The 57,671-nt window shown below is 49.6% G+C and carries 48 protein-coding genes and 1 riboswitch (2 of these 49 cut by a window edge); of the genes, 13 read left to right on the top strand and 35 right to left on the bottom strand.

What is annotated here, in order from left to right; all coding sequences use genetic code 11:
• The 7 genes from JFN88_RS14210 to JFN88_RS14240 form a co-directional block, all read right to left on the bottom strand.
• A protein-coding gene (locus tag JFN88_RS14210) for an Ig-like domain-containing protein (protein ID WP_199019962.1) crosses the window boundary here: on the bottom strand, positions 1-5,654 show its 5' portion. It extends 1,357 nt beyond the left edge of the window; 5,654 of the gene's 7,011 nt are visible here — the first part of the coding sequence; it begins with the start codon at positions 5,652-5,654; its stop codon lies off the left edge, out of view.
• A gap of 317 nt (positions 5,655-5,971) precedes the next feature.
• Complete coding sequence (mglC, locus tag JFN88_RS14215; protein WP_199019963.1) at positions 5,972-6,994, bottom strand: galactose/methyl galactoside ABC transporter permease MglC; 1,023 nt, start codon at positions 6,992-6,994, stop codon at positions 5,972-5,974.
• Entirely contained in the window at positions 6,991-8,520 is a 1,530-nt protein-coding gene (locus JFN88_RS14220) for a sugar ABC transporter ATP-binding protein (RefSeq protein ID WP_199019964.1), read from the bottom strand. The genes mglC and JFN88_RS14220 overlap by 4 nt, the downstream gene beginning before the upstream one ends.
• 67 nt (positions 8,521-8,587) lie before the next feature.
• On the bottom strand, positions 8,588-9,631 hold the full coding sequence (locus JFN88_RS14225) for a galactose ABC transporter substrate-binding protein (RefSeq protein ID WP_199019965.1): 1,044 nt from the start codon (positions 9,629-9,631) through the stop codon (positions 8,588-8,590).
• Positions 9,632-9,776: 145 nt separating this feature from the next.
• Positions 9,777-10,781 carry a substrate-binding domain-containing protein gene (locus tag JFN88_RS14230; RefSeq protein WP_199019966.1) on the bottom strand — a complete coding sequence of 335 codons (1,005 nt, stop codon included), beginning with the start codon at positions 10,779-10,781 and terminating at the stop codon, positions 9,777-9,779.
• Complete coding sequence (locus tag JFN88_RS14235; RefSeq protein WP_233167862.1) at positions 10,774-12,570, bottom strand: sensor histidine kinase; 1,797 nt, start codon at positions 12,568-12,570, stop codon at positions 10,774-10,776. Before JFN88_RS14235 ends, JFN88_RS14230 begins: the two co-directional genes overlap by 8 nt.
• Before the next feature lie 17 nt (positions 12,571-12,587).
• Complete coding sequence (locus JFN88_RS14240) at positions 12,588-14,234, bottom strand: response regulator (RefSeq protein ID WP_199019968.1); 1,647 nt, start codon at positions 14,232-14,234, stop codon at positions 12,588-12,590.
• 336 nt (positions 14,235-14,570) lie between these two features.
• On the opposite strand from JFN88_RS14240, the gene JFN88_RS24565 reads away from it, so the two are divergent.
• From JFN88_RS24565 to JFN88_RS14255, 4 genes are all read left to right on the top strand, one after another.
• Complete coding sequence (locus tag JFN88_RS24565) at positions 14,571-14,786, top strand: hypothetical protein (protein ID WP_233167853.1); 216 nt, start codon at positions 14,571-14,573, stop codon at positions 14,784-14,786.
• Between the two features lie 163 nt (positions 14,787-14,949).
• Positions 14,950-15,213, top strand: coding sequence for a hypothetical protein (locus JFN88_RS25460; protein WP_369123010.1), 264 nt, complete (start codon positions 14,950-14,952; stop codon positions 15,211-15,213).
• A gap of 264 nt (positions 15,214-15,477) precedes the next feature.
• Positions 15,478-15,570: riboswitch (cyclic di-GMP riboswitch) on the top strand.
• Positions 15,533-16,084, top strand: coding sequence for a PilZ domain-containing protein (locus tag JFN88_RS14250; RefSeq protein ID WP_199019970.1), 552 nt, complete (start codon positions 15,533-15,535; stop codon positions 16,082-16,084). It overlaps the preceding riboswitch by 38 nt.
• A gap of 66 nt (positions 16,085-16,150) precedes the next feature.
• Entirely contained in the window at positions 16,151-17,035 is an 885-nt protein-coding gene (locus tag JFN88_RS14255; RefSeq protein WP_199019971.1) for a hypothetical protein, read from the top strand.
• Positions 17,036-17,122: 87 nt separating this feature from the next.
• Here the strand turns inward: JFN88_RS14255 and JFN88_RS14260 are convergent, their stop codons facing one another.
• The 9 genes from JFN88_RS14260 to JFN88_RS14300 form a co-directional block, all read right to left on the bottom strand.
• Positions 17,123-18,280, bottom strand: coding sequence for an acyltransferase (locus JFN88_RS14260; protein ID WP_233167856.1), 1,158 nt, complete (start codon positions 18,278-18,280; stop codon positions 17,123-17,125).
• 250 nt (positions 18,281-18,530) lie between these two features.
• Complete coding sequence (gntK, locus tag JFN88_RS14265; RefSeq protein ID WP_199020011.1) at positions 18,531-20,066, bottom strand: gluconokinase; 1,536 nt, start codon at positions 20,064-20,066, stop codon at positions 18,531-18,533.
• Positions 20,067-20,197: 131 nt separating this feature from the next.
• On the bottom strand, positions 20,198-20,875 hold the full coding sequence (locus tag JFN88_RS14270) for a GntR family transcriptional regulator (RefSeq protein WP_199019972.1): 678 nt from the start codon (positions 20,873-20,875) through the stop codon (positions 20,198-20,200).
• Positions 20,876-20,937: 62 nt separating this feature from the next.
• Positions 20,938-21,687 (bottom strand): amino acid ABC transporter ATP-binding protein, encoded by a 750-nt coding sequence (locus JFN88_RS14275; RefSeq protein ID WP_233167858.1) that lies wholly within the window; start codon positions 21,685-21,687, stop codon positions 20,938-20,940.
• A gap of 15 nt (positions 21,688-21,702) precedes the next feature.
• The gene (locus JFN88_RS14280; protein ID WP_199019973.1) at positions 21,703-22,362 is read right to left on the bottom strand and encodes an amino acid ABC transporter permease; all 660 of its coding nucleotides are present in this window, start codon (positions 22,360-22,362) and stop codon (positions 21,703-21,705) included.
• A 10-nt stretch (positions 22,363-22,372) separates the two neighbouring features.
• A complete protein-coding gene (locus tag JFN88_RS14285; RefSeq protein WP_199019974.1) occupies positions 22,373-23,173 on the bottom strand; it encodes an amino acid ABC transporter substrate-binding protein in 801 nt (266 codons plus the stop codon).
• Positions 23,174-23,321: 148 nt separating this feature from the next.
• On the bottom strand, positions 23,322-24,497 hold the full coding sequence (locus tag JFN88_RS14290; protein ID WP_199019975.1) for a Rho termination factor N-terminal domain-containing protein: 1,176 nt from the start codon (positions 24,495-24,497) through the stop codon (positions 23,322-23,324).
• A gap of 433 nt (positions 24,498-24,930) precedes the next feature.
• Positions 24,931-26,166: an aminopeptidase gene (locus JFN88_RS14295; protein ID WP_199019976.1), complete on the bottom strand. Its 1,236-nt coding sequence runs from the start codon at positions 26,164-26,166 to the stop codon at positions 24,931-24,933.
• 42 nt (positions 26,167-26,208) lie between these two features.
• On the bottom strand, positions 26,209-26,460 hold the full coding sequence (locus JFN88_RS14300; protein ID WP_199019977.1) for a hypothetical protein: 252 nt from the start codon (positions 26,458-26,460) through the stop codon (positions 26,209-26,211).
• A 573-nt stretch (positions 26,461-27,033) separates the two neighbouring features.
• Between JFN88_RS14300 and JFN88_RS14305 the strand changes: the two genes are divergently transcribed.
• The 8 genes from JFN88_RS14305 (at position 27,034) to JFN88_RS14340 (ending at position 35,214) form a co-directional block, all read left to right on the top strand.
• Positions 27,034-27,801 (top strand): methionine ABC transporter ATP-binding protein, encoded by a 768-nt coding sequence (locus tag JFN88_RS14305; protein ID WP_199019978.1) that lies wholly within the window; start codon positions 27,034-27,036, stop codon positions 27,799-27,801.
• Positions 27,794-28,459 (top strand): methionine ABC transporter permease, encoded by a 666-nt coding sequence (locus JFN88_RS14310; protein WP_199019979.1) that lies wholly within the window; start codon positions 27,794-27,796, stop codon positions 28,457-28,459. The genes JFN88_RS14305 and JFN88_RS14310 overlap by 8 nt, the downstream gene beginning before the upstream one ends.
• A 16-nt stretch (positions 28,460-28,475) precedes the next feature.
• The gene (locus JFN88_RS14315) at positions 28,476-29,666 is read left to right on the top strand and encodes an acyl-CoA dehydrogenase family protein (RefSeq protein ID WP_199019980.1); all 1,191 of its coding nucleotides are present in this window, start codon (positions 28,476-28,478) and stop codon (positions 29,664-29,666) included.
• Between the two features lie 50 nt (positions 29,667-29,716).
• Positions 29,717-30,559: a MetQ/NlpA family ABC transporter substrate-binding protein gene (locus JFN88_RS14320; protein WP_199019981.1), complete on the top strand. Its 843-nt coding sequence runs from the start codon at positions 29,717-29,719 to the stop codon at positions 30,557-30,559.
• A gap of 26 nt (positions 30,560-30,585) precedes the next feature.
• Complete coding sequence (locus JFN88_RS14325) at positions 30,586-31,980, top strand: LLM class flavin-dependent oxidoreductase (RefSeq protein WP_199019982.1); 1,395 nt, start codon at positions 30,586-30,588, stop codon at positions 31,978-31,980.
• The gene (locus JFN88_RS14330) at positions 31,961-33,205 is read left to right on the top strand and encodes an SfnB family sulfur acquisition oxidoreductase (protein WP_199019983.1); all 1,245 of its coding nucleotides are present in this window, start codon (positions 31,961-31,963) and stop codon (positions 33,203-33,205) included. The genes JFN88_RS14325 and JFN88_RS14330 overlap by 20 nt, the downstream gene beginning before the upstream one ends.
• A gap of 20 nt (positions 33,206-33,225) precedes the next feature.
• A complete protein-coding gene (locus JFN88_RS14335; protein ID WP_199019984.1) occupies positions 33,226-34,596 on the top strand; it encodes an LLM class flavin-dependent oxidoreductase in 1,371 nt (456 codons plus the stop codon).
• Positions 34,597-34,761: 165 nt separating this feature from the next.
• On the top strand, positions 34,762-35,214 hold the full coding sequence (locus JFN88_RS14340; protein ID WP_199019985.1) for a tautomerase family protein: 453 nt from the start codon (positions 34,762-34,764) through the stop codon (positions 35,212-35,214).
• 22 nt (positions 35,215-35,236) lie between these two features.
• Here the strand turns inward: JFN88_RS14340 and JFN88_RS14345 are convergent, their stop codons facing one another.
• The 3 genes from JFN88_RS14345 to JFN88_RS14355 all read right to left on the bottom strand — a co-directional run bounded on the left by JFN88_RS14345 (position 35,237) and on the right by JFN88_RS14355 (position 38,453).
• Positions 35,237-35,803: a TetR/AcrR family transcriptional regulator gene (locus JFN88_RS14345; RefSeq protein WP_199019986.1), complete on the bottom strand. Its 567-nt coding sequence runs from the start codon at positions 35,801-35,803 to the stop codon at positions 35,237-35,239.
• Between the two features lie 55 nt (positions 35,804-35,858).
• Positions 35,859-37,742 (bottom strand): cyclic nucleotide-binding domain-containing protein, encoded by a 1,884-nt coding sequence (locus JFN88_RS14350; RefSeq protein ID WP_199019987.1) that lies wholly within the window; start codon positions 37,740-37,742, stop codon positions 35,859-35,861.
• A gap of 99 nt (positions 37,743-37,841) precedes the next feature.
• The gene (locus JFN88_RS14355; RefSeq protein ID WP_199019988.1) at positions 37,842-38,453 is read right to left on the bottom strand and encodes a hypothetical protein; all 612 of its coding nucleotides are present in this window, start codon (positions 38,451-38,453) and stop codon (positions 37,842-37,844) included.
• Positions 38,454-38,798: 345 nt separating this feature from the next.
• Between JFN88_RS14355 and JFN88_RS14360 the strand changes: the two genes are divergently transcribed.
• Entirely contained in the window at positions 38,799-39,032 is a 234-nt protein-coding gene (locus JFN88_RS14360) for a hypothetical protein (RefSeq protein ID WP_199019989.1), read from the top strand.
• 175 nt (positions 39,033-39,207) lie between these two features.
• Here the strand turns inward: JFN88_RS14360 and JFN88_RS14365 are convergent, their stop codons facing one another.
• From JFN88_RS14365 to JFN88_RS14440, 16 genes are all read right to left on the bottom strand, one after another.
• Positions 39,208-39,966, bottom strand: a complete 759-nt coding sequence (locus JFN88_RS14365; protein ID WP_199019990.1) for a MerR family transcriptional regulator — start codon at positions 39,964-39,966, stop codon at positions 39,208-39,210.
• A gap of 328 nt (positions 39,967-40,294) precedes the next feature.
• Positions 40,295-41,308 carry an inositol 2-dehydrogenase gene (gene iolG, locus JFN88_RS14370; protein WP_199019991.1) on the bottom strand — a complete coding sequence of 338 codons (1,014 nt, stop codon included), beginning with the start codon at positions 41,306-41,308 and terminating at the stop codon, positions 40,295-40,297.
• 29 nt (positions 41,309-41,337) lie between these two features.
• Positions 41,338-42,792 (bottom strand): CoA-acylating methylmalonate-semialdehyde dehydrogenase, encoded by a 1,455-nt coding sequence (locus tag JFN88_RS14375; RefSeq protein ID WP_233167860.1) that lies wholly within the window; start codon positions 42,790-42,792, stop codon positions 41,338-41,340.
• 160 nt (positions 42,793-42,952) lie between these two features.
• Positions 42,953-43,957, bottom strand: coding sequence for a 5-dehydro-2-deoxygluconokinase (iolC, locus tag JFN88_RS14380; protein ID WP_199019992.1), 1,005 nt, complete (start codon positions 43,955-43,957; stop codon positions 42,953-42,955).
• A gap of 2 nt (positions 43,958-43,959) precedes the next feature.
• Entirely contained in the window at positions 43,960-44,790 is an 831-nt protein-coding gene (gene iolB / locus JFN88_RS14385; RefSeq protein WP_199019993.1) for a 5-deoxy-glucuronate isomerase, read from the bottom strand.
• Between the two features lie 127 nt (positions 44,791-44,917).
• The gene (iolE, locus tag JFN88_RS14390; RefSeq protein ID WP_199019994.1) at positions 44,918-45,832 is read right to left on the bottom strand and encodes a myo-inosose-2 dehydratase; all 915 of its coding nucleotides are present in this window, start codon (positions 45,830-45,832) and stop codon (positions 44,918-44,920) included.
• A gap of 21 nt (positions 45,833-45,853) precedes the next feature.
• A complete protein-coding gene (iolD, locus tag JFN88_RS14395) occupies positions 45,854-47,719 on the bottom strand; it encodes a 3D-(3,5/4)-trihydroxycyclohexane-1,2-dione acylhydrolase (decyclizing) (protein WP_199019995.1) in 1,866 nt (621 codons plus the stop codon).
• Between the two features lie 363 nt (positions 47,720-48,082).
• The gene (locus JFN88_RS14400) at positions 48,083-48,454 is read right to left on the bottom strand and encodes a LytTR family DNA-binding domain-containing protein (protein WP_199019996.1); all 372 of its coding nucleotides are present in this window, start codon (positions 48,452-48,454) and stop codon (positions 48,083-48,085) included.
• 19 nt (positions 48,455-48,473) lie between these two features.
• Positions 48,474-48,593, bottom strand: a complete 120-nt coding sequence (locus tag JFN88_RS14405; protein WP_199019997.1) for a cyclic lactone autoinducer peptide — start codon at positions 48,591-48,593, stop codon at positions 48,474-48,476.
• A gap of 5 nt (positions 48,594-48,598) precedes the next feature.
• A complete protein-coding gene (locus JFN88_RS14410; RefSeq protein ID WP_199019998.1) occupies positions 48,599-49,117 on the bottom strand; it encodes an accessory gene regulator ArgB-like protein in 519 nt (172 codons plus the stop codon).
• Positions 49,111-49,749, bottom strand: coding sequence for a hypothetical protein (locus tag JFN88_RS14415; protein ID WP_199019999.1), 639 nt, complete (start codon positions 49,747-49,749; stop codon positions 49,111-49,113). Before JFN88_RS14415 ends, JFN88_RS14410 begins: the two co-directional genes overlap by 7 nt.
• 520 nt (positions 49,750-50,269) lie before the next feature.
• A complete protein-coding gene (locus tag JFN88_RS14420) occupies positions 50,270-53,317 on the bottom strand; it encodes an alpha-mannosidase (protein ID WP_199020000.1) in 3,048 nt (1,015 codons plus the stop codon).
• 91 nt (positions 53,318-53,408) lie between these two features.
• Positions 53,409-54,866, bottom strand: a complete 1,458-nt coding sequence (locus JFN88_RS14425) for an extracellular solute-binding protein (protein WP_199020001.1) — start codon at positions 54,864-54,866, stop codon at positions 53,409-53,411.
• A gap of 95 nt (positions 54,867-54,961) precedes the next feature.
• Positions 54,962-55,879, bottom strand: a complete 918-nt coding sequence (locus JFN88_RS14430) for a carbohydrate ABC transporter permease (protein ID WP_199020002.1) — start codon at positions 55,877-55,879, stop codon at positions 54,962-54,964.
• Positions 55,880-55,882: 3 nt separating this feature from the next.
• On the bottom strand, positions 55,883-56,866 hold the full coding sequence (locus tag JFN88_RS14435) for a carbohydrate ABC transporter permease (protein WP_199020003.1): 984 nt from the start codon (positions 56,864-56,866) through the stop codon (positions 55,883-55,885).
• A gap of 663 nt (positions 56,867-57,529) precedes the next feature.
• Positions 57,530-57,671 carry the final stretch of a GntR family transcriptional regulator gene (locus JFN88_RS14440; protein ID WP_199020004.1) on the bottom strand. 1,061 nt of this gene lie beyond the right edge of the window, so only the last 142 of its 1,203 coding nucleotides appear in the window; the start codon falls outside the window, past its right edge; its stop codon occupies positions 57,530-57,532.

Raw genomic sequence — 57,671 nt, forward strand, 5'->3', positions numbered from 1 at the left:
GGATTGATGACTTTCTCAAGCTCGCCCAGATCGCCTTGCAGCGTGTAGCTTCCCGCTTCATTGGCCTTGTAGCCTTCCTCACTCCATGTTACAGGCGCCTGTACCGTCCTGCCGTCGGACAAGGTGACCGCTACTTGCGAAGGCAGCGCCAGCTCGGCAAAGCTTGTGCCTTGCACAACGCTCTGGGCGCTAAGCGTTTCAACGCTTCTGATTTCTGCCAGCACTTCCGGCAATACCGTCACTGCGATGGCAGGCTGCAGCGCTTGCGGATTGAGCACGCGATCTTGCAACGTTAGCGTTCCTTGAATCGTGTACGTCCCGGCTTGATCAGCCACATACCCCGCACTGCTCCAGGCAACCGCCAGAGCGACCGTTTCCCCGTTGTTTAACGTTGCCGTAACGGTAGAAGGCAATTGCAACGTTCCAAATACGGTGCCGTATTCCACCGATACTGGATCGAACGACTCCAGCGCCGTGATGTTGTGCTTGACTTCAACCCAGTACGCATAGAACGTCTGATTGCTGCCAATGACGGTTTCTGCGTTAATCGCTTCGCCACTGCCTTCACGATTGGCAAACCATCCGCCGAAGGTGTAGCCTTGGCGAACAGGCTGTTCCAGTCGATTTCCAATCGCCGTATCCTTCACATGCTCGATAACGTTCGGAGCAGGCGATCCCGCATAATTCAGATCGAATGTGACATCCACATAGTCAGGCAATGTCCGGTCATAGATCAAGTCAATATATTGCAAATTGGCGTTGGTGTTATTAAAGCGCAAGTAAACGTTTTTGGTCCCTTTAGCCAGCTTGCTATTGATAAAGTTCATCTCATTGCCTGAATAGCTTTGAATAAAGTTCGGAGTATACAAAATTTGCTTCGTGCTGGCATACCCGTACTGGGTCCACGTAGCTCCCGTCCGCTGCACAACGTTGATGCTCGCCAGTTCCTCGCCATATATGAAGGAACCACCGCTGTACGCGTTCTGATATTTTTTGCCGCCTTGTGTCGTGGCACGTTTTACCGGACTGCCTGTATTGTCAGCCTCCGTATAGAACGTGAAGTACGGTTGCGCTGCCGCTTGTCTTGAGTAGGACACCTTAATTTCGACAAGCTTGTTCAAGTCGATTTGGCCGAGATAAACCAGGTCATTGTTCGTGACATAGCTCATGGCATCCGTTCCCGATTCGAACCTGAAGTCGTTGCTCGCCGCAAAGATCCACGGCGCATCAAATGTCTGGATACGAATGCCGTTGCCGTTCTCGATAGGCGTCGATGTAGCCGGCACATTTATCGGCAGATTGAAGCGATTAAGATCCTCTTTCGCTGCCTGCAACTCGGCAATCGCTTCGGCGATGACCTCCGTGTTGAGCGGCTCGTTCTCAACGAGCTTGATGTTGGCCAACACGCTGCGGAAACGCTCCTTCTTATAGGCGCTATATTGGTTCAGATTAATCTGCTCCGCTTCCCTGATCGCCGCCTTAAGGGCACTTGTATCGACATTTTGCTCATGCAACTGGAATTTCAGCCAGTTCAAGTCGATGCCTGAGCTTTCAAATACGATGCGCAATTGCTGGGGCCCTGTCGCAAGCTGAACATTATCGAGCGCGAATGTGGTCCACTGTCCTTTTGTCGTCGTGATGTCGAACGTACCGACATGCTTGTCGCCAGCGTAAACGCCGAAGGACATTTGCGCGACTTCACTTTGGCTGGAACGCAGACGAGCCGAGAGTTTGTAAAGGCCGGCATGCGCGACATCGATATTGTAAGCGACTGCCTCTCCCTTGTTGTTGTTTGTGTAGCAGAGGCCGCCTCCCGTATCATTGCAAGTTGCCGGTGTGATCGCTTTTGTAATAAAAGTAGTTTCAGTTTCCGCCGCCTTAAGCGTTGTGTTCTTGCCAATTGCCTTAACAGCGGATTTCACATCGGTATTGAAACGGACGTAGTCAAAGTCAGCATAGAACATAGTCGCATTGGCGATACTGCCGTTCGAGGCCAGCAAGCCGAATTTGGGTTTGCTATAATCGGCTGTTGTACTGCCTACGGAAATAAAGTTTTGGCCATCTGCGCTGACGTAGCCGGTATAAATACTGCCTACCTTCTTCAGGCGCAAGTAGATTTCCGTTTTTTCGCCGAATATTGATTGCCGTTGGTCGGCCGTCAATTGCCCGATCACGACCGGTTCGGCGCTTCCGGTTTCCTTCACCATGCCGATAATCCGGTTCGTACTGAATTCATACTTGACCCAAACGTAATTGTCATTGTCCTGCGAAGCGGTAATGCCGATACCGTTATAGTTCTGATTCGGCGCCTTGTTCATATTGACTCTTACTGTAGCTTCCCAGTTGCCGAACGCTTCCTGCTGGAAGTAGTTTTTCAGATCGGCGTGATCTCTCCAGAAGTCGCCTCGCTCGGCAGTAATCCGCAGCGAGCCGCGAGCCGGATCAAGCGACCAGTTGGCTTTGTTCTCGCCATTGGTTGCCGTGTCCGTATTGATTGTCCAGAAACTGCTGAGGGTCGCGCTGTCAAACTCATCGGATTGCGGCAATTTACCGAATTGGACGACGTAAGTATTCGCTTGATCCTGGCTAACCGCTCTGATCGTTACTTTGCGATTGGCCTGGTCAACTACAGTCGACGCCGTGACTCCCTCGTTCGTTGTGAACGTCACGTTCGGCAAAGTGCTGAGATCGGTGAGGGCCACCTCATAGTTGAATTTTGTTTCCCAGAATCCTTCGATCGGGCTGCCGTTAATGTAAATGTTTTTCAGCAACGCATAGGTCGGATTGTCAAAGATCGGCTCCAGCCCCTCCTCGGAACTGAAGATAACTTTATAGATCCGCTTCTCGCCGCCGGCTGTAACGGTAATAACGGCTGCCGGACGTTCTGCTGTTGCCTGGACCACCTGTACTTGCTCGTTTGTCCCAGCAATTCCTTGAACCGTCGGATAAGCGCCGCCCTGTTCCACTGTGCCAAACGCTTTGTAATCCAGCTTCAGCGCGTTGAACGTTTTGATCCGCTTGCCGCCGACAGTAATGCCGCTAAGCTTGGGATCGCCAAGCTTGACAGTTTCTACTCTGAACCATGCTTTTCCAGGCTCATAATTAACCTTGTACTCAATGTTGGCCGTTCTGGCGAAAGCAGGGGACAAGATGAGAAATTTCGCGATATTTTTGGCGGAGCGCTGCAATTCGCCCAATGTCAATTGGCCGCTGTCCAGCGCGCTGATCGTATTAAAGACCGCATTTCCCCTGTTTTTGTGCGTCGCCGCATTGTTGTGCGGAATGACCATATACAAATCATTCTGCGCGCGAACCATCGCCTTGCCGTTCGTTTCATTGTACTTGCTTCCTGCAGCGTTGTAGAAGCCCTGGTCTTCACTCAGCTTCGCCCACCAGTCGGTCATGACGATGCCGTCAAAGCCCCACTCGCCACGTAAAATTGTCGTATTCAGATCATAGTTGGTGGCTGCCCATGTGCCGTTAACCGGACCATAGGAAGTCATAATGGCGCGCGCCTTGCCCGTTTTGATCGCCATTTCATAGCCTTTTAAGTAAATTTCGCGCAGCGCTCTCTCCGATACGAGCGCATTGACTTCATGCCGCGCCCCCTCCTGATTGTTCGCCGTGAAATGTTTGATCGTGGGAGCGGTTCCATTCTTCTGCAGGCCGATTGTCTGCGCCGTTGCCATCGCTCCCGTGAGCAGCGGATCTTCGGAGAAATATTCGAAATTACGACCGTTCAGCGGATTGCGATGAATGTTCACGCCTGGTCCGAGCAACGTGTCGATCTGGTTCAAAAGCATCTCCTTGCCCAGCAAGTCGAACAAACGTTCATTCAGTTCAAGATTCCACGTAGACGCCAGCATCGTGCCGTTCGGAATGCTTGTTGCCCGCTCTGCATTTGTTTCCATCCGAATGCCGGACGGACCGTCTGCAGCGCTGTCAATCGGCAAGCCGAACGCGAGCAGAGGATTCGTCACGCCGCCGAATGCTGCCGCCGTACCGGCCGTAACTTTCGGACTCGACATCCCTTCGCCTAGAATGATGGCGCCAAGATCATTGTTAGTAAACTGGGCGATGAACGCATCCATCGTCACTCTGCCGTTGTAGACATCAATCAATTTGTAGCCTTTGTTTTCCGTGCGCTCGATCGGCGCCGGCAGGTTCTGCTGAATGCGGCTGTTCAGATCAATTTGGCGCAAAGGTACGCTCTCATTCGTCTGAACGTATGTGCCGTCCTGATTGCGGTCGCCAGGCTTTATACGCTGGAATGCCTTGGTCGGCGCAAGCGCTTCTTGCAGCTGTTTGACTACTTTCAGTTCGCTTACTGTGTAAGTACCTTTTTTTGCTGCGCTTCTAACATTGTTGCCCACGTAAATCTGGTAATCGCCTGCTTCCAATACATAGGCAGATCGATTGCCGGTCACGCCGCTGTCATCATAAGAAGCCATGTCTGCAATGTCAAAAGTTAATGTAATCGCTTGCGATTGGTTGGGCTGCAAAATCCCAGTTTTAGCAAAAGCGGCCAGTTCTTTCACAGGCTTGCCCAGTCTTCCTTGCGGGGCGCCGTAGTAGATTTGGACAACCTCTTTGCCTTCCACTCTTCCGGTATTTTTCACAGTGACGTTAACTTTGATTTCCTTTTGTCCGATTTCCACTCCGTTCGTAGTGATCTCGAAGTCGGTATAAGACAGTCCGAATCCGAACGGATAAAGCACCTTCTGCGGCGCAAACGTTTCGAAATAGCGATAGCCTACATAGATATCCTCGGCATAGGCGTTCTCCGTCTTGCTGCCAAAATTAGCTGTGGAGGGGTAATCAGCCAACGTTTGAGCAATCGTATCGCTCAACTTGCCGCTTGGCGTGACGTCGCCCGTAAGCACATCCGCTACCGCGCTGCCGCCTTCCATCCCGCCTTGCCAAGCATACACGATCGCCGCTTTCGGGTAGTTTTTCGCCCATGACATGTCGATGACGTTAGCCACATTAAGCACGATTGCGACGCGTTCGAAGCCGGCATAGACCCGGTTAAGCATATCCACTTCAATATCTGTCAGTTGATATGCTCCCTTGGTGTCCGTATTGTCCCGGTCCTCGCCGGCTGTTCGGCCGATAATGACGATGGCGGTATCCGACTTCTGCTTCGCCTGATTAATGATCACATCGGTTAATGGCATCTCTGCCTGCGACCATGGTTCAGCTGCCCAACCGCCTCCGCCGTTGTTGAACGGATTCAACTTGATCCAGTCGGCATACACTTTGGCCAGATCTTCGTTGACGTTGATGCTCGGGTTGTTGCGGATACCCTCAAGTATGCCGTTAACGTATTCCACACGCACGGCTCCGCCTGAGCCGGTACCCGATTTGTAATAATGGGCTTGAATGCGCCCGAATACTGCAACATTCTCGCTTTTGTTGATCGGCAACACTTTGCCGATCGTATTCACCTCTGCTCCGCCCTTCGTATAGCCAGGGTTTTGCAGCAATACGATTCCTTCTGAAGCCGCCTGGCGCGCAACATCGGAAAGACCCGGGTATACTTGCGCCGAAGCTTTCTCAATCCCCCCTATGGGAGCGAAAATCGACCCTGCAAGAGCAACGGTCAGCATCAATTGCAGCAGACGTTTAGCCGCTTTCTTCCTCGTACTTTTCATTGACTACCACCTTCCTTAACGAGATACTTCCTGCATCGATTACGATGCAACAAGTCGTGCAGGAGTGAACCGCAATGCTGCATCCAAGGTGCAAGCAGTCCGCTCGTGTCAAGCACGAGCAGTCTCCCCCTATCCGCATAGCGATTGAGTTCCCCCTAATACTATTACTTGACAGAAAGCGCTAGAATAGAGAATCCTCGTATATTCCTTGAATATACTCATCTATCAGCGCATCCCGATAGTAAACTTCAAGAAAGGCTGCAGCCGCCTTTGTGAGGCTTATGCTGCAGCTTCTCGCTTCAACTGTTTTAGCAATACTACTTTTTGGCTACATACTTGCGAATATCAAAAGCGACAGCAGCCACGATGATCAACCCTTTAATAATAAGTTGCCAATAGGGACTCACACCGATGAACGTCAAACCGTAGTTGATGACGCCGAAGATCAGAACGCCGGCCATAACGCCGGGCACCGTCCCGATGCCGCCAGCCGTGGACACTCCCCCGACGACGCAAGCAGCGATCGCATCCAGCTCATACATATTGCCGTAGTTGTTCGTGGCCCCTCCCGTGCGCGCTGATTCCAGCACGCCGGCGATTCCATACAACGCGCCGGAGATCGCATAGATAGCGATCAGGTTGCGCGCCACTTTAATGCCGGATACATGCGCTGCCTGCACATTGCCTCCGATGGCATACATGTTTTTCCCAAGCCGCGTTTTATTGAAGATCACCCAACATATAAAGGCAACGGCGATTGCGATCAGTACAATGTACGGGATCGTATACCCCTTCCCCAAGTCAAAATAGCCTGACCCCCACATGGTAAAGTCATCCCGCAGCCCGGCAATCGGCTGCGACTGATTCGGCTCTGTATTGAAGTAGATGGAGTTAACGCCGTAAATGCCTACCATTGTCCCCAGGGTGGCAATAAATGGAGGAACATGGAGCTTGGCAACGATGACGCCGTTAATCAGGCCGACAAGCAGTCCCGCCAAAATGCCGATAATAATCGGAATGCCGACCCAAAGTTGCGGCAGGTCAGGAAAGAAGCGGCTGGCATATTGCTCCGTTTGCAGCATGGACGCTGACACGACCGCAGTCAAGCCAACTACCCGGCCGGCGGACAAATCGACGCCGCCGGAAATAAGAATAAATGCAGCGCCGAGCGCAATGATCAGCCGGGTAGAAGACTGTTGTAAAATATCCCGCAGCGTGGAGAACGCCAGAAACCCTGGATCTGCAACTGCAATACCGATTATGAGTACAATCAGGACGACGAATATCGCACGCTGGGTTAAATAATTTTTCACTTTGACGGTTGTCGTCAGCGGATTCATTCCGTCGCCTCCCTTGTCGCCGCTGCCGGCTGATTGGCCGCCAGCCGCATAATTTCTTGTTCTGTTGCAGCTTTGCCCTCGATGACGCCGGTCAGTTTCCCTTCGCTCATTACCATAATCCGGTCTGACATGCCGAGTAATTCCGGCATTTCGGAGGAAATCATCAAAATGCTTTTCCCTGCCTTGGCCAAGTTCGTAATCAACGTATAAATTTCGAATTTGGCCCCTACATCAATACCGCGCGTCGGCTCGTCAAGCAACAGAATATCCGGCTCTGTCAACAGCCACCGCGCCAGCAACACCTTCTGCTGATTGCCTCCGGACAAGTTGCGGATCATCGTGTGCACCGTAGGCGTCTTCGTGCGCAACTGCTGCACGCGCTGCTCGGCCTCCAGGCGGCCCTTCCGCTCGTTCAGCAAGCCTATGCGGTTTTGAAACTTGCCGAGATTGGCAATTACCGTATTTTCATAAACGGATAATACAGGGAAAATACCGGTCACTCGCCGTTCTTCCGTCAACAGCGCCAAATTATGACGCTTGGCGTCCGAGGGCGACTTGATCGTTGCTTTGCGACCAAGGATCGTAATTGTGCCCTCGGCTGTTTTGCGAAGCCCGAACAGCGCCTCGACCAATTCGGTGCGCTGCGAGCCAACCAGTCCGCCCAGCCCTAATATTTCCCCTTTGCGCAATTCGAACGATACATTGCGGAACGACTGCGGGTTGATTGAAGTAAGCCCCTCCACCTTCATCGCCACTTCACCGGGCGTATGGGCTCGTTCAGGAAATCTTTCTTTCAGTTCCCGTCCGACCATCTTCGTAATAATTAGATCGGTCGTCAATTCCGAAGACGGCCAGGTGCCGATATAGCAGCCGTCACGCATAATGGTTACATCGTCGGATATCCGCAAGATTTCTTCCATTTTGTGTGAGATATAAATAATCGAAACTCCCCGGTCGCGCAGCCGGTTAATAATGGTAAACAACTGTTCTGCTTCGTTGGCAGTCAAGGAGGATGTCGGTTCATCCATTACAATCACTTTGGCGTCATAGGAGACCGCTTTGGAAATTTCCAAAAGTTGAATTTGCGAAACCGATAGCGTGCCTATTCTGACCTTGGGGTCAACATCGATTCCCAGTTCCTCGAACAGGCTGACCGTGTCCCGCAACATTTTCGTATGATTGACGAACAATTTCGCCCTTAGCGGAAACCTCCCCAGCCACAAGTTCTCCATGACACTGCGATGCTGAACCGGGTGCAATTCCTGATGAATCATGGAAATGCCGTGTTGAATCGCATCGCCGGAGTTGTTAATGTTCGCCTTGACGCCTTGAATATGGATTTCCCCCTCATCCGGCTTATAGATGCCGAAGAGGCATTTCATCAAGGTTGACTTCCCTGCCCCGTTCTCGCCCATGAGCGCATGGACTGTACCGCGCCGGACAGTGAGCGAAACATCGCTCAGCGCCTGCACGCCGGGGAAAGCCTTCGATATCCCGCGCATTTCGAGCGCCACTGTCATAGCCATCTCTCCTTCAGCTTGCAGCAAGGGGGCAATGCTGGCATGCCGTCGCGTCGCCCCCTTCGTCCATGCGTTATTGCGCTTCAGCTATGTTATCCTTGGTGATTTTTTTGTAGGAAATCCAGACATATTTGCCGTCGCTAATGTCGAAGCCAGTATTATTCTTCGTCGGCGTCTCCCCTTTGGCGAGCGCTGCGGCAATCGCTACCGCTGCTGCGCCCTGGTTCTTCGCGTCATTGAGCACAGTGCCGAGCAGCGTGTTGTCTTGCAGCGCCTGGATAGCCGGAGCGGTCGCATCTACACCGATAACCGGAATATATTTACCGCCAGTGAAGTAGCCGGCAGCTTTCAAAGCCTCGATGGCTCCCAGCGCCATATCATCATTGTTGGCCAGTACTGCCTCGATTTTATCGCCAAATTGCGCCAGGAATGCTTGCATTTTCTCCTGTCCTTTAACCCGGTCCCACATAGCTGTGTCAACAGCCAGCGCTTCTACTTCAATACCGGCGTCCTGAATGGCTTGCACTGAAAATTTCGTTCTCAGTTCCGCATCCTGATGCCCAGGCTCCCCTTGCAGCATGACGTACTGCACCTTGCCGTCGCCATTTTTGTCAGCGCTCGGATTCGCCTTCCAGTAGTCCACAAGCAATTGGCCCGAAATCGTTCCGGACTCTTCCGCCTTGGCGCCTACATAATAGACCTTATCCCACTTATTCATATCTTCCGCCAGCGGTTCCCGGTTAAGAAACACGACAGGAGAATTGGCTTTCTTCGCTTTGTCAATAATGACGCCTGCGGCTGTCCGGTCAACCGGGTTAATGATCATCGCCTTGTACTTCTTCGAAATAAACAAGTCCACTTTTTCATTTTGCGTTGTTTGCGCGTTTTGGCTATCTACGATATCCAAATTAATTTTGTCTTCTGCCGCCGAAGTCATCGCGTTGCGGACTCCTGTCATAAAGGTATCATCGAACTTGTAAATGGCTACACCGACCTTCGATTCGCCTCCGCCCGATTTGCCGCCGCCATTGCCGCCGCCATTGCCGCCGCCATTGCTGCAAGCAGCAACGGTTAGCATCGCACACGCCAGAAGGGCTAACTTCCATCTTTTCTTCATTCACAGACACCCCTTGTCATATAATTTGCGAATGCGGCTTTGAAACCGATATCGCTTATATGGCTATTATGAATTTTTCCGCGCTTTTTTCGAATACAAGATTCTCCTGTCTTCTAGCAAAATTCTCATCAGTTTCATGCCCATCCTAATGAACGAAGGGAAAAAGCAGCTTCTGGTTGTTCATCCAGAACATATTGTCGGCGTCGACGACTCGCGTCTCGAGCAGCGTCGGCTTGCCGATCACCCCTCCGGCCAGGAGTGAAACGGCTTGCTCCACGCCGATATAGCCAGTGCTGAAATCGCTCTGCACAACCAATTGATGAATGACGCCTTCCTGCAGCAGCTCCAGTTGTTCCCGTTCACTGCCAAAGGCGACCAGCTTGAACTGCTCTGCCTCGCTGCGGCGTCGGACTTCGTCCGCCAACCCTAGCGAGGCAACGCTCTGCAGGGCGATGGCGCCGTCAAGACGCTCATTGTCCAGCATACTCTTGGCAGCTACCCAGCACGCATCCCGCAAATTGCCGCATACCGATCCTTCCTTCACTTGAATGGAAGGGTATTTTGATAACGCTTCCAAAATACCCTGTTCTCGCAGTACCAAGCCGGGATCATTGCGATCTGGCTTCAGCAACGCGACGTTGCCTTTGCCGTCCAGCAGTTCCGCCAGCGCCTTGCCTGCCTGCCGTCCGGCTTCTTCATTGTCGATGGCAATCGCCCCTCCAACGCCCCGAGGCATACGTTCGTCATTCAGGGCGATGACCGGGATGCCGCGATCCGTTCCGTACTGACCGACTGCGCGCAGCGTCTCCTCATCGGCCGGGGCGATCAGCAGCGCCTCAGCGCCTTGCTCCAGCAAAGCAATTGCCGCCGCAAGCTGCTCGGCTGCATCTTCATTGGATTCAAAAGGCGCATAATTCAATTCCAATCCGAATTGTCTGGCGGCCGCTTCCGCTCCGATGCGCATCGCCTCGGCCTGCTCCGCGGAATGCACCGGAGCTACAAGCGCGATGCGATGCGAAGCAATCTGATTATTGGCGATCGTTGCGGAGGACGACCCGCAAGAAAGCAGCACAGCAGCGAGTAAAGCCGCCGTACATAAGACAAACAAGCTGCGCAGCACCAACAAAGCCGTTGTCGGCAACCTATTCATAACCGCCTTCCTCCTCTTCACGTTGAATGAACGGCAGACGAATGCGGGCGGTTGTCCCTTCCTCGCGCTCGCTTTCATAGGATAAACCATAGCTATGCCCATAGTAGAGGCAAATCCGGTCATGTACATTGCGCACCGCTACACCCGATCCCCCATTGCCCGCCTGCATCGGAGCGTTCGACTGCTGCGGCTTGCGAAACAGTTCGTCAAGCTGTCCTTTTGTCATCCCGACACCATTATCCGCCACTTCCATAATCAAGGCATCCGCCTCAAGACGCGCGCTGACTGTAATCATGCCGTCATCGACCAGATATTCAATACCGTGAATAATCGCATTTTCAATAAGTGGCTGCAGCACCAGCTTGAGCGTATAGCCGTTCAGCGCCTCTTGCTCCGCCTCAATGCGAAAATCAAACTTTCGTTTGTACCGCATTTGCTGGATGGTCAAGTAATGGCGGGCATGCTCGAGTTCCTCGCTCACTTTAATCGTCCGTCTGCCTTTGCTGAGGCTGATGCGGAACAGTCTGGACAGCGATGTAATCATCGTGATCGTTTCTTCTTTCTTGCTCATACCGATCATACGCACGACAGAATTCAGCGTGTTGTAGAGGAAATGGGGGTTGATTTGCGCTTGAAGCGCTTCCAATTCATATTTGCGTTTGGACTCTTGCTCCATAATATTCTGGTGCATCAGCCCGCGAATTTTCTCCACCATCAGATTAAAACGGCTGGACAACTGCACGACTTCCAACGGCCCTTTGAGCGGCAGCATCACTTCGAAGTCTCCCCGCTCAACCGACTTCATCTTCTCGCCCATCTGCCTGATCGGCCGGGTCAACATCGAAGCGAGCGGCACCGAGATGAGAAAGGCCAGCACAAGCACAACGCCGACCACTTGCACGATGTAACGGCTAAGTTCTTCACGGGTGGTCATCACTTCATCCAAATACGATACGCCGACGACTTTCCAGCCGATGTTGTCGATCGACTTGACTGTGTTCAGCCGTTTGGAACCAGATACATTGTCGATATAGCTGACTTGGGATACGAGCGCTTTTTCCACACTTTCGTTGCGAAGCCCCATATAGATGAGCTGCTGTTGCGGATGAAAAACGATGTTGCCTGCTCCTTCATCGATAATATAGACGTAGCCCCGCTTGCCGAGACTGACGCGGCTGCTCAATTCATCGATTTTTTTGAAATTGATATCGACGAGCAAGACGACATACATCGGTTCGCCATTATGCTGCACCGTAATGCCTTTGCTCATGGATACGACCCATTTGTAAGGACTGCCGTACAAATTTTGCACATGCGGCAGCGAAAAACTGAGATGGTTGGATACGCGGAGCGCCGAATGGAACCAGCTTTGCTCGGTGACGCGCGCATTGTCGCTAAACGGCGCTTCCGGATAATTGCGCAGCAGTTCCCCCTGCTCGTTAAACAGGGCGATCGATACGATATCATCGCGGCTGCTCATAATAATGTCCAGTTGTTTCGTTACCTCCGTATTGCTCCATTCCCCTTCGGCAAGCATATGTTTCTCAATGGCCCGGTAAAGCTGCGCCGTCCCGTCCGCATAGTCGGCCAAGTTGTACCCTACCGAATCGACGATTTGCTGCATGCTGAGCGTAATGTTCTTCTCTGCGGCCCGCGAAAATTTGCCGTAAAGCAACAGCGCAACCATGATGACAATGACAAGAATAAACGCCAGCAACGCCCACAAAATGATAGACTTGATGCTCCAGTTTAGCAGCCAGCCTCTGTCCCTGCGCGCCCACCCGGTCATGTTGTTCCATACAGCTTTCATGGATGTGAAGGCTCCCCGCTCAAGCTGCGGCTGCGATATTCCTTCGGTGACACACCCACACCCTTTTTAAAACAAAAGCTGAAATAATTCGGATCGGCAAACCCGACCCGTTCGGCAATCTCGAACGCCTTCAGCTCGGTGGCGCGCAGCAACTCCTTCGCCGCCTCCATGCGAATGCTCATCAGATATTGCCCATAGGTCACTTTCACTTCTTTTTTGAATACACTGCTGAAATACCCCGCGCTTATATGCAGATAGACGCACACTTTCTGAATCGACAACGAAGCGTCCATATAGTTCTCTTTCGTATAGCGGATCGCTTTCTCGACAAGCTCCTTGTATGCGGATTGCCGATAGCTGGCAATATGACCCATAATCCGGCTGCAAATATCGTAAAAGCCGCTTTGCATTTCCCGCAAATCCGCATAATTGAACAGTTCGCTATGTAATTGGAAACCTGGCCAGAACAAGGTGTCGAACTGTACCCCGGCGTCTTTGGCTGTGCGCAGCACCGCAGTAACTACCTCCAACAAGTAGAGCTGAATATCGCTGTAAGCGAATGAAGCGTCATGAAGATCAGCGAACAAACGTTCCACCACTTCAGCCAACTCTTCCGCCGTGCCGACTTTCAAGCTGCGAATCAGCGCCTGTTCTTTCAGTTCATCAAGCCGCAGATGTTGATTGTCGCGCCGCTCCACATCGCAAATATCGATCACTTTGCCCGAACCGAGCACAAGCCGGTAATCCAGCGCCAGCAGCGCATCGGTGAACGAATGCTTCAGATGGGAGGCATCCGTGACTGCCGATCCTACGCCAATCGTAATCGGCAGCTTCAAGAAATGATCAATGCTGCGCAGCACGTTATCGAGCGTCCCCTGCAGCCGGCTATGCCACGCCTCATCACCTTCACCGACAGCCAGCAACACGATATGATTTTGATAAATAAAGTTGCTGCCCAGCCGCTCAGCATCCCATATTTCCTTCGCAATGTTCAGCATGGCGTGCAGCATTAAATCCACATCTCCCGATGCGCGCAGCGACTGTCCGGGTCCGGGGGAAGCTTCCTCCTCCGGGGAATGCAGCGCGATGGCGGCGACGACATAAGCATGGCCGTTCAGGCGCAGGCCGTAGCTTCTCGCTTTTTCTGCGATCAGCGCCTTTGGCAATCTGCGGGTGAGCAAGGAGGCGAGAAACGATTCGCCAAGCATCGGCAGACTGATGCGGTAATGCTCCTGCAGCCTCCGTATATCTTCACGATGGGACATCTCCTCTTCGATCCGCTGCCGGATGCGCAGCAGCAAATCTCTAAGCGTATCGGAAGAAAACGGTTTCAATAAATATTCATCGACATGCAGCCGGACGGCTTGTCTGGCATAGTCGAATTCGTCATAGCCGGTCAGAATGACCAGCTTCAGCAGCGGATTCAGCGTTCTTAATCTGCCCGCAAGCTCCAAACCGTTCATGAACGGCATGCTAATATCGGTAATGACGACATCCGGATCAAGGCTTTCCATGAGTTCAAGCGCTTCCTTGCCGTTCTCCGCTACACCGGATACGATAAAACCGCATGCTTTCCAGTCCATCTCCAGAAGAAGCCCTTCCCTGACATCCGCCTCATCATCCACAAGCAGCACTTTATACATTTGTCCAACCACCCTCATTAGCTAATGAAACAACAACTTCTCGATTAAAAAAGCGATGTCGGCGTGTGGTGACACCCGTACCGTCCCACCGCGCGCTGGGAGCTGCGCGCGGTGCAGAAGGCCATTCGACGAAGGTTTCGACATTCCATCCAATTCCTCCATGAATCCACATCCAGTCGTAACCTTATTTACCTTTATTTTACAACAAAAATAAGCCGTTTTTCCGGAAAAATGAACAGAACCACACAAACATTCCATGAAAGAGACGGCTTTTTATGCGAGCCTGGCGGCTATTAGTGAAGAGTATATCATGCAACTACCACTTTCACTAGGGGGATGAAAGAAAAGGCGGCTGCAAACCACCTCATACATAAACGCCTTGACATTGGACATGTTAAAGAGCCCGAAGAAGTCGAATCGATCGTCGAGGCGGTCGGCTATGTCGATAAGGCGCGAAAATTCACCGTTTATCATTTGCTTCACTATTGGGTTGCCGCAGCAAGTGAAGCAGGGTCAGGGTATCGTTTTTGGCGCGGATCATGCTGCTTGTAGTGGCTTGTCTCCTGTTCACTATTCCTGTTTCTCCGGAAAAGCAGCCGATGTACCGTTTGTTGTGCTTAAAGAACTGTTTCAACTTCTAGTCCGTAAATGCAATCGGGAAACGAGGCGGAAGTTGGCGTTCCCTAAGGAACTGCTGCTGATTGACTCGACCACGATGACGGTTGGGAAAACCCGGCTGCCATGGGCTCCCTTCCACGGAGAACGAGCTGCAGTTAAACTGCACGTTGCTTTGCGGGCGGAAAACGGGCAGCCCCTTAGCGTCACAGAAACAATTAGCACAAGGCACGATGGACCTGTATGCGAAACATTAGAAAACCTACACTTTATTATGGTCATGGATCGTGCGTACGTGCAAACTGGAACGATTGGATCGTTACAAGCAAGACGGGCAATCCTTTGTCGTTCGACTCCGCGATAATGTTCATTTTGAAAAACCCTATGCGTTACGGCGGCAAGCTGCTGAAGATTCTCAGATTGTTCGTGATTTCACTTGCCAATTGGGAACGCCACAGTGCCGTTCCAAGCAGCGTCATCGTGTCGTCATCTTTCGTGATTTTGAAGGATAAATTACAATAAAGCCATACGCATTGCAATATTTTAATTTTTGAGCTATCATTTGGTCAATAATATCAAAACAAAGCGTAAACGGATTAGCCTTCTTTTGGCGGGCAATAATTAAAAAAGCAGAACAAGGCAAAGTCATTGAAAGATGGCGACGCAAAGCTAAAGGGGCTAAGGTGTATGATCCAATTCACGATGCCAGCCAGTTACCGAGCGTGTATTCGAGCAATTCCCTTGTCGGTAATTTGTGGGAAGTGCTTTTTCTTTTGGAAAAAAAACGAAAATCAGTTCGTCATGATCAAAATGATATCTTTTTTATAGGAATCTTAATCATCCAGGGGGAGTCCGTCATGTTAAGTGAACGTCATGAATCATTTCGCTACGAATTTTCACCGCCTATTGAATGCCAATTTAATATTTCATTAGAAGATGGGTCGGATACGGAGAGCAATTTCGGAGTTGCCGAAATCCATAATATCAGTCCACATGGACTTATGTTTAGATCCACACTACATATCCCTAAAGTCTGGGAATCGATTAAAGTCAAAATCAAGTTTACCTTGGTGAATATGGAGTTTCTTGTCGTGGGTCGCGTTCGGTGGAAGGAAATGTCCACAGGAAGTTACTTATATGGGGTCCATTTAGAAAACGACGATGAACTTCAACAAAAAATAATTGATCATTTAAAAAAATTCTCCAGAAATAAACACAATATGTCCACTAAATAGTATTGGTCCACTATTCATTTTACCTTCGAGTCTCTTAATCCAGGATTGGTGCCAGGAGGGACTTCCATGCTTTCTCCGTTAGTTGAACAAGAAGTTAACCGCTTATACCAGCTGCTGAATGAAGCACAAATCAGCTTTTTGCAAGACTATATCAAGCAAAACAAGAAGAGCAAGTGGCTGGAGAGTCTCGCCCGGAAAAAGGGAATTGTACTGGAGAAAAACCTGTCTTCCGATGAAGCGTGGGATAAGCTGAACGACTGGGAACTGCAAGAAATTTTGGACGGGGGCTATGGAAATCGTCCTTATCGCTGCGAATGCGGCATGGCGTTGCGCTTCTGCTACATTGTCCGCCATCGTAAGGAAAATCGAACGTTTCGACTGGGCGAAACATGCCTGGGAAATTATACACTGCTATCTGCCGATCTCATTAAGGATATTATCAACGGTTTTCATAAAATCGATCTGGAACGTGATGAGATTTTGAATAAATTCGAACTGGGCTGGACACCGCCGCTTGACTATGCCAGTCTACCCTTGCCGGAAGATATTCAGAAGCAGATCGATGCCGGGCTTCCGCTTTCTTACCGCCAGACGAATCGCATCGAGAACCTGTTCAAGCCCGAATTATCGCGAAAAAGGAAACAACGCGAGCTGGACCATCTGACTCAGCTTCATGTGAGAAAAGCAGCGTTTACAGCTCGACAAGCCAGTCAGCCTGCTTCATTCATTCCTCCCGCCGAACGGATAACCTATGAATTGGTCCTTTCACGGCACGGCGAGCATCTGAATCAAATCAAAGAGAATGAGCTCCGTATAAAAAATCAGGTCATGCTTGCCAAATGGGAAAATGTGCAGCAGATGATCCTGAATTTACAGTGTCATGAATCATTTGATTACTCTGGATTTTTAGCGGAGATGTTTGAGCTTTTGTATAATTTGGATTTATATTAACCTGAACTGACTCGCACACAAAAATGCACTTTGCCGGGCTTCCGCATTCCCCGCTAAGTGCATTTTTTTACTTCTGTATCATTGTCGCTAGGCGGCAGCTTTCTTTACCTTTTTCGCTGGCGAGTTGCCGAAGATAATCCAGGAGAACGGCACATATTTCACGACCAGTCCCACAACAATCCACGAGCAGACAAGAGCGAAGAAAAAGCCGCCCAAATACCACAGGTGAACGAGCATCGAGTTGCCAGATGTGACCGGATTCGCCCGGTAAATCAGATTAAAGAGCGGATGAAGCAGATAAATTCCGAAGGACAACGCCCCAAGCTGGCTGATCCATTTTATAAGCGTCGGTGAGAAATGACGGTAAATAAAGAATGCAATCTGCAGCAACACGACCGTCCCTAAATAGGTATGGGCATTCCACAAAAATTCATACAACGTTGTATTGTACACTGTACCATACAATCTGCTTTGGAAATAGATATTTACATGGTTCAGCGCTGCGGTCAGCCATGCCGTCCAGAGCAGGACCCAGAACACCACTCTTCCCGGTGTCGCATTCTCACGGCTGGCAATCAGCCACTGCTTGATTTTCGGGAAGTAGCTTCCAAGAAAAGCGCCGAGCAGGAAGTATGACATGTAGGAGAACATCCAGCTCCCCGGGTATTTCACTTGCCAGTAAAACTTATTCATAAATACGAAACCGTACTGAATCGCCAGACCAAGCGGAATACACCATTTGAGCACAGCAGGATACTTCTTCAAAAACCATAAGGCTAACGGGAAAAACAGATAGAACTGAGCATTAATAAAAACAAAGTACAAATGGGTGTATGCCTTGCCAATTATAAGCTGGGAACCAAAATGCTGCAGCGTCTCGATCACGCCCAGATCGCGCTTGTTCAGCACGTACATAATGGAATAATAGAGGACGGAGAACATGAAATACGGCACCAAAATATATTTCAGCCTTTTGGAATAAAAAGCGGTAATCAGGTTCTTCGTGTACGGACGCTCAAAGTAATTATAAAACAACACAAAGCTGCTTAGAAAAATGAACGTCGGCGTTCCATATTTCATAAAGATGTTAACAAAATTATAGAGAAAGAAATAATTCGAATCTCTCAATCTCTCAGTCGCAAACGAAGTAGAATGCACGCAAAGCACGGCAATAATGCACAGTGCCCGCATAATATTAAGCTGCGGGATATTCTCTCGTCGCAATGGTGAGGTAGCAGTACTCAAGATTAGCTCGTCTCCTTTTGTAAATTTAGTTCGGATTTAAATTAAGATGTATGGCGATAAAGAACTAAATTCATTATAGCGGATACGAGCCAATATTGCCTGTCCTAATTGATGAATAATTGCTTAAAATTTCGACTTAAAACCAAAATAGTGCTTGACCTCTCCATACCGGCTCAATCTTAAATCAGTGTTCGATAGAAAAGCAAAGAGCAGCGGGGTACCGGGTAGACAAGCAGCAACCTGTTAACCATCACTTACGCTGGAAAGCGGCAATGGCTCGGTATTCATCCTTCAGCTTGTGCGATAGACGAGTATAAATCGGCAGCAGTTCACGGTACAACGCCGCATTATCGAGGTCAGGATCATGCTCATGCGAAGCCCCTACCATCTCAGATACGGCATTCAGCGAATCAATTCGGCCTGTTGCATACAGTCCGAGTACGACGGCGCCCAGACAAGAGCTCTCGAAACTCTCCGGCACAACTACCCTCTGCCCGAATATATCCGCCAAGATTTGGCGCCATAGCGGAGAACGCGCAAAACCTCCTGTAGCCATTATTCGCAGCGGCTGGCCCGTCTGTTTCTCCATGGCCAAGAGCACCTCATACAGATTGAAGATGACTCCTTCCATAACCGAACGGATCATGTGCGCCTTCCCATGGCGCATCGTCAGTCCAAAGAAAGAACCACGGGCATCCGGATTCCAGAGCGGCGCCCGTTCTCCTGTAAGATAGGGGTGAAAGAGCAGTCCGTCAGAGCCTGCTCGAATTGTTCCCGCCATCTCCGTCAACAGATCGTACACATCCACACCGAGACTCCTTGCCTTCTCTTCCTCGTAAGCTGCCCACTGATCGCGTACCCAGCGCAGCAGCATTCCGCCGTTGTTGACCGCGCCGCCAATGACCCAGTGCCGCTCTGTAAGCGCATAGCAAAAGGTTCGACCCTGCGGGTCGGTAACAGGCCGGTCAATTACCGTCCGAATTGCCCCGCTTGTGCCGATCGTCACTGCCACCGCACCCGGCTCAATGGCATTCACCCCAAGATTGGACAGGACGCCGTCAGCTGCTCCTATAATAAAAGGCGTTGCCTCTGAAAGCCCCATAGCGGCGGCATATTCTTTGCGCAGGCCTTCCAGCTTATGCGTTGTCGGCACCAGTCTGGAAAGTTGCTCCCCTGTAATGCCTGCTATCAGGAGCGCTTCCTGATCCCAGTCCAACTGCTCAAGATTCATTAACCCTGTAGCCGATGCAACTGAGTAATCGACGACATACTCCCCGAATAGCTTGGCGAATATGTACTCTTTAATGGAAACAAACTTGCTGGCCTTGTGAAAAAGCTCCGGCTTATCATGACGCAACCATAGGAGCTTCGTGATCGGCGACATCGGATGCACAGGCGTCCCTGTTCTGCGGTAAACTTCATGTCCTCCAAGCTCATGGCGGAACTTCTCCGACCATCCCGCACTGCGATTATCCGCCCAGGTCAGGCAGCGCATTAACGGCTGTCCCTCCGCATCTACAGGAATAACACTATGCATGGCCGAACTGAAAGAGACGAACATTACCTGCGAAGGAGTGATGCCGCCCAGATTCATGACCTGTCTGACGACATCCAGCACCGCCGCGAAAATCTCTTCCGGGCCCTGCTCCGCGCTATCCGGCACCGACGTATAAAGCGGGTATTCGCGTCCCGCCCGGTTAATCGCGCGCCCGCCTTCCTGAAACAGCACCGCCTTTGTACTTGTCGTCCCGATATCTACCCCGATCATGTAGGAAGCGGAATCCATATTGCTCATATTGTCTGCACCCCTTCAGCCAAATTATCTTGCGGGTGTAACTTGTACGCCAAAACTTCCGATAACTCAGTTTGTGTACTTGTCGACAAGTTGGTCTTGAAAAATCTGACTAAAGTCCAAGCTCAATCCAGACTCCATCTAAGTGTTTGCCGGGAATCGACAAAATAGTTCTGAACGACTCTGGATATAATCTTCTCATCCCTCGACTCCAGACCGCGGATAATGTCCCGATGCTTCCCGATCACATCTGCAAGACGGTCATCCCCTCCGGCGAAAACCGATTCCGTTGTCACCAGCATCACTGTCCTGACCAGCTCTCTGATACTGTTCCACAAATGCTGCATCCGGTTATGCCCGGCAGATGCGATAAGCACATCATGAAAATTGAAATCCTGATAAGTAAACTCAACCACGTCCCCGTGTCTTGCGGCAAGCTCCATCCGGTCTATGAATTGGGCGAGACGGACAAGCAGTTGCTCCAAAGCTGTTCCACTGCCCGCAAGCTGCTGCTGCGCAAAGCTCTCAATGAGGTACCTGATATCATATAACTCGTCCATGTCCTGTACTCTCAATCCCATCACAACAGCACCCATCCGCTCCAAACGGATTAATCCCTCGCCGGCAAGCACGCGAAGCGCTTCCCTTACCGGCGAACGACTCGTTCCGAAATCAGCTGCGATCCGATTTTCCGACAGTACTTCATTTGCAGAAAGAACACCTTTAATGATTTGCATCCTTAAATCACAGGCGATCACTTCGCCGCGGGATGCGCCTTTCAGCCAAGAAGCTGGGTAATGCATCGCAATCAATCTCCTTCCGCCTTGAAAACTGCTCAACTTGCTGCTGAAGAAGGGGAATACCTTTATACCCTGACGACCCGGTTCAAGAACGTCCTTGTCCGCTCTTGCTGCGGGTTGTCGAAGATCTGTTCCGGCGTTCCGGCTTCAACAACCTCGCCATTATCCATAAACAGCACGCGATCTGCAACCTCCCTGGCAAAGCCCATCTCATGCGTGACCACAATCATCGTCATCTGCTCCTCCGCAAGCTGCTTCATGACGCGCAGCACCTCGCCCACCAGTTCCGGGTCAAGCGCAGAGGTAGGCTCATCGAACAGCAAAATCGCCGGATTCAGCATAAGAGCCCTGGCAATCGCCACCCGCTGTTTTTGTCCGCCTGACAGCCTTGCCGGATAAGCATCGGACTTGTCAGCCAGTCCGACCTTGCCAAGCAGCTCTTGGCTTCTGCGGCGGACTTCACCGGCAGTCAGCTTCTGTACAGTGCGTGGAGCCAGTTCCAGATTGCCCTGAACCGTCAGATGGGGGAACAGGTTAAAATGCTGAAATACCATGCCCATGCCTGAGGTAATTGCCTTGATCTGCTGTTGGCTAGCGTAGCCGCCGTCCTTCACCAAGTACTGATCCTGAATGCGAATGCTTCCTCCGTTAATCTGCTCCAGATTGACCAAACTTCTGAGCATTGTGCTTTTCCCTGATCCCGACGGCCCGATTACCGCAATCACTTCACTTTTGTCGACCTCAAAACTGACGTTCTTCAGTACATCCAGACTGCCAAAAGACTTTTTCAAATTCGCCACTTGAATAATACTCATGCTCCGACAGTCCTTTTACTCATATTTGAACTTCTTCTCCAGGAACTTGAAAAACAAGGTCAGTGCAAGCGTCATCATCAAGTAAATCACGCCTGCCACCACAAACGGAGTCAAGTTGAAATCACGGTTGACCGCTGTCAGCGTGTAGTGAAGCAACTCCGGTACAGCTACCGCGTAGAGCAGAGCTGTATCCTTGACCAAGGTGATCGACTCGTTCGCCACCGATGGCAGCGCCACCCTGAACATCTGCGGCATAATGACCTTCACCGTTGCCTGCCAGCGGCTCAGCCCCAACACCTGGGCGGCTTCATGCTGTCCCTTGTCGATGGAGAGCAGGCCGCCCCGGAAAATCTCGGCAAAATAAGCCGCGTAATTCAACACAAAGCCCAGACAAGCTGCCACAAAGCGGTCCATAACCAAAAACTCCCCGATTACCGGAAGCATCGGTAGTCCGAAGCAGAAAAATAGCAATTGCAACGTCAGCGGCGTTCCGCGCATGATGTAAATATACGTGTGCGCAAACCCGGCGACCAGTTTGAAACGGCTTCTGGACATCAATGTGAACAGAAAACCGAGCGGCACGGAAAGGGCGATTGCGATCAGAAACAAGCTGATCGTCGTTCCCGCCCCTTCCAGCATAGGTTTGGATATTTTGACCAGGTACTCTACACTCATCGTTTTCCACCTATTTCAGGACTTTATCTTCGCCAAACCATTTCACGGAAATTTCCGCAGCCTTGCCGTTCTTGTTCAACTCATCCAGCGCAGCCTGAAGCTCATTGAGCAGTTCCTCGTTGCCCTGTTTCACCCCAATGCCATACTCCTCTGGAGACAGCACCTCATCCAGCAGCTTGAATGTTTCATGCTCCTTGGACATGTAATACTTGATGACGATTTCATCAATGACAACAGCTGCTGTGCGACCGTTCTTCAAATCGCTAAGCGCAAGCACGTTGTCGGCATATTCAGATACTTTCACTTTGGATTTAAGTTCGCTGCCGTCCAGCGCATCTGCAGCCGAGGACAGGGATTGCAATCCGACTTCTTTGCCTTCGAGGTCACTCAGCTTCGTAACATCTGATTTATTCAGAACAGCAACGACCTGACTGTTCCTCAGATACGGCTTTGTGAACAATACTTTCGTTTTGCGGTCTTCATTGATTGTGTAGCCGTTCCAGATCAGGTCGATTCGTCCGCTCTTCAGCTCGGATTCCTTCGATTTCCAGTCAATTGGCTGAAACACCATTTCACGGCCCATTTGCTCTCCAGCCGCTCTCGCATAATCAATGTCAAAACCCACGATCTCATTGTTGTCATCGCGGAAGCCCATCGGCGCAAATTTGTCGTCGATACCGACAATAATTTTCTTGCCGCTTGCAGAGCCGGAATTTCCGGCAGCGGTATCCTCGGCTTTTTTCCCTCCGCACCCCGCCAGGGCAAGCACAACCAAGCCCATAACTAAAATCATCATACTTAATTTCTTCATCTCTATACCCCTCTCGAATCAGACCAAGTCAGACTGCAATTCGCCCATCATCCAGACCGGCAATCTGCTCTGTACCCCTTTACCAGACTAAAATCTATCTTCAAAGCTCAATCATATCATAACCTTTTAAAGGCGTCGATAGAATCAATTAAGCGAAACAGCACTTTTTGTACTTCTTGCCGCTGCCGCATGGGCAAGGATCATTGCGCCCTACTTTTTTCTTGCTGTCAATGCTGACGACATTGCTTGCAGAGGCGCCTGCATTTGCCAAAGGCACATTGCTTAGAACATTGCTGCTACGCGCTCTCATTTCATTTGCGGAATGGCCTTTGAGCGCCCACTGGCGGGTCGCATTGAACAATCTGACCAGTAGTCCGGTTACTTCGTCCAGCGTATAAATATCTTCTATTTCAATCTGGCTTTTCAGAAAATGCAAAGTTTCTGTAAACATATACCCGGCCTGCGCATCGCACACACAGTTCGCTACTATCTCGTGAGCTTCATCCTGTTTAACAGAATAATGGTATTTAATATAGTTCAAAAGTTCATAGTATTCCGGGGTCCGCTCAGCAAAGAGAGGGTCCGCCGCTTTAAGCAGTTGGTCTTTGGTGAACAAATTGTAATCCAGACTCGGACGTGATTGCTGTTCCTTGAGCACATCCTTCACAGATTCGACCAGCCAGTGCGTCCAGCCCCCCTCTGTGTATTGAATTTGTATATAATAGGAAGCCGCATGGTACAACACATCCATAAACTCCAGACTGTCCACCGGCTCACTCACATAACCGTTCACCATCTGCTCCAGCTGCGCTGGTCCCAACACTCCATAATAATGGAGCAGCCCCGCAGACAATTTGATCCACTCGCTGTTGCGCTTGAACTTATCGCCGTAGTCAGACTCCTGAACCGCTTGCAGCTTCTCCACAATTTCCTGCGGCATCACCAGGGCGTCCTCCCCGCCTACTGAGCCCGCGAATAAAAACCCCTGTTTTTGAAAATACATGGCCTCTCTTTTAGATCCGTTAAACGGTACAAGCAAGCCGCCATTATGAGCCGTTTCCTTGAGCAGCGCAAAACGCTGCATATCCATATATGCAAGTTTATCCGAGAGCGACTCCAGAACCGTTCCTTGCAGCTTCTGGATCAGATCCTGCTTTTTCAAACCGCTCGCATTTTTGACCGCAAGTTTCCTGCGCAGCTCATCCAGCTCGCTTTTGGTCAGCCGGGACAGGCCATCCTCTAGCGAAATGGAAGCGTCGATTTCTGACCATAGCCGTGAGTGAAATTTTACATCCAGCGGAAATTCATTTCTTTTTTCATTCATAATCATCACTTAACTCCTATCATTTATACATACGGGAATTTCTGAAGCATCCCTGAACGGATGGCAGCTTCATTTCTCCACAAATCTGACGCTTTACAATGGAAATAGACTGTCTAATTCTTTTGAATTTGTAAGCCCAACAACATGCTGCGCACCAAAGTATAACCTTATCATAAAAGCTACTTCCTTTTCCAGCAAGATTCTATTAAAAATTAATATTGGCACAAAACCAAAATGAGTGCTTGACCTCCAGGGAGGCGAGGAATGCTGCGGGGGAGAGGATCGTTCCGATCGCCTTTAAAGGCGACCACTTTCGTTTCTCCAGAATTCCTCTGCCCCTTCGCTGCTTTCTCCTGTTTGCCAAAAAAGACAAAGCCCCCGGCCGATAACGGTCGGAGGCTAACCCCAAATAGCAATTTCAAAAACAAACGGATTACAACGCCCAAGCGCCTTTGCGGAATACAGGGACGACATTGCCGTCACCATCAATGCCATCAATATCCATCTCGCCCGAACCGATCATAAAATCAACATGCGTAATGCTTGAATTCACCCCAGCCTCAACCAGTTGTTCCGCAGAGAAATTCTCTCCGCCCTTGACATTAAAAGCATACCCGCTGCCGATAGCCAGATGGTTGGACGCATTTTCATCAAACAGTGTATTGTAGAACAAAATATTCGAACTGGAGATCGGTGAAATATGCGGAACCAGCGCTACCTCGCCAAGATAATGCGAGCCTTCATCGGTATCCACCAACTTCTGCAGCAACTCCTGTCCCTGCTCTGCTTCCACCTTGACAATTCTCCCGTTCTCAAACGTCAACTTGAAGTTGTCAATTATATTGCCACCATAGCTAAGCGGCTTCGTGCTGGACACATAGCCATCCACCCCGTTGCGATAGGGGACGGTGAACACTTCCTCGGTCGGCATATTTGCCATGAAAGCATTCCCCTGCGAATTGTTGCTGCCGGCTCCTACCCAAATATGCTTCTCCGGAAGCTCAATGGTCAGATCGGTACCCGGCGCCGTGTAATGCAGTTTGTGCAGACGCTTGCTGTTCAGCACATCCACTTTGCTGATCAATGTATCGTGATGCTCCCTCCATGCTTGAACCGGATCATCATGATGGATATGAACAGCATCGAAGATGGCCTCCCACAGACGGTCTACTGCCTCCTCCGGTTCCAGATCAGGGAACACTTTGCTGGCCCACCCTTGCGAGGACGCCGCTACAACGCTCCAGCTTACCTTGTTGGATTGAACCGCTCTGCGGAATTGCTGCAAACCTTGGCCGGAAGCCTTCTGGAAGCTGCTCAGTTTATTGGTGTCGATGCCTTTGAGCAGGTCCGGATTGGATGATACAATCGAGATAAAACAGGCTCCTTTGTCGACAAAGGAATTGCGTCTCTCTGTCTCCCAGCTCGGAAACTGCGAAAACACCTCATCGGCCGCACGCTCATATTTCAAGCGGGACAAGGCTTCATCTGACCAGTCTACATAGACATTATCGGCTCCTGCGTCATAAGCCTTTTCGGCAACTTTCCTGACAAAGGAAGCTATCTCAATCGAACCGGAAATATATACGCTCTGTCCGGGCTGAACATTAACGCCCACCTTTACAATTAAATTGGCGTATTTCTCCAGTTGAGATCCATATTTTTCAGTCATTGGAATGTCTCCTCTACGGTTGTGATGTGCTAATTATTTATTTTAGCATAACCGCAAAGCAATAAAAAATGATACCCGATCGGCCGGCAATAGAAATTTCATCGCTACCTCGAGTTCCCCGTTTATATTTTCTGTTACCAGCAATTCCAAATTATCAGGCAGATCGAGGCCTGACAGCTGCTTCACCGCCGCCTCGGGGTCCTTTAGCGCCAGCGATCGGAACTCCGTATCCTCCGCCACACGTATTTTGAATACATCATAGGTTTCGTACGCTTCCTCTACCGTCCAACTCATCGTCCCAGCCTCCTGCTCAGGATTATTCTCCTCCTATACAATAAGCCGTTGCCGCCCCAGTTTCTGTGATGGACATTACATTTTAACTTAATTTGCAACCTACTTTCTCCAAAGAATGGAATTTTAATTTCAGTCATACCGACATGAAGTCAAATTTTGTTGTTTAGTCGACAATAATAAAAATAGAATCATTTTGTATTCTCTCAGACACTTTGATCTGGAGTATAGGATTATTTCCGATTAATCAGATATTAGGAGTTAAAAGTGTTTTTTACCCAACATATTCATGAAATGTGTTTGTTGTCAAAATAAGATTGCTAGATATAATAAGGTTAATTCCAACTTCATCAATTGGATTAGTTAAATTTAATGATGCGAACCATATATTTACTAAGAATTTCAAAAGCTGATGGTTAAAATGGAAAGAATATCTGCTCACCAGTTAACTGGAAGCATGGCGTGACCATGGAGCCACATGATTCGGTGAGCCGACGAAGCCGTATTTTCGACTCGAAAAGCCGGCTTTTCGATTTTGGCTGGGCTTGCGATTTTACGATATAAAGGAGGAATACGATGATCGTATTAAATGATGTCAGCAAAACCTTTGACACCCCTAGTGGCCCTCTACAGGCTATTGTATCGGCATCCCTGGAAATTGAGAAAAGCGATATCTACGGGATCATCGGGTTCAGCGGCGCCGGGAAGTCGACTTTGCTTCGCACAATCAATTTGCTTGAAAAGCCGGATAAAGGAACGGTCTTGCTTGAAGGCGATGATTTGACCCAGTTGCCAAGACAACAGTTGCTTAAAAAACGCATGAAGACGGCGATGGTGTTCCAGCATTTTAACCTGCTGACGAACAGAACCGTATTCAACAATGTGTCCTTGCCTCTTGAAATTTCCGGATATCCCAAGAAACAGCGAAAAGAACGCATCCTTGAGTGCCTCGAGATTGTAGATTTGCTCGACAAAGTCAATGAATATCCAACTAAGCTCAGCGGAGGGCAAAAACAGCGGGTTGCGATTGCCAGAGCACTTGCCAATAATCCCAAGGTACTGCTTTGCGACGAGCCGACATCAGCTGTCGATCCGCAAACGAAGGAAAGCATTCTCTATTATTTAAAACAGATTAATGAAAAACTGGGCATCACGATTGTCATTGTGACCCACGAAATGAACGTCGTCAAATCGATCTGCCATAAAGTAGCCGTTATGGAAAAAGGAACGATTGTGGAGAAGTTCCATATGAACGACAAATCGTATAAGCCGCTCACTAATATATCCAAAATATTATTAGGCGAGAGCAATCCTGTGATTGAGAGCGAGGTTGTATATGTTTGACAATATTATATCGGTTTTGCCGGAGATTCAAATTGCGTTCGGCGAGACCCTGTACATGCTGGTTATAACGGTAGGGTTCGCGGTGCTCCTCGGCCTCCCCTTGGGGACAATCTTGTATTACAGCCGCCCTGGCTCTGTTATCAAGGCCCCCATTCTGAATGCGCTGCTTAACGGCATCGTCAATTTGATCCGGTCGTTTCCATTTTTGATCCTGATGGTTGCAATCATCCCGATTACAAGATTGATTGTGGGCACTTCGATTGGAACAACCGCAGCCACCGTTCCGATGGTTATAGGCGCAGTTCCATATTTCGCTCGTTTTGTGGAACAGTCTTTATTGGAAGTGAACAGAGGCATTATTGAGGCGGCGGAATCGATGGGCGCCAACCATTTTCAAATTATCTGGAAGGTATTATTCAGCGAGGCTCGCTCGGGGATTGCAAGCTCCATTACGATCATCACCGTCAGTTTCCTCTCCTACTCTGCAGTTGCTGGGATGGTAGGCGGCGGCGGAATCGGGGACTTCGCCATTCGCTATGGCTACTATCGTTACCAGATGGACGTTATGATCTTCACCATTGTAATCATCATCATATTTGTTCAAATCCTGCAGTTCACCGGCAATTACTTTGTGCGCAAGCTAGACAAACGACTATAGAGGAGAGGTTGAAATCATGAGCGTGACAACAGTGGACCAGGATTTCATTCGCCGTGCGCAGGAGCTGGCAGACTTGTTTGAAAAGGATGCCATTGAGCGAGATCAGCTCGGAGGAACGCCGAAAGCGCAGCGCGATGCTTTACGGGACAGCGGCCTTTTGAACCTGTTGATACCGAAGGAATGGGGAGGTCATGGGCAGACATGGTCAGCAGTGATGCAGGTTACCAGGGTCCTCTCTACAGCTGATTCATCGCTTGGGCACCTGTTCGCCTATCACAACTTCGCTATATTTTATACACTAAGCAACCACGACCGCGATTTTGCCAAACGGCATTTAACAGCTTCCGCATCGAACAACTGGTTCTGGGGAAACTCGGCCAACCCGCTGGACAAAAACCTGGAAATCAGAAAAAGCAGCGTCCAAGGCGCAAGCTTCGTGGCAAACGGTCATAAATCGTTTAGCTCCGGCTCCCCGGATTCGGACATACTCACGCTAATGTGGATAGATCCGGATGACAATGAATCCTTTTTTGTGGCAAATATCCCTTCATCGCGAAAAGGAGTGACGATTCACGACGATTGGGACCACATCGGCCAACGCCAGACAGGAAGCGGTACCGTCAGCTTTGAAAATGTGGAAATCTACCCTGATGAGGCGGCTTCGCGCATTGTCAGCCCGCTTATCCCATTCAGCACTATTGGTTCGATTTTATCCCAGAGTGTGCTTACCCAAGTATTTATCGGCTGTGCGATCGGGGCGTTGAAAGAGGCTAAAAATTATACCCGTTCCAAAGCACGGGCATGGAATGCATCCGGGGTAGAGGCCGCGTCAGAGGACCCTTATATTCTGCGAAATTATGGCGAGTATTGGGTTCAGACCGAAGCTGCGATCAGTCTGGCAGACCGTTCACTGGAAAGCATAGACGCCATTTGGGAGAAAGGGAATGAGCTCACGTCAGACGAACGCAGTGAAGCCGCGGTTCTTGCTGCAGCCGCCAACGTCTTTGCCGGACAAGTCGGGCTGGAAGTGAGCTCGCGTGTCTTTGAGGTTATGGGGGCCCGCTCAGCTGCCCGCGGTTTTGGATATGACCGTTTTTGGCGGAATGTCAGAACCCATACGCTGCATAACCCTGCTGACTACAAATTGCGTACCGTAGGCAACTGGCATCTTAACGATCAGGGACCAACGCCGTCCAGTTATTCTTAAACCGGCGTTTCTATAACACCAAGAAAATTCAAACTATAGGAGACATCGACATGAAAAAGACAATCTTACTGACCGTTGTTGCATTACTCACCTTGCTGCTTGGCGCTTGCGGAAAATCCGATACAAATGGAGCTGCAACTGCTAGCCCGGCTTCCCCTGAGCATCCCGTAGACATTTCAGTCGGATACGTGGATCTTCCTCCATACGGCGATATCGTCAAGCTGGTGCAAGAAAACTTGAAAACACAAGGCATCAACTTACAGCTCAAAGCATTCACAGATGTGACTATTCCGAACCAGGCGCTCAACAATAAGGAAATCGATGTGAATTATTATCAGTCTCTTGCTTATCTTGAACAGTTCAATAAGAGCAACAATATGGACCTGGTTCCACTCTCGACATCCTTCACCTCTATCTTTGGAGCCTACTCCAAAAAATATAAAACGATTGATGAATTGCCTGAAGGCGCGGTAATCACGATCCCTGCAGACCCGGGCAACAGCGGCCGTTCGCTTGCTTTGCTGGAAAGCTACGGGCTGATTAAACTCAAGGACGGCACCGGAATCCACGGCTCCAAGCAAGACATTGTGGAAAACAAAAAGAACTATAAAATCGTCGAAGTCGATCAAATGCTGCTCTCTCAGGCTTACAATGATTCCGATCTTACTGCCATGCAGGGGACTTACGCATTGAAAGCAAATCTTATTCCGGCCAAGGATGCCATTATTAAGGAAAAATATGAAGGCGACGACTTTTTAGTAGTGTTGGCAGCCAGAGTCGACAACCAAAATGATGTTAACATTCAAACCGTTGCCAAAGCGTTCGCTTCCGATGAAGTGAAGAAACTTTTGGGAGAAAAGTATAGCGATTCATTCAAATGGAAATTGAAATAAGTCCTGCTTGCAAAGGAGGAGCGCATATGAAAAAACAGATTCATCTCAATGCCTTTGAAATGAATTGCCCGGGTCATTTGTCCCATGGTCTATGGGCGCATCCGGAAGATCAGCGTACCCGTTATAAAGATTTATCATATTGGACACAGCTGGCGCAATTATTGGAAAAGGGCAAATTCGATGCCCTTTTCCTTGCTGATGTCCTGGGCATTTATGATACCTACGAGCAGAGTGCAGATCCGGCCGTTCGTCTTGGCGTGCAAATACCGGCTAATGACCCCATGCTTGTAATCCCTGTCATGGCAATGGTTACGAAACACCTCGGCTTTGCCATGACGGCTTCAACAACGTATGAACAACCTTTTTCTTTTGCCAGGCGCATGTCCACTCTCGATCATCTAACCAAAGGCCGGATTGCCTGGAACGTTGTCACTTCAACCCTCCAAAGCTCCGCCTACAATTTTGGTCTGACCGATTCGGTCAAGCATGATGAACGCTATGAGATTGCAGATGAATTCCTGGAAGTATGCTACAAATTGTGGGAGCACAGTTGGGATGATGACGCTGTGGTCAAGGATTGGGCGAACCAGCTTTATGTGGAACCTTCTAAAGTGAATTTTATCGATCACAAGGGTAAACATTTCTCGGTCCCCGGACCTCATTTAAGCGAACCGTCTCTCCAGCGGACCCCTCTGATCTATCAGGCGGGAACATCTGGCAAAGGGAAAGAGTTGGCTGCAAAACACGCGGAATGCGTCTTTATTGGCGGTTACAGGCCGGAAGTCATCAAGCGCAACGTCGAGGATATTCACAGACAAGCCGCATTGTTCGGCAGGAAAAGCGGCCATATCAAAACATTCGGCGTCCTGACTGTAATTACCGGAAGAACGACAGAAGAAGCCCAGAGGAAATTGGCCGATTATTCCTCCTACTTTAGCCAGGAGGGCGCAGTGCTCCATTACAGTGCGAACACAGGGTATGATTTATCGGAGTACCAGGATGAAGATTACCTGCAATATACGGAAACCAATCATGGACAATCGCTTGCTGCCTTATTTACAAAAGATGCTGCCAAGCCTAAAACCGTAGGCGAAATTAAACATGAACTGGGGCAAATCGGAAACCGCGGACTGCTTGCAGTCGGAACTCCTGAGCAGGTAGCCGACCAGATGGAGCAGTGGATCGATCAGACCGGACTTGATGGCTTTAATCTAATGCAAGTCATCTCTCCAGGGACCTTGCAAGATTTTGTTGAACTGGTTGTACCCGAACTGCAGCGTAGAGGTATTTACCGCAAGGAGTACGAAACTGCTACATTGCGCCAGCAAGTATTTGGCGGAACCAGTGGCAGACTCCCTGAAGACCATCCAGCTATCTCTCAATTAAGAAAGGGTAATACTCATGACGCAATCACATACTGAGAGCCTGACTACAGTTCGCCAAATTCACAGTGATGAGGAAGCCTTGCAAATCGCCCGTGAATACGCTGAATTTATAAAGCAAGAAGCTTCCGAGAGAGATCGTGAGCGAAGGCTTCCCCACAAGGAACTCAAGCGGCTATCCGAAGACGGGTTGCTTGGCCTGATTGTACCTAAAACATACGGTGGACCCGGAGTTTCCGTTGTAACCCTGGCCGAAGTATTTCGCCTGATTTCAGAAGCGGACCCGTCCATTGGCCAGATTCCTCAGAACCATCATATGTTCATTCAGATGCTCGAAATACTGGGCACTGAAGAGCAAAAGAAATTCTTCTTCACACAAGTTCTGAACGGGGCTCAATTCGGCAATGCCATGTCGGAGCGTGGTGTCAGAGGCGTCAAGTCCATGAAGGATGTCGCCCGCATGCAAACCAGATTGCTGCCTTCTGAAGATGGAGGATTTATTCTAACCGGGAAAAAGTACTATTCCACTGGCGCGCTGTTTTCAGCATGGATACCGGTGCTCGCAGCTGACGAAGAGGAACGGACAGTCGTGGTGTTTGTGCCGCACGATGCAAAAGGTGTCACTGTCATTGATGACTGGGCAGGCATCGGACAACGAACAACGGCGAGCGGGACTGTCCTTCTGGATCAGGTAAAGATTCAAAAGGAATGGGTGCTGTCGCATTGGAAGCGATTTGAAATGCCTCACTACTCAGGGGCATTCAGCCAAATCATGCATGCCGCAGTGGACGTAGGCATTGCCCGGGCGGCGTTGCAGGACGCAGCCGACTACGTGCGGAACCAGGCGGGGCCATCAGCCGAGCCTGTGGATGACTCCTTCCTGCTGCATCGCTTTGGTCAGCTGGGCGTCAAGCTTAATGCTGCTGAAGCGCTGCTGGAGCAGTGCGCCAGAGCCATTGAACGAGAAAACGAGCTGATTCGCAATGAATTTGACAGCCGTAAAGAAGAGATTACGGAATTGGTGAAGCATACCTCATTGTTGGTCGCTTCGCTTAAAGTGATTGCTACAGAAACCGCCATTGAGCTGACCAACGCCCTATTTGAGGTAGCGGGGACATCGTCCATGGATGCGAAATATAATTACGACCGCCACTGGCGCAATGCTCGTATTCATACGTTGCATGACCCGGTTCGATGGAAGCTTTACCATGTAGGAAATTATTATTTGAACGGTGTTTTGCCACAAAATCAGTTTAATTTGTAAGCTTGAAGGGAGTATTTAAAATGGCCAAAAAGCTGCATCTAAACGCATTTGAGATGAACTGCCTTGGGCATTTATCCCATGGGTTATGGGCCCACCCGGCAGACCAGCGATGGCGCTACAAGGACTTGTCATACTGGACCGAGTTAGCCGCTTTACTTGAGCGTGGAAAGTTCGATACCTTGTTTATTGCCGATGTATTAGGAATTTACGATGTGTACGGGAACAGCAAAGATGCGGCTCTGCGGAACGCTGTTCAAATTCCTGCGAATGACCCGGCTCTTATTGTGCCGCCTATGGCTCACGTAACGAACCATTTGGGTTTTGCGGTTACATCGTCCACCTCATACGAGCATCCATTTGCATTTGCCCGCAGAATGTCCACTTTGGATCATTTGACTAAAGGACGAATTGCCTGGAATATTGTAACCTCCTACCTTCCTAATGCGGCGCATAATTTCGGATACAGTGAAATGATGAATCATGATGAACGGTATGAACTGGCTGAGGAATTCCTTGAAGTCGTCTACAAGCTTTGGGAAGGAAGTTGGGAAGATAACGCCGTAATTATCGATAAAAATAATCGCATCTATTCGGATCCTAATAAAGTTCATAAAATCGAGCATAACGGGAAATATTTTAATGTACAGGGTCCTCATATGAGCGAGCCTTCCCTGCAACGAACCCCTGTTCTTTACCAGGCGGGCACCTCTTCAAGAGGCAAGGCATTCGCCGCCCGGCACGCAGAATGCGTATTTGTTACCGGTACAGATACGTCCATTATGAAGCGCCAGATTGCTGATATTCGCAGACAAGCGGAAGAGATTGGCCGCGATCCGTCAAAGATCAAGTTTTTTACACCATTAGTAGCCGTGGTCGGGGAAACGCGGGAAGAAGCAGAGCAAAAGATGAAAGTACTCTCTTCCTACTATTCCCATGAAGGAGCAATGGTTCTTTTCGGTTCTGGCACAGGGTATGACCTGGCTGCCTATTCAGATGATTCCTATCTGGAAGGCCCTAGAAACCATGTTCAGTCGATTGCGGAGAGGTTTTCCAAGAATGCGCCAAATCCCCGGACTGTCGGAGAAATTCGCCAGTCATTGAATCACTTGAGAGGGACAGGCTTGTATGTAGTTGGCACCGCAACTGAAATTGCAGATCAGCTTCAACAATGGATTGAGGAAACAGACCTCGATGGATTTAATGTCAGACAGGTGATTTCACCGGGGACATTAGAAGATTTTATCGATCTGGTTGTACCTGAATTACAAAAAAGAGGTGTTTTCCGCAAGGAATACGAGGAAGGAACTACGTTCAGAGAACGTTTGTATAGCGCTGACAGCGGAAGATTGCCTGATTCTCACCCGGCGGCAAAGTATAGGAGACAAGCATAAACGAAGTTTTGCCCGTCACAAGACGGGCAAAACTTCGTTTCGTGGTGAAATAAAATTAATGTTCACCTATTCTTCCCATTGACTATGACGATCGTCATAGTATAGAATACAATTATGATGATCGTCATAATTATTTAAAGTTAAAAACTAAAGGAGTAGATGAACATGCCAATGATCGATGTTTACGCACCAGATAACCTTTTCCCGGCTGAGGCCGATAACCAGCTTGGAACAGAGCTGGCGCACGCTGTGCTTCGCGCTGAAGGAGTTGAAACGCCAGGTCCGTTCCATCTGAGCAACACTGCTGTCTTTATTCATCGCCTGAGCCCTCAAGCGATTCACACTGGAAGCACCAATTCGGCTAACAATGTCCGAATTCAAATCATTACCCCTCCTGGGGCGCTCAATCGGGATGGTCAAAGAAAGATTACCAAAGAAGCTACTGAAATTGTTGCCCGTCTCTCCGGCGATGAGTCCTTGGCAAAACGCACTTGGGTCATTTTGACCGAAGCTGCTGAAGGCGGCTGGGGAATCAGCGGTACAGCATTTGGACAAGAAGAATTTGGCGCTCTCGCAGCTCAAGCAGCTGCTGCAGCCGCTGCTGCCAAGAACCAGTAATCTTCTCCTGGGAGGACAACGGTCAGGACTGAGACTTTGCTCTACGAATGTCAAGAAGCAGCTGCTCTGCTACCAATTCAAAGGTGTCCATCGTTTGCTGGGCACGGCTGATCGCTACGGCGCCTTCACAAGATGAAATCAATATGGCAGCAAGACGCTGTGCGTCTTCCTTGCCAAGTCCGTCAGCCGCCAGTAATTCAGTCAGTCGATCACTCCACTGACGAAATACGGCGGCTGCTCGGTTTAACAGGTCTTGTGAACCCGCTGCCACAGTCACGGCCAGCACAGAGCACCCTGCTTGAAATTTAGCAGTTGTTAGCAAGGTTCTCCACATTTCAATAAACTGTGCGCCTACCACTTCGGCTGGTTGGCCTTCTAATGTATGGATAAATGCTACCGCCTTACTTCCGGCAAGATTGATAGCTTCTGCTATCAATTGATCTTTTCCGCCGGGGAAGTGATGGTAAATGGAGCCTCTCGGGGCGCCGGTAGCTTCTATAATTTCGGAAAATGAGGCGGCGTGAAGCCCTCGCAATGCGAGAAGCTTTACGGCGCCTTCAATCATTTTTTCACGGGATTGGCGAGACATTGTATTAACCACCTTTAATCAAAATGAAGAACGCCCGGCAGGAAGATACTTGTATTTAATTGTCTACATGCACCGGCGCATGTAGTGCAAGGCCACAGCGGGCACAGTAGCTGGCATCTTGCGGAGACAACGTGCCGCAGCCTCCGCAGACAAGAGATTGGAGATTGCGATCCACAGGCAGCAAGTCTGTCAGTGCCGTCTGCGCTTCCGAATGACGCTCCTGCCTTTGCTCCAAGTCCGGGTTAAGCAGCATCAACGCTTGCGTTTCCTCCCTCATTCCCCTTTGCAGCAATCGATACAGCAGCATAAGTCCCGCCGCTCCGATGATCAGCATGGCAGCAAGCCGCAGCAGTCCACTATTATAGTGGTAGTCCCATAGGGCGTGCAGCAGGATACTTGCGCCCAGCAGTCCGGCCATTTTCCCGCAGCCATTCCATATCGTATAAGATGCTCCTCCGCTGCGATGCCGAAGCCCGTACCATAAGCCAGCCGCCGCGATTGCGGTCCAGGTCCCGTGCCCGAAGGGAGACAAGAGCGTACGCACCCACAAGACAGCCAGCATATCAGTCGTTGTACCGCTCTGCAAGTAATCCCAGCCATAGAGCATGTTTTCCGCCGCGGCAAAGCCCATTCCGACCGCCGCCCCGAATACGAGAGCATCCATTATGAACCGCTTCCTCTGCCCGCGCAGCAGCAGCAAACATACGAGCAGCTTCACGATCTCCTCAATGAGACTGATTGCCAGCGGACCGCCAAGCGGGCCGAAAGCCAGCTCCCCCCTCTCTCCCTGGTACACCCACTGCCTTTCTATGAACCAGGCGGCAGGAACAGCCGTTGCAGCGGACAGCACGAATGAAAGTACAAGACGCGGAACGCGGTAACCGAGCAACTGAGAGCTGCGTACATAAGAGACGTATGCGACCGGCCCGGTCAGGCCGCCTGTCAGCAGAGCGGCTGCTATCCATACGGGCTGCTGGAGCCAGACAGCGCATACCGTAAACAAGATGAACAGCCCGCCGAATACAAGCACCCGGTCTATCCAACGGTCCTTTCCTGCTCTTGCCTTCCTGGCGCTGTCCGCAGCGTGACCCTGTGTATCGGTTCCCAGCCCCGGATCAGAAGCTGTCCGTTCTGCTTCCACAGACGCTCCAAGCTCCGGATAACGAAGACGTACCATTTCCATCAACTGTCTGCGGACGTGTTCATACTGCTGGAGTATATAGTGGAATTCCTCCCGCCCCATAATCAGCAATTCCCCATTCTCCAAAGCCGTCACATGGCCAGTGTGAGGACCGCCCAATAGCAGGTCCGCCTCGCCGAAGCAATCTCCGCTGCCCAGCACCGTCTCGCGGCGACCGCTCAACCGGACCTCGAAGCGTCCGCGGGCTATCATATAGATATGCTCCGACTGGCTGCCCTCCCGGATAATTGTCTCCCCTTGCGCAACCTTCTTCCATTCCGTGATTTCAGCCAGGCCGCGCAGCTCTTTATCTTCAATGGCAGACCAGACCGTCGCCTTGCGGAGCAATCCGTGAACGAGGCGAATTCTTGCGGAATACAACAGACTTTCATAGAACAGCGGGCTCGCCTCCGAAAGCCGTGTGAATGCCTCTGTCTTCAGACACAATGCTTTGACTTTGCCCATTGCCTTCACATCGGCCGTCCGCTTCTCCTGCATAATAAGCGCAATCTCTCCGAGCAGCGAGCCTGCTTTCAGTACATCGAGCACGATCGGCTTGCCGGTCAGATTATGTGTCGAGACGAGCGCCTCTCCGCTCAGGATGAAATAACAGCAATCTCCGACCGCGCCTTCCCTGATCAAGGAGTCACCAGGATGAAACTCAACCTCGAACATCGCCGCGGCAGCCTTCTCCAGCTCTTGTTCCGGGACTGCATGGAGGAGCAGATGTCCCTGCAAAAATTCAACCGTTCTGTTCATTCGTTCCTCTCCATAGACAAAAGGAATCCGCCACTCCGGACAGATTCCTTCGATTTTCTCTTCTATTATAACAGATTCAGTAGCAGATTCGTCTTCTAATTACCGTATATTCCCGATAATCGAGCTGCGTTGATCCTGCATTTTTTTCGAAAAATTCGTCAGTATATCCAAGGACTCGTTTCGCTTGTTAGTTATGCTTTGCAGGCGCAACATATCCATTTGCTGAGAACTGTTCATAGCATCAACCATGCCCTTCAGTTGCTGAATAATGGTTTCGATCTCGCTGCGTTTAAATTCATTTTTCCTCGATGTGATTACGCCCATGCCATACAATCGGTCTACAGAATCGCTGCTCTTGTATACGCAGTTTTCATTAACTATATTGTTCATTGCCTCTGTACTCGCCAAAATCAAATTATTTAATTCAATGATTTGTTTATTTCGGTTCTGAATGGTTTCCATCTGAGCTTTCACTTGCGCATCCAGCAATTGAGCACGGTTGCTCTGTACCATCATCATTGCGGTCTCAATATCCATGGAATTGATATCCATGGACCCGACACCGCTCCCTATGACAGCATTATTCGTTCCCCCGCCATTAATAACGCCTTTTACCGACAGATACGCTTGATCATTAAGCATCAGACCCGCTCCAGCTACAAAACCGAATACCATCATACCAGCCATGGACAATATCATTTTCTTTTTCATTTGTCCCCCACGCTTTCCCTTGTTTTCATTTCTTGATCTTAGTATACAATATTGCATGGGGGAATTCTGTAATACGAGTTACATTTCCTTCAAGGCGATATCATTTCGGAATATAGTTAAATGACGGTGCTGATCACATGAAAAAAACTTCGCCTTTCAAAAAGGTTGAATGAGAATATGCAAGTTTAATAATACGTATAAGGATATAGGTTGAACGAATGGCTTACGATCAGGGCCGCCGTGTGAAAGGTTAATAGGAGGGGGAACATTTTGAACCCCCCTCTTGAATTCGAACATTCATTCGTATTATAATAAGAACAAATGTTCCTATTGGAGGCGAAGGTAATGATAATTGAACCTTACATCGGACGCAACGTTGAAATAGTCTACAAGGATAGCAAGGGAATATCCACGAGAAGACGGGTGGCCGTGTATTCCGTCAGAAACGGGAAAGTGCGCGTGCTGGATTGGGGCAAGAAGTCTTTCCAGACGCTTGCCGTTTCGCGGATCATTGCAGCCGCCCCTTTTCCCAGACAGAATTCCGGGATGGAGCTTCTCTTTTCGTTCCAGGTGCATTAATCGTGGACAGAGATGTCCTTTGGGACTGATCTTATGTTTGTAGGGTTAAAGTTTGGCCCATGCTTCGTCTGAAATTTTTTGAACTTATTTGTTCAGGATCGTAATTTCGTTATTTTCCGGCGTCAACTCCTTGAGAGGACCGAAGAATGTTTGACCCGCGGTACTCACTACAGCGTCAACTTTCCTTGTTTGAGTCGGCGAAGGCGGCCATTGCATCCCGCATAAATAGCGCCAATCCTTCTCCGAATTTATCAATATTTTTTGTGAAGCGTTCATCATCTACATACATTTGCCCGAGGCCCTTGAATGCTTCTAATGAATAGTGATGCCCTACAACACCACTGTTCAGGAAGTCATACCATTCCTTGATTGCCGCTTGCGCTGCTCCCGAGTCCGGTAAGACATGGCGCAGTGACGCCAAATGGATATAAATGTCATTCATTCTGTCCCCCATTACTTTCTGCTCTTCCTTGCTCAAACCCTGCAGCGTGGCGTTGGATTCCTCTACAGCTTCATTTCCCCAGCGCGCTCTTGCCTCTTGCTCGTACGGATTATGACTGAAATCAAAGCCTTCGAATTTCTCCTTGCGGGTCATTGCAATCTCTCCTTTAGCGTGTTGAATCGTTTTATCAATGGTGGCGAGCATCTGCTCGATGCGATTGCGTTTTTCCAGCATCATTTTGCGGTGTAGCGTCAGTGATTCCAGCCGATCAAAAGACGGATTCGTCACGATGTCCTTGATTTTCTTCAAAGGGAAGCCAAGCTCTCGGAAAAACAAAATTTGCTGAAGCATTTCCAAATTGCGATCCGAGTAAAGACGATAGCCGGCTCCTGTCGTCTCCTCCGGATGCAGCAGGCCAATTTCATCATAATGATGCAGTGTGCGCACACTGATCCCGGTCAAATCAGCCACTTCCTTCACCTTCATTGCCATCGCTTCAACTCCCTTCACTGGTTACTATAAAGTATAACGTAACGTGGGAGTCAAGAAAAAAATCAGCTTGGCAACATGATCGTTCAGTTCGCTGACTCTTTGGTCATATTGTTCCTTGGTCAGATGGTGGACTCCGGGATATTGATATGGTTCAAATCCCCTTTACCAGATATAGAATCAGCACAGAAAAATGAACTATATACAGATCTCTAATCTTCCTATATGTCAGGGAAGTATATCCCCCCCTGTGTCCACCATTTGATAGACAAAACGGGAAAAAGTCCTCCCAGAGAGGACTTTTTCCCGCTAAAATGTTAAACGTACTCCATTACAGCGCAGCAAGCTCCTTCAGAGCAACCGGACGGTTCTCCTTCAGGGACAGCTTGGCAGCATGTGCAATCAGCTCAGCCTGGTAGCCGTCATTAGCTGTTACAGGGACGAGATTATTCGCAACAATCGCATCCACGAAAGCTTCGATTTCTTTGATATAGGCGTTGTTGTAGCGCTCCAGGAAGAAGTACAACGGCTTATCTTTGAAAACTCCTTCACTGGTGTACAGCTCGGCGGAGTTCGGGAAGTCGTTCTGAATGTTCAGACAGCCCTCGGAACCGAACACCTCCACACGCTGATCATAGTAATGTGCTTTGCGGCTGTTGTCGATTACGCCAAGCGCGCCATTAGCAAAGCGCAGGGAGATTGTCGCCGTATCCACATCATTATGCTTGGCAAATGCTTGATCGATCAGAACCGCGCCTTGCGCGTATACCTCGACGACATCGCTGTCCATCATGAAGCGTGCCAGGTCAAAATCGTGGATCGCCATATCGATAAACAGGCCGCCCGAGCTAGGAATGTAGTCCGGATGAGGCGGTGCAGGGTCTCTGGAAGTGATCTTCAGCAAGTGAGGATCGCCGATTTTACCTGCGCGTACCAGCTCTTGTACACGGCTCATATTATGGTCGAATCTGCGGTTGAAGCCTGTCTGAAACTTCACGCCATGATTTTGCACCAGCTCTACAATTTCTGCTGTCTCCTGCAAGTTGAAGCTGATCGGCTTCTCACAGAAAATATGCTTGCCTGCCTCGGCCGCTTCTTTAATAATCGAAATATGCGTATCCGTCGGAGAGCAGATCAGGATTGCATCAATCTCCTCATCCTGGATAATGCTCTGGTAATCCTTGCTTACATTCTCGATACCGCAGGATGCTGCCCAATCTTTTATCGTGTCTGCGAACAAGTCGGAAATCGCCTTGATTTTAACTTGCGGCAGGTTTTTCAAATTTTCAGCATGAAGCTTGCCGATGCGGCCCGCTCCAATAATACCCAGCTTGATGTGCTCCATTCGTGTGCCTTCCTTTCTTTCCCTGCGAATTAATAACGGGCAACGATCATTTTCTTGCGAGTGAAGAACTCCACGCCATCTTTGCCGTTTGCATGCAAGTCGCCATAGAACGATTTCTTGTAGCCGGAGAATGGGAAAAATGCCATAGGCGCCGGAACGCCTACGTTAATCCCCAGCATACCCGCATCGATAGTCTCTCTGAACTGTCTGACCGCGCTGAGGCCGGAAGTGTACAGACACGCACCGTTGGCGAATTCGGATTTATTGGTCAGTTCGATTGCTTCATCCAAGGTGTCAACACGAACAATTTGCAGCACTGGAGCAAAGATTTCATCGTTCCAGATCTTCATGCCTGGCTTCGCATGGTCAAAGATTGTAGGGCCTACGAAGTAGCCTTGGCCTTGGGCTTCCGCATTCGTACGTCCATCCAGCTTCAACTCCGCGCCTTCCTCGACACCCTTCTCGATGTAAGAGATCGTGCGCTCTTTGTGCACGCCGCGGATAACCGGCCCGAGGAAGTTATTCTTCTCCAGTCCATTGCCGATAGTAAGCTGCTTCGCGGCATCCAGCAGACGCTCTACAAGCTGATCCGCCGTATCGCCAACTGCCACAACCACGGAAGCCGCCATACATCTTTCACCCGCAGAACCGAACGCTGCATTGATGATTTCTTTAACGGTCAGATCCATGTTGGCATCCGGCAAAACGATGGAGTGGTTTTTCGCTCCGCCCAGAGCTTGCACACGCTTGCCGTGAGCTGCTGCTGTTTTGTACACATATTCCGCTACAGGCTGGGAACCGACGAAGGAGATTGCGCTCACTTGCTCATGCTCCAGCAATCCGTTTACGACATCATGAGCACCGTTCACGATGTTGAATACACCATCAGGCAATCCGGCTTCCTGAAGCAGTTCGGCCAGACGAGCAGCCAGCAGCGGAGTACGCTCCGAAGGCTTCAAGACGAATGTATTGCCGCAAGCAATTGCCAGCGGGAACATCCAGCAAGGCACCATCATCGGGAAGTTAAACGGTGTAATACCGCCGACAACCCCGATCGGGTAACGGTACATCGTAGATTCCAAACCTGTTGCGATATCTGGCAGCGTGCTTCCCATCATCAGGGTAGGCGCACCGGCAGCGAACTCCACGCATTCAATCCCACGTTGCACTTCGCCTTTGGCTTCCGCCAGATTTTTACCGTTCTCGATGGTAATCAGCTCGGCCAACTCATCCCATTTGTCCACCAGCAATTGCTGATATTTAAACATAATTCGAGCGCGGCGCGGAACCGGAGTTTTACTCCACTCTTTGAACGCCTCCTTCGCTGTTTTGACCGCATGGTCTACATCCGCAGTTGAAGACAACGGAACCGATGCAATCACCTCTCCGGTAGCCGGGTTGACTACTTGGTCGCTTTTGCCGGAAGTGGCTTCAATCCATTTGCCGCCTACAAAATTGAGAACCTGTTTGATTTCTGTGCTCATTTTTATGTCCTCCATTCCTGTACTGACAGGTTTTGATCCTTCTATGCGTACACAGTATGACTTCTCTGCATCTCGACTTAATTCGTGCTTGTTGACTTGATTCATGCCTGCTGATTTGATTCATGCCCGCGATTGAGAGCCTGCTCCTTGCTGACCGTACCTATTCTTGAACTTGCTTGTGCGCTGCGATCAATGCTTCGATCTGCTCTACGGTCGGCATTGCATCCGAACAGCTATGGCTGGATACAACAATCGAAGCTGCTGCGCTGCCATACTCCTGACATTTATCCAGCGGACGGTTCTGGAACATAGAGTAGATGAAAGCTCCTGCATAGGCATCGCCCGCACCAAATGTTTTTACCATATTTTTTGCCGGGAAAATGCCACCCTTGTACACCGTGCCATCCTTCGTATACACGATGGAGCCGTTGCCGCCATGCTTCACGACAACGATTTGAGCTTTGCCTTCCAGCCAGTAATCCGCAGTTGCCTGATCAGTCTTGGTGTCCGGCCCTGCGGTCAGTTCCAGTATATCGAACTCCTCACGGCCTCCAAGAATCACATCGCACTGTGCGGCTGCCAGATTGCAATACGTGCTTGCTTCCTCAAGCGACTGCCATGTAAAGGCGCGGTAATCAATATCGAGAATCGTCACAACCTTATGCTTGCGGGCATAGGCAAGCGCTTGAAATACCGCTTCACGCGAAGGGCTCTTCGCAAGCGCTGTACCGGAAATCAGCAGCGCCTTGCTCTTGGCGATCAGGTCTTCACGCACCTCGGACGCCTTCAACTCAAGGTCCGCCGCATGCTCACGATACATCAGAATGCTGCAATCGGTCGGCGCTTTAATTTCCGTTAAAGCCAGCCCAGTTACAGCTCCTGTATCATCCACGACAAGATTCTCCGTGTTAATATTTTGCTTATCCATATACTGCTTGATAAACCGGCCAAGCGCATCATCCGCAATTTTGCCGATAAAACCTGTACGGGCACCGAGTCGGGACAGTGCAATTGTAATGTTCGCCGGAGAACCACCGACATATTTGGTAAACGTCACAGTCTCTTCCATCGGGCGGTTAATTTCATTGGCATTCAAATCGACGCAAGCTCTGCCCAAAGCAATAAAATCAAGCTCGCGATCTCCAGGGAACTTCAAGCTGCTCATTGCTATTCCTCCTTTACTGGCGCAGCTTTCATCAGCCACTCATGTGCCGGATCATTGTAAAATTTCCAAGTTCTTACCGGGCCGGCCATAACGTTCAAATAGTATAAATTATAGCCTGGCGCTGCCGATACCGGATGGAATCCTTTAGGCACCAGTACCGCATCTCCATCTTTCAGCACCAATGTCTCATCAAGCGGCTCTGGATCATCAAGCGTATACACGCGTTGTACGGCGAAGCCGTGCGCAGGCTCAATCTTGTGGTAATACGTCTCTTCCAGGAACGATTCCGCAGGAAGATTATCCTGATCATGCTTGTGCGGCGGGTAGCTCGACCAGTGTCCGCCCGGCGTGTACACTTCTACCACAAGCAGGCTGTCTGCCGACTGCTGCTCAGGCAAAATGTTATGAATGTAACGTTCAGTGCTGCCATGTCCGCGCTTCTCTGCCCCAACATGTGCAGGCTCGATTACGCGGGCTTTGTGGTTGCCCTTGCCCGGTGCCGCACATAGCGCAACCTCGACAGCTGTAGCAGCTTCTATCGTAAATTCATCATGAGGGGGAACATACAGGCTGTAAGGCGGGATTTGCTCGAATACACTCATACGCTGCCCGATTTCCACTCTCTCCAGCTCATTCGTGCTTACTGCCGCACGACCGGACAGCAGCACAGCGCAAAATTCCCGATCGCCTGTCTGTTTAACCAGCTTTTGACCCTGTTCCAGCTTGAACACCTCAAAGCCTACATAAGTCCAGCCTGCGGATTCTGGTGTAATCCCCAGCACGCGTCCGTTCTCGTCAGGTTGTTTGCTGCTTGGTACGATAAGCTCTGCCATAAGTCCTCCCTGTTGCCTAAGCATTTCCTGGCGGCTAAGCCGGGATGGCTAGGCATATATTTGCCCTTGTATTCCAATCCTGCACCGGTAATGCTACAAGTGCTTGCCCGTATCGATTCAGCAGGATTTAGCCTTCAATATTTAATTTAGCAGTCACAGCGTCAATGTACTGTCTGGATTTTTTTGCGTATTCGTACGGATTGGCAACGCCAGGGTCCTGCTCCGCTTCAATAATCATCCAATCGTCATAGCCAATCCCATCCAGCTTGCGGAAGATGGGTTCGAAGTCGATTGCGCCATCGCCAGGAACAGTGAAGACCCCTTGGATTACTGCCGTCTGGAACGGTATTTTTTCCTGTCTGACACGGTCCAGCACGTTCTGGCGAACGTCCTTCAGATGGACATAGCCTAAACGGTCTGCATGCTTCTCAAGCAGATTAAGCGGGTCTGTTCCGCCATAGAAGGCATGACCGGTATCGTACAGCATATATACAAGCGTCGGATCAGTGGTTGCCATCAGACGGTCAATTTCCTCGCCGCGTTCTACATTTGTCCCAATATGGTAGTGATACACCAGCTTCATCCCGTATTCGCGGCAAATCTCCCCAGCCTGATGCAGCCCTTCCACCATGGCATTCCACTCCGCATCGCTGAGCGGTTTGACGTCCCGCTCGGACGGATCACGGCGCGGGTCACCGATAATGGAGCCGCCTAGTTCGCAGGTTACGACAACCTTGCTGCCCATTTTAGAGAGGAATTCGACATGCTTTCTGTAAGCAGCCAGTTCTTCCTCGCGGCGGGAAGGATCAGAGAACAGCACGCCTTTCCACTGCGATGTCAATTGAATGCCTCTATCCGCCAGAGCTTGCTTCAATACTTCAGGGTCCTTCGGGAACTTGCGGCAGTTCTCCGTCGCTTTGAAACCGAGCGCTTCAAAGTCATTCATCAGATCTTCAAATGTATAATGATCGCCAAGTTCGAGTACATCCTCGTTCACCCAGTTAATCGGTGATATTCCCAGCTTCAATGCTTTGTCTGTCATCGCTCCGCCTCCGTCATCAGATTAATATGGTTTAACCTCCAGCAATTTTTGCTCCAGTTTGCCGCTTGCCTGATTAACCTTCTCGCTCTCGGATACCTCTGCAACGCCTACCCGCCACCAGGACTCATAGTCCCCTGTATTGGTTCCAGGCAATACTTGAATCTCAATCAGTGTGGAACTTTCTTCTTTCTTCGCACTTTCCAGCGCGCTGCGCAGCTCATCGATGGTCGTTGCCGCATATGCTTTTACGCCCAGACCTTGTGCGATCAAAGAGAAATCAATCGGCATATAGCCGCCGGTCAAGCGACCGCTATCCTCAGAGCGGAAACGGAACTCATTGCCAAATCCGTTGCTGCCATGCCCGCGCTGCAGGTTATGGATACATTGGAAACCATGATTATTCAGCAAAATGACGTTGATCTTCTTGCCTTCCTGAATACTTGTCAGCAGCTCCGAGTGCAGCATCAGGAAACTTCCGTCGCCAACAAATGAATAGACCTCACGGTGCGGATGCGCCAGCTTGACTCCGAATGCGCCGGATACTTCATATCCCATACAGGAGAAGCCATATTCCATATGGTAAGTTTGGGGCGCTTCAGTACGCCACACCCGGTGCAGATCGCCTGGCAGACTGCCCGCAGCGCATACGATAACATCTTCTTTGCCGAGGAAAGAATTCAGCTCCCCGAGCACTCTGGTTTGCGCCAGACCGTCTTCACGCTCCAGGCTGTACAGTCTGTCAACCTCTGCATCCCACTCTGCTTTGAGCGCTTGCAGATTTTTTGCCGCATGAGCCGCTTTATAGCCGCTTTGCTCCAATTCCCGCTGTAACGCTACGAGCGCTTCCTTCGCGTCGGCTACCAGAATTGTTGAATCCAGCTTCATAGCATCAAACGAACTGACGTTAATAGAAAGGAATTTCACATCCGGATTCTGAAACGCACTCTTTGAGGCCGTCGGGAAATCGGCGAGTCGGGTACCAATACAAATGACGAGATCGGCTTCTTTCGCCAGCTTGTTGGCAGCCAGAGAGCCTGTTACCCCTATCGCCCCCATATAGAGCGGGTGATTCCAAGGCAACGCGCTTTTACCCGCTTGGGTTTCCGTTACCGGAATGCCGAACTTCTCAGCAAATGCAGTCAGTTCCTCGGTTGCCAGTGAATAGTGCACGCCGCCGCCGGCAATAATGAGCGGACGCTGTGTGCTCTGAATAGCTTCCTTAGCACGCTGCAATGCGCCAACAGTCGGTAGACGTCTTTCCATATAATGAACGCGCTTGGTGAAAAACGATTCCGGATAATCATACGCTTCGCACTGTACATCCTGTGGCAGAGACAGCGTAACTGCGCCGGTATCTACAGGATCAGTTAGCACACGCATAGCTTGAAGCGCCGCTGTTATTAGCTGCTCCGGACGGGAAATCCGGTCCCAATAACGACTGACGGGCTTGAACGCATCATTTGCCGAAATCGTGTAGTCTGTTGGATCTTCAATCTGTTGCAATACAGGGTCAGGCTGACGGCAAGCAAAAATATCTCCAGGCAGGAAAAGCACCGGAATGCGGTTTACAGTCGCCGTACCTGCGGCCGTTACCATATTGAGCGCACCAGGTCCGATGGAAGAGGTACATGCGAAGATTTCCAGACGATTATTTTGTTTGGCAAATGCCATCGCAGCATGGGCCATGCCCTGCTCGTTCTTTCCTTGGATAAAGTCCAACTGGCCTTTGTCATTCTCCAGCGCTTCACCAATTCCGGTTACGTTTCCGTGTCCGAAAATCCCCATAATACCTTTTACAAACTTCCGCTCTTCCCCGTCAACACTAATATACTGATTGTCCAAAAAACGCAATAATGCCTGAGCCATCGTCAATCGGATTGTACTCATATTGAACCTCCATCATTAGGGTATACGCTTAACCTTACTATAAAGCAATACAATCACCGGTCTGTTCCATGAAAGGACAGCTGTTCTTATTCCTCTCCACTCTTTAATATATAAGGAAAAAGAGTCCGATAGCAATACGGAATGCCTGACTTATTGAACCTGGTCTTACGTCCACTAAAATCCAGTCTTTTCCGATCATTCAATCGTGCGTCTTTTAAAATAAAAAAGCATGGGTAAGCGCTTTACTCACTTGCAATTATACCTTATTCGTCCCAACCTTTACAAGAGCGTTTCAAGCCATTTATAACGGAAATTTTAAAACTGCTGATAATTAAAAAAACACCCTAATTAGCAGGGTGTTCTTTAATTAATAATAAGAGATGGATTGATAGCCATTATTTGTTTGACAATGGACCTGTAATTGGTGAGCGCTATTGTACAGCTTTTGGAATAAGGTGAGATTTTCTCATCAAAGTAGAGCATCCCTCTGTTTTGATCAATTAAAACTACATTATCCATATTGACTACAGTATTTCGATCGACCTTTTCATAGCGGTAACCTGAAGCATTCAGAGCGGCGTAAAAATACTTCAAAGAACCCAAAGCCGTATATTCCTCATTCTTCAAGTGAAATAAGACCCGCCCATCTTCATGGGATAAGTACAAAACGTCATCTGGTTTAATTTGGTAAAACCCGGATTTACCTTCTACGTCTTTTGTTAGAGATAAAAACAACGCTGGCACCTCCAATCAATTAAAGCAGTTCTTCCGGTGTCTTTTCCTGATGAATGTACAGCCAACTAGCAGTGCTTACAACCAAAACAGCCAATGCCCCTAAAATTGTCGCAATACGGTACACTATTTTCTTTTTCATCTCTTCTAACTCCTCCTGATTTGAATTAATGTTAAACATTGAAACAGGAAAGCAGCAGCGAGTACATCTGATAAAAAAAATAAGTTTGTGAGAATGACTGCAACAGTAGATATTTTTAATAGAGGGAAGTATTTGGTGGGAATTCTCGTCTGTCGTTCAATTCCAGACGGGGCATAAACAAGTGCCAGAATGGCTGCAACAATAGTTGCAGCCACCGTAAATCGGGAATTCAAATTTGCCATTGATAGCCCAGTTAGAATGCCGGTCGAGACAACAATACATAGCATCCCTGACTTTAAATGGTACCCTCCGGACAATTGCCGAAGAAAGGCGAAACCGCACATTACGATTATTGCCTCCAGCACTCGTCCGGTCATGAAAGAGATTAAGAACGTCAACATTGACGTAAAAAATGAGTTAAGCAAGAATGAAAGGGAATAGCTTAATACTTCTACACTCCGCGGGTGTTCTGGGACAATATTTTTTATCTTCACGGCAAGAGAATAAGCAATGTAATTCACCATTCTTGTTTATCTCTCACCTCTTTCTTAATAGAATAGAATAAAAATATAACCATGGCAACAACTAATCCGATTAAATTAATGGCCATGTCTCCGAAATAAATCATCGCTAATAATGCAATAGCAGAACAACCAATCAGAAGAACGATAAAGAACTTTTCTCCTTTCAGCCGAATTTTTTCAAATTCAAAAGTAAATCCGAGCCTTTTTCTATAAATAAACCAGCCCAGGTATGTTCCGACCAGCCCGCATATTGTTTGAACCGTATAAGCCTTCCACGTATGCAGTTGTATTTGTTCAATTGAAAAATATCCGAATGAAAAATAAATCGTTGCTGTTTGAATAATTGCAAAACCTAGAAAACCGGTTATTACCATAACAAAAGACCATACAATAGGGACCCGCACGATCGTCGTAAAGAATAAGACACTTATCATAATGTTAACTAATGGAGCTATCGTGCTGAGTTCTAACATATCTCGTATCACGTAGTTTTGAAAATTCACAAGCAATATGATCAAAAGGACATGCCAGATATATTTTCTTAAATCCATTCTAAAAATGTAGAGGGCCAATGCGTATGTTGCCAAGCCTTCAATCGTAGAGAAAATCATAAATAAAGCAAAATCCATCATTTGCACCCCTATTTAATTTTTAAAGCGCTTTTGCACATCGGTCAATGTGCAGTGACTCCGTCCCTTACCCGTTCTTCTCTCGTCTATGTATGTCTCCATCTTAATCGATTAAAGTGTATAATTAAACCGAACATAATGAGAACGTATAGATATTTTTAACTAGATCTCATTCCGTAGAACCAGGCCAGATTGATTCAGCAGTGCTTGACCAGAAGGAGAAAAGTAGCGAAGAGACAGAGGGATTCTGTTGTGGAACCTTGCCGTATCCAAATTTAGGAATTTAATTAAAAACGATTACTTGGTCATGCTTATATTAGTTTAGATAACTATAATCCATACTTTTCCAAAATAAAAAGTAGCCGATAGGCTACTTTAACTTTTTACACAAGGGCAGGAGAAGCCCGCATCCTGCAGAATGCTGCCACAAGAAAGGGGCCATCACTCAGTCTGACCTGCCGTGTCATTAGAACCGTCCGCTCGCGACCCCTGTCCGGGCTTTTTAATATGCCAGCCTTTCGTGCTACTCGGCTATCTTCAAGAGGATCGTCTTGATTTCGAAAGGCCGGAGAGCCAATTCGAATCCGTTGCTATTCAGCTCAAGCGGAGCGGAAGCAATGGTCTCCTCCATCAGGTTCGTCTCCCAAGCCTCCAGGCAAGGCAAACCAAACGAGAAATGCGCATTCGCTGTCGTACCTGCGTATTCATACAGACGAATAACGATGTCGCCGCTATCTTCAGCTTTCTTTACCGCTTCGACCATGACGTTCGGATGATCGACCGAGAGCCACTCCAATTCTCGTCTTGTACCTGATCCGCCAGCCGACACTTCGCCGGAAGTCGCCGATTCATTCCCAGACTTCTTGCCTCCGGCAACAAACAGCGGCACGTTCAGTTCATACCCGCGGCGAGGCACTTCAGCTGTAATGAAGTCCCCTTCATGCGGCAGCAAGGCATAACGGAACTCGTGCAGCGCCTGGTCAGCCTCTGGATCGGGGTACGACGAGCTACGGAGCAAGTTCAGATCCAGCACATGCCCCTCTGCCTGATACCCGTACTTGCAATCATTAAGTATCGCTACTCCATAATCCGGCTGAGACAGATCAACATAACGGTGCGCGCAAATCTCGTCCTTCGCCATTTCCTCCAGCGTATTGCGCGTCGTTGAGCGCTTCAGATAGCCGAACTGGATTTCGCAGTTCGCCTGCCCTGTATCGATAGCGGTAGCAAATGAAGTTCGCAGCATCTTCCCTGACTCCCGCCAATCCACTTCAGCGTCAAATTCTACTACAACACCGCCTTCGGATAAGGAAACCGTCAGCTTCATCGTCGACTCGCCAAAGCAATACCGTTGCTCTGCGATCGCCCGATGCCCTTTAACCGTGTATTCTACGCTCTCAAGCTGCATGACGCCCGCCACAGTTGAGCGGTAATCGCGCGGAAAATCCCAGGCATCGCCGTTGTCGTAATACACCGTAAGCACATTGCCTCGCTCATTTGCGCGCAGCGCCTCCCGACCGGCGACTTTATCGTACACGGAAATCAAGCTGCCGTCCTCAGCGAATGTAACGCGGAGCTGACTGTTTTCCAACTGCCCTGCTTCCGCGCGCAGCGAGTTGTGATCAGCCTCCGCTATCGCGTCCTTCAAAGCGATTCCGCCCATGCCCGGAACGCGAACCGCAACCCACTCGCCGTTCCATTCCACCCACTCGCGCCGTTCCCACGGCAACGAGTTGAAGACAACCGGCTCTCCGAGCAGTCCCAGTCGCTCGGCAACCTCCTCATATGCCGCACCTAGCAGCGCCTTCGTCTCTTCAAGAAGCGCGGCGTAACGAACCAGCGATTCATCGTACACCCGTTTGATCGACGAGCCCGGCAAAATATCGTGGAACTGGTAAAGCAGCGTTTCCTTCCAAATTCGCTCCAGACTTTCGGCAGGATAGCCTTTCCCTCCCAGCGCCAGAGCCAACGAAGCTGCGAACTCCACTTCGCGCAGAGCAACCTCCATTTGCCGGTTGTATCGTTTGTTCCTCGCTTGCGATGTCAGCGTTCCTTGATGCTTCTCCAGATACAGCTCTCCCCGGAAACGATGAAGCGAAGCTGCTTCTTTCTCCAAACGCTGGAAAAATGCCAGGGATGATTCCTGAACGACAGGCGGCACGCCTGACAGATTCTTTTCACGCGCCAGCCGCTCCAGATGCTCCTCACCCGGGCCGCCACCTCCGTCGCCGATACCAAACAGCATCAGCGCGTGGTCAGAGATGTTCTTGTCGAGATATTCCCGTTCGATCTTCGCGATCGAGCGGGGAGCTGCCGGGCTGTTGTACGTATCTTCCGGCGGCAGATGCGTCAACACGCCTGTTCCGTCAATGCCTTCCCAGATGAAGCTGTGATGCGGATGCTTGTTGTACGTGCTCCAGGAGAGCTTCTGCGTCATCATGTAGTCCACGCCGGACAACGCCAGCAATTGCGGCAAGCTGCCGGAATAGCCAAAAACGTCCGGCAGCCACAGCACCCGCATGTCCTGCCCGAATTCCTTTTGAAAAAAACGTTTGCCGTACAAAATTTGCCGAACAAGCGCTTCTCCGCCAGAGATGTTCGTATCAGGCTCTACCCACATCGCGCCTTGCAGTTCCCAGCGCCCTTCCTGCACGCGCTCCTTAATTCTGCTGTACAGCTTCGGATAATGCTCCTTCATCCATTGGTACAGCTGCGGCTGGCTGGCGCCAAACATATAGTCGGGATACTTCTCAAGATTTCGCAGCACCGTAGAGAATGTGCGGGCTCCCTTGCGAATCGTTTCTCGAATCGGCCACAGCCAGGCCAGATCGATATGCGCATGGCCAATTGCACTTATCCGCAGCTCGACGTCGCCGCCTTGGCGCGCCAATTCCGGGGCCAGCAACTCCGTTGCCCGCCGCACGGTCTCCTCATTAATAACGACCAGCACATTCGACGCTTCGTAGAGCTTGCGCTCGAGCCGGGCTTTGCGCGAACTGCCCGGCGCCACATGCTCCGCCAGCTCTAACAGCACTTCAAAATCATAAAATAGCTTGCGCACAGACTCGTCGCACACCGCGATGTCCGCTTCCTTCAACGTACCGCTGCGGTAACGGCCAAACAAGTCATTGCAGCCGGCGTCTCCCCACAGGTCGATGACTTCTCCTCCCTGAGCGCTAGACGTCACGTCCACAACTCGCTTGCCTGGGAGACCGAGCTCAAAATCAAATTCCGAATTAATATTTGTTAACCCTTGTATCGGTGAACCTTCTTCGTCGACGAGACAAAGCTCTCCGTTGACGTCAATCAGCAGCACGATCTTCTGACCGAAGGCGGATTCAGGAACTGTACCCCAAAAATGGAACCAGGCACAATCCCATAGTTTGCCCCAACGATCTCCAGGGACGAGACGCAACTGTTCCCCCTTCGTCCGCTCTTCATAAGATACCGGCTCCTCTGTTACCCACGCTTCCACTCCCAAGGAAGCGACAGGACGATAGATCGCTTCTCGTAACCGTTCCAGAGTTACGGCCGTCTTATCTTTTATGACTTTGCTAATCTCATATGGCATTCTCGTCCACTCCTTTTGTCTTATAACAGAGAAGAGAACTGGCAAAAGTCAGCCCTCTTCTCTGCCTGCTATGCAACGCCCGCGAGGCGTATTATTTTACAATCGCTTCAGCTTTCGCCTGAGCGCCATCCAAAATCTCTTTGATGTTTCCGTTGGTCATGAGCGCTTTGGCAACCGCGTCTCCAAACGTTTGCCATACTTTGGAGCTATCTTTTTGGAATGTTGGCAGCCCTTGAACGTTACCGTTCATTGCCTGATAATGATTGAACATTTCTGGATGTTTCGTCTTATATTCAGGCGCTTCTGCAACCGATTTTTTAACCGGCGAACGAACGCCAGTATCAGCGATCAGTTGCTGAATTTCGTCGCTATACATTGCGCGAATGTATTCGAACGCTGCTTCCTTATGTTTTGCATCCTTTGGAACTGCGTGGAAGGCAGCGCCGATTGTAATGTTCCCGACTTCTCCACCTGCCGACAGCGGAATTGGCGCCATTCCGTATTCAATACCGAGCGAAGTGCTTTCAGCTGCGCGCCATGGTCCATCAATAATGTAAGCTGTTTGCTGTTTCTTGAAAGCGTCGAAGTAAGGGCCTTCCTGTTGGCTTACCATCAGGCCGGCAGGGTGGTTCTTGTTCAGATTGCGCAAGAACTCAACTGTCTTCACATTGGCATCGCTATTGAACGTAGGGGTACCGGAAGCGTCAGCGAAACCGCCTTTATTGATTACAAGCAGCGGACCATAGCGCAAGTAGCCGCCCGCATTCGGTCCAGCGTACACGCCGCCGCCGTAGAATTTGCCTTTGCCTGCTTCAGTAACTTTCTGAATGTTGGCAAGCAACTCGTCCCAATCCTTCGGCGTTTGCTCTGGATCAAGCCCTGCTTCTCTCACGAGCTTCTTATTCCAGAACAGGCTGTTAACGCCGGGCTGGGAAGCAAAACCATAAATTTTTCCATCAATCTCCATCGGCTTCCAGGCAGCAGCAGCTGTCGTCTCGCGAATTTCTGCAGCCATGTCGTCCGGGAACGGCTCAAGCAGCCCTTGCACCGCAAAGCCTGGCATTTGGGTTTCACCTACGATGATGTCCGGAATGTTCTTGGCAAGGAAGCCGGCAGTCTCTTTCTGGATAAGCGGCTCACCCCAGCCCCAATCTTCTGTTGTGACCGAAATGTTTTTGCTTTTCAGTTTGTCATGAATCGTTTGCTGGTAGAAGTATGCGAAAATTCCCGGATGCACCGATTCACCTGGAGTGCGAGTAAAATCGGACTCCTTCACCGGAGGGCGCTGCTCCGCATCTTCCAAAATCAATTTCTTTCTCGCAGGGAGCAGTTCTTCCATTTTACCAACCCCGATTGAGACAGCCCCTTCGTTTAACACCGTAATGGTAACGTTCTCATTGCTCGGTTTGTCTGAAGGCTTTCCTTGGGAAACATCCTTAGGAGTTTCAGACGAGTTGCTTGGCGTCTTGTCTCCAGCGGACGAACAGGCCGACAAACTCAGTACGATTGCCAACAACAACGGCGCCCATTTTGCTTTTTTGTTCCACATTTCTGTATAACCTCCTAGTTTGAATTAAACCACTTACAACATATCACACATATATTACATATTCAACATGTCATTTATAATTTTTAAAAATAATATTATCCTTTAATTCCAGTGTTCGCGAGCCCTTGCACGATATACTTCTGCAGGAAGAAGAAAATCAGCAACGCAGGGAGCGTAACACCCAGACTTAGTGTAATAATCAACGGATAGTTGACAACTGCGCCGGGACTATTTCCGACCGAGGAAAGGCGAGTAATGGCGGACGGCAACGTCTGCAACGTGTCGCTGTTCGTATAGAAAAACGGTACGATGAAGTCGTTCCAAGTGCCAAGCCCACTCGTAATTGCTATAAATGCTATAATCGGAAGCTGCAGCGGAAACAGAATCTGGAATAGCAGCCTCGTAGTGCCTGCCCCATCCATTTTAGCAGCCTCATCAAGCTCAATCGGCACTTTATCCAGTGATTGCTTCACCAAGAATGTTCCCATAATATTGATGGCTGGCCCTCCAATCAAGTACACCCACCACGTATCCAGAATACCTGTCCCTCCGGTGAACACATTGTTTCCCCCCATAAAAGGAAAGCGGGCAAATTCAAGATAAGTAGGAATAATCGCAATTGTCGTCGGAATCATCTGCGTGGCAAGCAGAAGCAGGAAAAGCTGCTCCCTTCCTTTAAACCGCAGTCTCGCAAATACATATCCGCCGAGAAATGACGTCAGGACAGACGCGACAGTCATATAAGCGGTCCGAAACAAGGAGTTGCGGAAATACATCAAGGCATCGGCGTCCCCCGTGGTTTGAAACAATGAGATGAAGTTGCGCAGCGTCGGCTCCTCCGGGATCGGAAAAATGCCCAACACAGTGCTTGCGAACTCCTGCTTCGTGAAAAACCCGGCGAGGAACATAAACACAAGCGGATACATAAGAACGATGCCCACTGTAAGCAACACCACATGCCCAAACAAATGAAGCGGCTTAAACGACCTTGCTCTCGCGTTGCTGGATCTCATCGATTACTTCTCCTTTCTTAGCGGTTTCAACGGAATGGTCGTTCTACGATCCGAACTTGTGGACCATCCATAATAGAAGACCGTGATGACGATGACAATGATGGCCATGATGAGCGAGGAAGCGCCTGCCATACCGAGATTGAAGTCCCAAAAGCCGTCTCGATAAATGCGGAACACGAGTACCTCAGTTTGCCCATAAGGCCCGCCGTTGGTGATAAACAACACCTGCTCATAAATTTGAATAGCACCGATAAGGCTTGTAATGACGACGTAAGTAGCGATCGGCTTCAAGCCGGGAAGCGTAACATTCCATAACTTTCCGAAACGGCCAGCGCCATCTATTTCCGCTGCTTCATACAAACTATGGTCAACCGATTGCAGCCCTGCGAGCCACAGCAATGCAGCGCCTCCGACACCTTTCCAGGCCGAGTAGACAACGATCCAGAAGATTCCCCACCCAACCGAGTATTGCCAAACAATCGGCTCTTTGCCCAACGATACGAGCACATTATTAATGACACCGTTATTCGTATCAAGAAATAAATTAAATATCTGCGTAGTGGCAACCGTAGAGGTAACCGCCGGAATATACCAGATCGAACGATATATCCCCTTTCCCCAAAGGGGCAAATTCATGAGAAGCGCAGCCCCGAAGCCAGCCAGCAATGTAATGCTGGTGACCAAACCACCGAGCCATATCGATCTCCATAAAGACTGTGTATAAATTGGGTCCTTAAAAAAACGGATAAAGTTATCAAATCCAATAAATTTCGGTGAATCGGCGAGCCCGACCCAACGGAAAAAACCGAGCATAAAACCGAACACCGTCGGAAAGCCCGAAAGCAGCAACCAAAAAGCAAGCATAGGCATTAAAATAACGGCGGCCATCACAGCATCGCGATGCCGGATCATGAAGCGCTTCCAGTAACCTTTGTGCCTCCCGTATTCCGGCACCTCCCGCACGACCGCATTTCTGTCGTGAACCATTTCAATCCTCTCCCTTGTCAGCAATCAATTACTTTTCTAAAATATATGCCTAAACATACAATATAACAATTAACATGTCAATGATTATGATATATCTGTTATATTTAATAAGTGTTTTACCGCTTAAATTTCCACTCCTTCCTTCTTCTATACTTCCAGGGTTCTGCAAAAAACGATCACTGCTCAAAACATGTGAATTTTGACATAAATGTCGACGACTAAAGTCACTGAATGGCGAATGCAGCGAAGACCGCGGAGATCAACAAGCGCTATTGTCGTTTGCGCGGATTGGCTAACGTCCAAGGGGCATGGCAAAAAGACATCAGCAGAATCGACAATTGGACCTGCGAAAGTGAACAAGATGCGTGGAGAGGCGCTGCCTTGGCCGTAAGGAGAAGGATTAAACCAGAGCCTACCTTTTATGATGGGAAGAACAACCGAGGATTTAAAGGTTCCTGCTTCGTGGCTACAAGAGGAATAATGGAATCCGGGTGAATACCAAAAAAGCGAACTAAGCAAGAACAGGCCGCCTGAAAGTCATCTTATTTTTGTTGCCGAGGGTGTTCCAAAAGTTACTTGTGGGACACCCTCTTCTCTCTGGGCCTGTTGAGGCTTTCCTCTCACAGATTATTTGGTGTTGCTGAATGGCGATCCGCACGTCCGTCATTTGCGCAGTTCCCCTGTTGATTGGCGAACAACGAGTTCTGGCTTCATAATGATTTTTGTGTAGCCCCCCGCCTCTGATACTTCGTCTTCATTGAGCATTCTCAGCAATATTTCAGCCGCCTGCTTCCCCATCACTCCC

Origin of the sequence: Paenibacillus roseus (assembly GCF_016424485.1) — a bacterium.
GTDB lineage: Bacteria > Bacillota > Bacilli > Paenibacillales > Paenibacillaceae > Paenibacillus_D > Paenibacillus_D roseus.

What these genes read in the sequence shown, in the direction of transcription:
- mglC (WP_199019963.1), bottom strand. Translation starts at nt 6,994, where the DNA reads ATGAATCCGCTGACGACAACCGTCAAAGTGAAAAATTATTTAACCCAG.
- JFN88_RS14220 (WP_199019964.1), bottom strand. Translation starts at nt 8,520, where the DNA reads ATGGCTATGACAGTGGCGCTCGAAATGCGCGGGATATCGAAGGCTTTC.
- JFN88_RS14225 (WP_199019965.1), bottom strand. Translation starts at nt 9,631, where the DNA reads ATGAAGAAAAGATGGAAGTTAGCCCTTCTGGCGTGTGCGATGCTAACC.
- JFN88_RS14230 (WP_199019966.1), bottom strand. Translation starts at nt 10,781, where the DNA reads ATGAATAGGTTGCCGACAACGGCTTTGTTGGTGCTGCGCAGCTTGTTT.
- JFN88_RS14235 (WP_233167862.1), bottom strand. Translation starts at nt 12,570, where the DNA reads ATGACCGGGTGGGCGCGCAGGGACAGAGGCTGGCTGCTAAACTGGAGC.
- JFN88_RS14240 (WP_199019968.1), bottom strand. Translation starts at nt 14,234, where the DNA reads ATGTATAAAGTGCTGCTTGTGGATGATGAGGCGGATGTCAGGGAAGGG.
- JFN88_RS24565 (WP_233167853.1), top strand. Translation starts at nt 14,571, where the DNA reads ATGAAAGAAAAGGCGGCTGCAAACCACCTCATACATAAACGCCTTGAC.
- JFN88_RS25460 (WP_369123010.1), top strand. Translation starts at nt 14,950, where the DNA reads ATGACGGTTGGGAAAACCCGGCTGCCATGGGCTCCCTTCCACGGAGAA.
- JFN88_RS14255 (WP_199019971.1), top strand. Translation starts at nt 16,151, where the DNA reads ATGCTTTCTCCGTTAGTTGAACAAGAAGTTAACCGCTTATACCAGCTG.
- gntK (WP_199020011.1), bottom strand. Translation starts at nt 20,066, where the DNA reads ATGGATTCCGCTTCCTACATGATCGGGGTAGATATCGGGACGACAAGT.
- JFN88_RS14270 (WP_199019972.1), bottom strand. Translation starts at nt 20,875, where the DNA reads ATGCATTACCCAGCTTCTTGGCTGAAAGGCGCATCCCGCGGCGAAGTG.
- JFN88_RS14275 (WP_233167858.1), bottom strand. Translation starts at nt 21,687, where the DNA reads ATGAGTATTATTCAAGTGGCGAATTTGAAAAAGTCTTTTGGCAGTCTG.
- JFN88_RS14280 (WP_199019973.1), bottom strand. Translation starts at nt 22,362, where the DNA reads ATGAGTGTAGAGTACCTGGTCAAAATATCCAAACCTATGCTGGAAGGG.
- JFN88_RS14285 (WP_199019974.1), bottom strand. Translation starts at nt 23,173, where the DNA reads ATGAAGAAATTAAGTATGATGATTTTAGTTATGGGCTTGGTTGTGCTT.
- JFN88_RS14290 (WP_199019975.1), bottom strand. Translation starts at nt 24,497, where the DNA reads ATGAATGAAAAAAGAAATGAATTTCCGCTGGATGTAAAATTTCACTCA.
- JFN88_RS14295 (WP_199019976.1), bottom strand. Translation starts at nt 26,166, where the DNA reads ATGACTGAAAAATATGGATCTCAACTGGAGAAATACGCCAATTTAATT.
- JFN88_RS14300 (WP_199019977.1), bottom strand. Translation starts at nt 26,460, where the DNA reads ATGAGTTGGACGGTAGAGGAAGCGTACGAAACCTATGATGTATTCAAA.
- JFN88_RS14305 (WP_199019978.1), top strand. Translation starts at nt 27,034, where the DNA reads ATGATCGTATTAAATGATGTCAGCAAAACCTTTGACACCCCTAGTGGC.
- JFN88_RS14310 (WP_199019979.1), top strand. Translation starts at nt 27,794, where the DNA reads ATGTTTGACAATATTATATCGGTTTTGCCGGAGATTCAAATTGCGTTC.
- JFN88_RS14315 (WP_199019980.1), top strand. Translation starts at nt 28,476, where the DNA reads ATGAGCGTGACAACAGTGGACCAGGATTTCATTCGCCGTGCGCAGGAG.
- JFN88_RS14320 (WP_199019981.1), top strand. Translation starts at nt 29,717, where the DNA reads ATGAAAAAGACAATCTTACTGACCGTTGTTGCATTACTCACCTTGCTG.
- JFN88_RS14325 (WP_199019982.1), top strand. Translation starts at nt 30,586, where the DNA reads ATGAAAAAACAGATTCATCTCAATGCCTTTGAAATGAATTGCCCGGGT.
- JFN88_RS14330 (WP_199019983.1), top strand. Translation starts at nt 31,961, where the DNA reads ATGACGCAATCACATACTGAGAGCCTGACTACAGTTCGCCAAATTCAC.
- JFN88_RS14335 (WP_199019984.1), top strand. Translation starts at nt 33,226, where the DNA reads ATGGCCAAAAAGCTGCATCTAAACGCATTTGAGATGAACTGCCTTGGG.
- JFN88_RS14340 (WP_199019985.1), top strand. Translation starts at nt 34,762, where the DNA reads ATGCCAATGATCGATGTTTACGCACCAGATAACCTTTTCCCGGCTGAG.
- JFN88_RS14345 (WP_199019986.1), bottom strand. Translation starts at nt 35,803, where the DNA reads ATGTCTCGCCAATCCCGTGAAAAAATGATTGAAGGCGCCGTAAAGCTT.
- JFN88_RS14350 (WP_199019987.1), bottom strand. Translation starts at nt 37,742, where the DNA reads ATGAACAGAACGGTTGAATTTTTGCAGGGACATCTGCTCCTCCATGCA.
- JFN88_RS14355 (WP_199019988.1), bottom strand. Translation starts at nt 38,453, where the DNA reads ATGAAAAAGAAAATGATATTGTCCATGGCTGGTATGATGGTATTCGGT.
- JFN88_RS14360 (WP_199019989.1), top strand. Translation starts at nt 38,799, where the DNA reads ATGATAATTGAACCTTACATCGGACGCAACGTTGAAATAGTCTACAAG.
- JFN88_RS14365 (WP_199019990.1), bottom strand. Translation starts at nt 39,966, where the DNA reads ATGGCAATGAAGGTGAAGGAAGTGGCTGATTTGACCGGGATCAGTGTG.
- iolG (WP_199019991.1), bottom strand. Translation starts at nt 41,308, where the DNA reads ATGGAGCACATCAAGCTGGGTATTATTGGAGCGGGCCGCATCGGCAAG.
- JFN88_RS14375 (WP_233167860.1), bottom strand. Translation starts at nt 42,792, where the DNA reads ATGAGCACAGAAATCAAACAGGTTCTCAATTTTGTAGGCGGCAAATGG.
- iolC (WP_199019992.1), bottom strand. Translation starts at nt 43,957, where the DNA reads ATGAGCAGCTTGAAGTTCCCTGGAGATCGCGAGCTTGATTTTATTGCT.
- iolB (WP_199019993.1), bottom strand. Translation starts at nt 44,790, where the DNA reads ATGGCAGAGCTTATCGTACCAAGCAGCAAACAACCTGACGAGAACGGA.
- iolE (WP_199019994.1), bottom strand. Translation starts at nt 45,832, where the DNA reads ATGACAGACAAAGCATTGAAGCTGGGAATATCACCGATTAACTGGGTG.
- iolD (WP_199019995.1), bottom strand. Translation starts at nt 47,719, where the DNA reads ATGAGTACAATCCGATTGACGATGGCTCAGGCATTATTGCGTTTTTTG.
- JFN88_RS14405 (WP_199019997.1), bottom strand. Translation starts at nt 48,593, where the DNA reads ATGAAAAAGAAAATAGTGTACCGTATTGCGACAATTTTAGGGGCATTG.
- JFN88_RS14410 (WP_199019998.1), bottom strand. Translation starts at nt 49,117, where the DNA reads ATGGTGAATTACATTGCTTATTCTCTTGCCGTGAAGATAAAAAATATT.
- JFN88_RS14415 (WP_199019999.1), bottom strand. Translation starts at nt 49,749, where the DNA reads ATGATGGATTTTGCTTTATTTATGATTTTCTCTACGATTGAAGGCTTG.
- JFN88_RS14420 (WP_199020000.1), bottom strand. Translation starts at nt 53,317, where the DNA reads ATGCCATATGAGATTAGCAAAGTCATAAAAGATAAGACGGCCGTAACT.
- JFN88_RS14425 (WP_199020001.1), bottom strand. Translation starts at nt 54,866, where the DNA reads ATGTGGAACAAAAAAGCAAAATGGGCGCCGTTGTTGTTGGCAATCGTA.
- JFN88_RS14430 (WP_199020002.1), bottom strand. Translation starts at nt 55,879, where the DNA reads ATGAGATCCAGCAACGCGAGAGCAAGGTCGTTTAAGCCGCTTCATTTG.
- JFN88_RS14435 (WP_199020003.1), bottom strand. Translation starts at nt 56,866, where the DNA reads ATGGTTCACGACAGAAATGCGGTCGTGCGGGAGGTGCCGGAATACGGG.